Source organism: Saccharopolyspora sp. NPDC047091 (genome assembly GCF_040643635.1).
GTDB lineage: Bacteria > Actinomycetota > Actinomycetes > Mycobacteriales > Pseudonocardiaceae > Saccharopolyspora_C.
Genome location: NZ_JBEYUS010000002.1, coordinates 1 through 55,956 on the forward strand (window position 1 = coordinate 1; position 55,956 = coordinate 55,956).

Sequence of the window (55,956 nt, forward strand, 5' to 3'; positions counted from 1 at the left end):
AGAGTAGGACACCGCCGACAATACTCGTGTAAGAGGGGAACGCCCCGGAACCTGGTTCCGGGGCGTTCCTGCATTTCCAGGGCCTGATCGTTCCTCGGGCGGCACGGTGGTGTGCCGGAACCGGCGGGGCGGTCGGGCCCTTTCGCATGCCCGCACCTCGCATGCCCGGACCTTGCATGCCGGTACCTGTGCGGGGCTGCTCGAGCCGGCACCGCTCAAACCCGGACTTCGCTCAAACCCGCACCACTCGACCCCGCACCACTCACACCGGCACCACACCACTCCAGAACCAGGTTGAGCCGGGTCGGGCCGGGTGGTCATCGATAGTGGAACGCAGCGCTGCGTCGTGCCGGACATCTCGTAGTCTGCGGGCATGGAGCGCGTGCGGATGCTGGTCGTGGAGCCCTCGGCGATCGCCCCGGTGGGGCGGCTCGGTGAGTGGTTGTCGGAGGCCGGCGCGGAACTGGACGTGGTGCGGCCACCGCAGATCCCCGGGCGGGAGGCGCTGGACGAGTACGCGGCGCTGGTCGTGATGGGCGGCGAGATGGGGGCGCTCGAGGATTCCGAGCACCCGTGGCTGGCGGACGTGCGGGCCCTGCTGAGCTCGGCGGTGAGCAGGCAGCTGCCGGTGCTGGGCGTGTGCTTGGGCTCCCAGTTGCTCGCCGCCGCGACCGGCGGTCGGGTGGCGCCCATCCGGAGAGGCCCGGAGGTGGGCACCTCGCTGGTCGCGAAGCGGGACGCCGCGGTCGAGGATCCGCTGCTGGGACCGCTCCCGCTGACCCCGGACGTGATCCAGTTCCACAACGACGAGGTGACCCGGCTGCCTCCCACGGCGCAGCTGCTCGCGGCGTCTCCCGCCTGCGAAAACCAGGCGTTCCGGGTGGGGGTGTGCGCTTACGGGTTGCAGTTCCACATCGAGACCACGCCGGACATCGTGCTGGACTGGGCGCGCTCCATGCCGGAGACCGCGGCGCTCGCCCGTCCTGGGCAGCTGGAACGGGAGCACCTGGAGCAGTTCCACGCGGAACTCGCCGAGACCTGGGAGCCCGTCGCCGGGCGTTTCGTCCGATTGGCCGCGACTCCGGCGGAGCAGCGCCGCGGAACTCGGACGCTGCCGATGGCGTGAGGCCGTTCCGGTCGCCTGTGGTGGGGTGAACGCGTCGGACTACGGTGCGGAGCATGGCCAACGGCAATTCGTCCCGTTCCGGTTCGGCTCCTTCCCCCGCGCGGTACGGCTTCAGCGATGCCGTCCGGGCGGAACAACAGCTGCGAGCGGCGGGATGGTGGTCGGACGCGGGGCCTGCGGACGAACCCGTGGTCGCCGCGCTGTCCCGGGCCCCCGATCCGGACCTGGCGCTGCTGGCGGTGGACCGGCTGCGGGAGGCGGCGGGAACCGGCTGGGCGGAGTTGGCGAAGGAGCTGCTGTCGGACTCCGCGCTGCGGGGCGGCCTGATCGGCGTGCTCGGCTCGTCGAGCGCTTTCGCCGACCACCTGGTGGCGCATCCGCTGGATTGGCGCAGGCTGCGGCCGAAACCGCAGGAGCGCGAGCCGGACGTCGCCGCGTTCACCGAGGAACTGCTGGCCTCGGTCCGGGAACCGGACGGGACGACGCTGACCGGCACCGACGCGGTGAGCGCGTTGCGCGGGGCGTACCGGGGCCTGTTGTTGGAGGTCGCGGCGGCGGACCTGGCGCCGGTGGTGGAGCCGGAACTCCCCGTCGAGTCCTTCGAGGACGTCGCGGCCCGGCTCTCCGACCTGGCGGTGGCCGCGCTGCGCACCGCGCTGGTGGTGGGCGCGGCGGAGCTGTCCGGCCGGGAAGGCGGGGACAGCGCCGAGGACCTCGCGGTGATCGCGATGGGCAAGACCGGCGGCCGGGAGCTGAACTACGTCAGCGACGTGGACGTCGTGTTCGTCGCCGAATCGGAAGACGCGCTGCCGGGAGCGACGAAGCTCGCCAGCATGCTGATGCGCGTCGCGGGGGCGGCGTTCTTCGAGGTGGACGCGGCGCTGCGCCCGGAGGGCAAAGCGGGCGCACTGGTGCGCACCCTCGACGGCTACCGCAGCTACTACCGCAGGTGGGCGCGCACCTGGGAGTTCCAGGCGCTGCTGAAGGCGCGCCCGGTCGCGGGGAACGCGGAGCTGGGCAGGCAGTACGTGGACGCGGTGTGGCCGCAGGTGTGGACGGCCGCGGAACGCGAGGACTTCGTGCCCGACGTGCGCTCCATGCGCCGCCGGGTGGAGCGGCACGTGCCCGCCGAGCTGTCCGATCGGGAGTTGAAGTTGGGCCCCGGCGGGCTGCGCGACGTGGAGTTCGCGGTGCAACTGCTGCAGATGGTGCACGGGCGTAGCGACGAGGAGCTGCGCAGCCCGATCACGGTGGACGCGTTGCGTTCTCTCGGTGAAGGCGGTTACGTGGCGCGCGCCGACGCTGCCGACCTGGTCGAGTCGTACCGGTTCCTGCGCACCCTGGAACACCGGGTGCAGCTGCGGCGGCTCCGCCGCACCCACCTGCTGCCGGAACTGGACGACAAGGACGAGCTGCACGTGCTGGCGCGGTCCACCGGGCTGCGCTCCAGCGGCAGGCGCAGCGCGGGAGAGGTGCTGGTCGCCGAGTACCGCAGGCACAGCAACCGGGTGCGCAGGCTGCACGAGAAGCTGTTCTACCGCCCGCTGCTGGAGGCGGTGGCCAAGGTCCCGACGGACGCGCTGCGCCTCACGACGGGCGCGGCCGTGCAGCGACTGGCCGCGCTGGGCTACACCTCGCCGGAAGGCGCGCTGAAGCACATCGAGACGTTGACCGCGGGCGTGTCGCGGCGGGCGCACATCCAGGGTGCGCTGCTGCCGATGCTGCTGGACCTGCTGGCGAACACCCCGGATCCGGACGGCGGTCTGCTGGCCTACCGGAAGGTGTCCGAGGCGCTGGCGGAAACGCCCTGGTACCTGCGGTTGCTGCGGGACGAGGGGGTGGTGGCGGAGCGGCTGGCGCAGCTGCTCGGCACCTCGAAGCTGGTGCCGGAACTGCTGGTGCGGGCGCCGGAGGTGCTGCGGCTGCTGTCGGACACCCCGGCGTTGGCCGAGCGGGACCCGAAGGAAGTGGCCACCTCGTTGCGCAGTGCCGTCGCCCGGCACGCCGAGCCGAGCCGGGCGGTGTCGGCGGCGCGGTCGTTGCGCCGGCACGAGCTGCTGCGGATCGCGTGCGCCGATCTGCTGGGGCTGCTCCCGCCTGCCGAGGTGTTCCGGTCGCTGTCGAGCGTGTGGGCGGCGGTGCTGGAGGCGGCGCTGGACACCTCGGTGCGGGACGTGGCGGCCCGGCCGGAGTGGCAGGCGGTGTCCGCGCGGCTCGCGGTGATCGGCATGGGTCGGCTCGGCGGCGCGGAGCTCGGCTACGGCTCGGACGCCGATGTGCTGTTCGTGTGCGAGCCGGTGCCGGGGGTGGAGGAGTCCACGGCGGTCCGGTTCGCGACGTCGGTGGTGGAGCAGGTGCGCAAGATGCTGGGTGCGCCGAGCCAGGACCCGCCGCTGGAAGTGGACGTGGACCTGCGTCCGGAGGGCCGCAGCGGGCCGCTGGTGCGGACCGTCGAGTCCTACCTGAACTACTACCGGCGGTGGGGCGAGGCGTGGGAGGCGCAGGCGCTGCTGCGCGCCCGCCCGGTGGCCGGGGACGTCGAACTGGGGGAGCGGTTCTGCGCCGCGATCGCCCCGGTCCGCTACCCGGCGGGCGGGCTGGACGATGCGAAGGTGCGGGAGATCCGCCGCATCAAGGCACGGGTGGATTCGGAGCGGCTGCCGCGCGGCGCGGACCCGGCGACGCACACGAAGCTGGGCCGCGGCGGGCTCGCCGACGTCGAGTGGACCTTGCAGCTGCTGCAGCTGCGCCACGCACACGAGCACGAGGGGCTGCGGGGCACCTCGACGATGCGGGGCCTGGCGGCCGCGGTCGAGGCGGGCGTGCTGGACGAGCAGGACGCCGTGGAGCTCGGGGAGGCGTGGACGTTGGCGATGCGGTCCCGCAACGCGGTGATGCTGGTGCGCGGCAAGCCCGGTGACCAGTTGCCGAAGCAGGTGCGGGAGCTGACGGCGGTGGCCGCGGCGCTCGGCTATTCGGCGGACGTGGACACCGGCGAGGTGCTCGACGACTACCTGCGGGTGACGCGGCGGGCCCGCGCGGTCGTGGAGCGGGTGTTCTACGAGGACTGATCCGCTCGGTACCGCGACCGGACTGTTCGAGGATTACCCCGCGAGGGCGGGCCGCCCCGGGTGGTACCGGTGCCATCGCGGTGGTGCCGCGCGGGACATCGGCGCCGGTCGGTTCCGGTGATTCCGCGTGCGGTCTCCGCTGTTCGGATGCGTGCATCGGTGCTGCCGGAGTGGCGGGTGCGGCCGAGTGGAGCACAACGAATGGAATATGCCACCGGGAGTGCGGGTGGTATCCGGCTCCCGGGAACTCCCGCCGCATTCGAGGATTATTCTCCGGAACCGCATCGGTCGGTGGTATCGGTGCTGTGCGGTCTCCGCGGGAATGCGAACTCGGGGGCGTCTGGGCACACGTGTTTCTGCACGTGCAAATGCACCGGTTGGAATTGTCCGAAGGTTGCCCGCGCAGGGCTGTGAGAATGTGCACGGTGCACCGCGAGATCATCGTCCGCTGCGGATTAGAGGGCGCTCGCCTGCGTCGATGTCCTGCCGCTGCGCAGCGGAAAGCGGAACCGATCCACTCGTGAAACCGCGTCCGAACGTCCAATTCGGACGATTGCGGGAGTGCGCCGAGAGTGCTCGAGTTTCGTGGGAACAGCCCATTCGGAGGTCTGCCTGCCGCTATCGTGACGGTAACCTTCTCGCACCGCGAACGGTGCGCGCACGACCGGCGTCCGGGTGGGTCCGAATAGGAGTGCATGGTGTCCGAGGACTTTGAATTACTCGTCGATCGGCAGGCGCTGTGCGGTGCCGGGCCGATGTGGATGTCGACGCTGAATTGCCTGTACTGGGTGGACGTGCTGCGCAGAGAACTGCACACCTACCACCGCGATTCCGATGCGGACGAGGTGCAGGTGCTGCCAGGCGTGGTCACCTCGCTGGGCGCGACCCGCAACGGACAGCTCATCGCCGCCGCCGATCGAGGGTTCGCCCGGTTGTTCCCGGGACGCGCCGCGCTGGAACCCATCACCGGCGTGCAGGCGGGCGACCGGATGAGCGGTGGCGCCTGCGACCCGGCCGGCCGGTTCGTCGCGGGCACCCTCACCCACAGCCGGGAGGCCAAGCGCAGCGCGCTGTACGTCCTCGACGGCACCCGCGCCCGCGTGCTGGTCGACGGGCTGACCCTCTCCGGTGGCATCGGCTGGAGCCCGGACGGCGCCACCATGTACGTGATCGACACGGTGCCGCGGGTCATCTGGGCGTTCGACTACGACGTGGAGCGCGGCCGGGCGGGCCGCGGCAGGCGCTGGATCGTGTGCGCCGAATCCGAAGGCCATCCCGACGGGCTGGCGATGGACAACGAAGGCGGTGCGTGGGTCGCCATGCGCGGCAGCGGCCGCATCCACCGGTACAGCCCCGGCGGCGACCTGGAAACCGTCCTGTGGGCGCCCACGCGCCGGGTCACCGGCCTCGTGTTCGGCGGGCGCAGGCTGGACGAGATGTACGTGACCTCGGCGTGCTCCGGCTACGACGAGCGCGCGCTGGTCGGCGACCCGTATGCGGGAGCCCTGTTCCGCTTCCGCCCCGGCGCCACCGGCAGCCCGCTGGCGCCGTGGAACGGCACCTGAGCCCCCGCACGGGAAAGCGGGCCGGTCGGGAGCACGTCCCGGCCGGCCCGCTTCGCGCGGAGCGCTCGGATCACACGTCGTAGTACAGCGCGAACTCGTGCGGGTGCGGCCGCAGCCGGACCGGGTCGATCTCGTTCTCGCGCTTGAGCCGGATCCAGGTCTCGATCAGGTCCGAGGTGAACACGCCGCCCTCGAGCAGGTAGTCGTGGTCCTCTTCGAGCCGGTCGATGACCTTCTCCAGGCTGTCCGGCACCTGCGGGACGTTCTTGGCCTCCTCGGGCGGCAGCTCGTAGAGGTCCTTGTCGATCGGCTCCGGCGGCTCGATCTTGTTCTTGATGCCGTCCAGGCCGGCCATCATCATCGCCGCGAACGCCAGGTACGGGTTGCCCGACGGGTCCGGGCAGCGGAACTCGACGCGCTTGGCCTTCGGGTTGCTGCCGGTGATCGGGATCCGCATGCAGGCGGAGCGGTTGCGCTGCGAGTACACCAGGTTCACCGGCGCCTCGTAGCCCGGCACCAGCCGGTGGTACGAGTTGATCGTCGGGTTGGTGAAGGCCAGCAGGCTCGGGGCGTGGTGCAGGATGCCGCCGATGTAGTGCCGCGCCATGTCCGACAGCCCGCCGTAGCCGGACTCGTCGTAGAACAGCGGCGAGCCGTCCTTCCACAGCGACATGTGGCTGTGCATGCCGGAACCGTTGTCGCCGAACAGCGGCTTCGGCATGAAGGTGACGGTGCGGCCGTCCTCCGCAGCGGTGTTCTTCACGATGTACTTGAACAGCTGCAGGTCGTCCGCGGCGTGCAGCATCGTGTTGAACTTGTAGTTGATCTCCGTCTGGCCACCGGTGCCGACCTCGTGGTGGGCGCGCTCGATGGTGAACCCGGCGTCGCTCAGCTCGGTGGAGATCTTGTCGCGCAGGTCCGCGAAGTGGTCGTAGGGCGGGACCGGGAAGTAGCCGCCCTTCATCCGGGTCTTGTAGCCCTTGTTGCCGCCCTCTTCGTCGCGCTCGGTGTTCCACCAGCCCTCGACGGAGTCGACCTCGGCGAAGCTGCGGTTCGGGCCCTCGCCGAAGCGGACCGAGTCGAAGATGTAGAACTCGGCTTCGGCGCCGAAGAAGACGGTGTCGGCGATGCCGGACTCGGCCAGGTACTGCTCGGCCTTGCGCGCGATGTTGCGCGGGTCGCGGCTGTAGGGCTCCAGCGTGAACGGGTCGTGCACGAAGAAGTTCAGGATGAGCGTCTTCTGGACGCGGTACGGGTCGATGCGCGCGGTGTACGGGTCCGGCAGCAGCAGCATGTCCGACTCGTGGATCGACTGGAACCCTCGGACCGAGGAGCCGTCGAAGGCCAGCCCTTCGGTGAAGGAGTCCTGGTCGAACGCCGAGGCGGGCACCGTGAAGTGCTGCATGACACCCGGCAGGTCGCAGAACCGGACATCGACGTACTTCACGTCCTCATCGGAGATGAAGCGCAGGACCTCGTCTGGATTCTTGAACACCCTCGATGGCTCCTTCACGCACTGATTGACTGCTCACCGGCGCGCGTGCTCCGAGCTCACCGGCTCGTGGCCAACGTTATGTCACGGGTGTTGCCCGGCCATCACCTCGATGTTTCGCGGACGTTAACGACCGCCTGAACGGGTGAGAGCGGTTGCGGAAGGCGGTTGATCAGGCCGTTCCGGCGCCGGTCGGCCGTGCTGCGGTGCGCGGGTCGTAGTCTGGGGGCGTGGGTGAATCGACGGGATCGCGGTCCGAGATGAGCAGCCAGGACGACGCCGCAGGCGAGCCGCAGGGCCTCGGCGGCCTCTTCGGCCGCGACCCGCAGCAGCGGTGGCGCGGCGAACGGATGGGCCTGCCGGAGAACGGGCAGGGCTCCGTCGCCACCGGTGGTCGCCGGCTGCTCGGATTCCTCATCGACATCGTGCTCGCCGCGCTCGTGGCGCAGCTGTTCACCGCGCCCGCGCTGCCGGGGAACTGGAGCCTGGTGGCCTGGTTCGCGATCACCGTGATCCCGGTGGCGTTCTTCGGGTTCACGCCCGGGATGCTGCTCACCGGCATCTGGGTGGCGCGGGTGGAACGACCGGGTGCGGTGGGCCTGTGGCGGGCGGTGGTGCGCTGCGCGATGACCGGGCTGCTGGTGCCCGCGATCATCCGCAACGGTGACGGCCGCTCCTGGCTGGACCGTCTCACCGGCACCGTGGTCGTCCGCCGCTGAACCGGAGCCGGGGCTCACCGGACGGTGATCCGGGAGCGCTGGGACGCCGGTTCGTCGCGGGGCTGACGTTCTCCCCGAGCGGTTCCAGCGGGTCCCCTCGCGCCCGCGTCGGCGGGAACGGCCGGATCGACCGCGTGCCCGCCTGAAACGTCGCGCGGGGTCGGTGCACGGCGAGACCGGGGTTCGGGGATCGCCAGCGGGAAGGCGCCTTCGCAGGCCGGAAGTGCGTTGTCATCGGTGCGCCGGACCGGTACGGCGCCCGCGCGGGATCCCGGAGGTCTTCAACGGGCTCGGCCTGCCGTACCGCTACCCGCACTCGCGCCCGCGCTGGATCCCGCGTCGTGACGACGAGCTGCCGTTCCCGGCACGCCCGCCGCACGGAGTTCGGGCCGCACGTGCGCGGCGGACGGGGCGCGAACGAAGACGCGGACCCGCCGGGACGCACCCGGCGGATCCGCGTCGAAGTCGGTACGGCTCAGCGGCGGCGCATGGCCCGCTGGACGTTGCGCATCTTGGCGCCCTGCGGCATCGGGCCCTTCGGCATCGCGTTGCCGCGGCTGGCCAGCGCGGACAGCCGGTTCTCCAGCGAGTCGACCTGACCGGCGTTGATGTTGCGGGGCAGCTTCATCAGGTGCGTCTGCAGCTTGCTCAGCGGCACCTGGCCCTCCTCGCTGCCGATGAGGACCTCGTAGATCGGGGTTTCGCCGACGACCCGGGCGACCCGCTTCTTCTCCTGCGAGATCAGCGACTTCACCCGGTGCGGCGAGCCCTCGCCGACCAGCACGATGCCGGGGCGGCCGATCAGCCGGTGCACCGCGTCGAGCTGCGCGGTCCCGGACACCGCCTGGGTGAGCCGCCAGTTCCCGCGCAGGTTCTCCAGCGCCCACCCGGCCGCGCCGGGCTGCCCGTCGGCCTTGCGGTACACCGTCGCCTGCACCCGGCGGCCGAACAGGATCACCGCGCCGAGCAGGCCCAGCGCGATGCCCACCGGCAGGAACGCCCAGTGCAGGTTCCAGATCATGCCGATGAAGAAGACCGCGACGGCCACGACCAGGATGATGCCGATCATCAGCGGCAGCAGCAGCTTGTCCTCGCGGCGCTGCATCTGGAACGCCTGCCAGATCTGCCCGACGCGCCCGCGGAAGGCCGCGCGCCGTTCCTTCTTCGCCGCCTTCTTGGCTGCCTTGTCCTGGTTGGCCATGCCGTTCAGGATACGGCGGCGGTCCACGGGAGCCCCAGCACGGTGGCCCTGGCCCGCGGAAACGCGGACCGCCCGCCGCGCGAGGTGCGCGACGGGCGGTGAAATACCAGTTCAGCGGGGTCGTCAGCGGGCGAGCAGGCTGCTGGCCTCCTGCGCCGCGGGCTGCGCCTTCGCGAGGTGCGCGAGGTTGTCCGGCAGCGGCATGCCCCGGTGCTGGGTGGCCTTGGCGTACAGCCGGCCCGCGCGGTAGCTGGAGCGGACCAGCGGACCCGCCATCACCCCGGGGAAGCCGATCTCCTCGGCGGCCTGCGTGTGCTCGACGAACTCCTCCGGCTTCACCCAGCGGTCCACCGGGTGGTGGCGCGGGCTGGGCCGCAGGTACTGGGTGATCGTGATGATGTCGCAACCCGCGTCGTGCAGGTCCTGCAGCGCGGGGCGCACCTCCTCGGGGGTCTCGCCCATGCCGAGGATGAGGTTGGACTTGGTGACGAGACCGGCCGCGCGGGCCTCGCTGAGCACCTTCAGCGAGCGGTCGTAGCGGAACGCGGGGCGCATCCGCTTGAACACGCTGGGCACCGTCTCCAGGTTGTGCGCGAGCACCTCCGGGCGGGACCCGAAGACCTCGGCGAGCTGGTCCGGCTCGGCGTTGAAGTCCGGGATGAGCAGCTCGACACCGGTGCCCGGGTTCAGGTCGTGGATCTGGCGGACCGTCTCGGCGTACAGCCAGGCCCCGCCGTCGGGCAGGTCGTCCCGCGCGACACCGGTGACCGTGGAGTAGCGCAGGCCCATCGCCTGCACCGACTCGGCGACCTTGCGCGGCTCGGTGGTGTCGAGCTCGGCGGGCTTGCCGGTGTCGATCTGGCAGAAGTCGCAGCGGCGGGTGCACTGGTCACCGCCGATGAGGAAGGTGGCCTCCCGGTCCTCCCAGCATTCGAAGATGTTGGGGCAGCCCGCCTCCTCGCAGACGGTGTGCAGGCCTTCCCGGCGAACCAGACCCTTGAGCTCCTGGTACTCGGGGCCCATCCGAGCACGGGTCTTGATCCACGATGGCTTCTTCTCGATGGGCGTCTGGCTGTTGCGCACTTCAAGACGCAACAACTTCCGCCCCTCTGGCGCCGCAGTCACGCGTTCAGGCTACGCCCCCGGCCGGTTCATCCCGAAACCGCGACGGGCGCGACGTGGTGATCCCTACACCACACCCGGTTCAGGCGGGGTCCGCGGTGACGCCGGTGAGCTCCTCGGTGAGTTCCCACAGCCGCCGCGCGGTGTCGGCGTCGCGGGCGGCGGTGCTGGTCTTGGCGCGGGTCGGGTAGCCGCGGATCTCGGCGAACCCGTTCGGCCCGTAGTAGCTGCCGCTGGTCGCACCGGGTGCGGTGGCGGCGTAGAGCTGCGGCAGCGCGCCCTGCTCGGTGGACTGCGTGATGAGGTCGTTGATCTTCCGGGCGATCCCGGTGATCCGGCCGGACAGGCTGCGGGCGCGCAGCGAGTTGAGCGCCAGCTCGGTGCTGCTCATCCCGGGGTGGGCGAGGACGCTGCGCAGCGCCATCCCGGACCGCCGGGCGCGGCGGTCGAGCTCGAAGCCGAACAGCAGGTTCGCCAGCTTCGACTGCGCGTAGGCGCGGCTGGGCGAGTAGCGGCGGCGGTGGAAGTTCAGGTCGTCGAGCTCCAGCGAGCCACCGCGGTGGCCGATGCTGGAGAGCGTGACCACCCGCGGATCGGGCCGGTCGCGCAGCGCGGGCATCAGCAGCCAGGTCAGCGCCGCGTGCCCCAGGTGGTTGGTGCCGATCTGCAGCTCGAAGCCGTCCTGCGTCGCCCCCAGCGGCGGGCCCATGATGCCCGCGTTGTTCATCAGCACGTCGAGCTCGTCGCCGGTGCGCTCCCGCACCTGGTCGGCGGCCTTGCGCACCGAGGACAGGTCGGCGAGGTCGAGTTCGACGAGCTCCGGTTCGACCGCGGCACCCGCGCTCGCCCGCTGCTGCGCTTCGCGGCCGCGCTCGGGGTCGCGGCAGGCCATCAGCACCCGCGCGCCGCGGGCCGCCAGCACCTGCGAGCAGTGCAGGCCCAGCCCGGAGTTCGCGCCGGTGATGAGCACCGTGCGGCCGTGCTGGTCGGGAACGTCGGAAGTCGTCCACTGCGCCATGTCCCCACCCTTACCCGCGGTGCCGGGTGGGGAAAAGACCGAATGCGACACGATCCGATCACCGGGCTGGGAAGATCTCCGCTCATGTCGATGAGCGGGTGGTCCGCCGGGGTTCGCTGGTTCCCGTGGCGGCGGGCGGTGCGGGCGGGAGCGGTGCTGGAGTCGTGGCCGCGGATGGTGGACGGGCCTGCGTCGTTGCTGGCGCGGCTGGGCTGGCTGCTGGTGGGGGTGCCGCTGCTGGTGTGCTGGGCGGTGGAGCTGCTGGTGGGCGTGCTGCTGCTGCCGTTCGCGCTGCTCGCGAGGGCTGCGGGGTGGCTGCCGTGGTGGGTGGAGCTGCGGGCGCGGGGCTGCCTCGGCGGGCTGGTGCGGACCGGCGGTCACGCCGAAGCCGCGCGGGTGCGGGCCGCGTTGCGGGCTGATCCGCTGGACGCGGCGCCCGCCGGGTACCCGGTCCGCGAGGTGGTGATCTCCGTGCGCCGGTGGGAGCTGGCGGTGCGGGACGCCGGTGGGTGCGGGCGGCGGCGTTGGTTCCTGTGGCGCAGGCGGACGTCCGTGGCGGATGCGCTGGAGTGGTTCCCGGACCGGGCGCTGGACGACGTGCTCTGGCTGGTGCTGGCGCTGCCGTTCCTGCTGGTGGGCTTCGTCTGGCTGGTGGTGTCCGGGGCGGAGCTGCTCGCCGAGCTGGTGGTGCTGCCGTTCGTGCTGGTGCTGCGGTCGGTCCGGGTGCTGGGCTGGCCGATCGAGCTGGTCCACGGGGACGAGGTGAGCCCGCACCGCGTGGTGCGGGGGTTCGGCGCGTCGGCGCGGGCGCGGCGGGAGCTCACCGAGCAGGAGCGGGTGGTGGTCCCGCACCCGCAGCGCGCCGCCCGGTCCGTGGTGGGAGCCGGGCGCTGACGGGACGCCTGCTCAGAAGCTGGGGATGACCTTGCGCAGCTGGGCGAGCGGTCCGCGGCGGCGCCCGGTGCGGGTGTCGGGTGCGGTGCGCAGCAGGCGCAGGAAGGCCTGGCCGACGCGGTCGATCTCCTCGGCGGGCTCGTCCGGTTCGGCGAGTCCGGCGGAGACGGCGAGCATCCGCTGCTCCTGCTCGCGCAGCCCGGACAGCGCGGGTTCGGCGGCGTGCCCGTCGAGGACGCGGCGCAGCACCGGGTTGTCGGCAGCGGTGCGCCGCCAGGCCTCGCCGACGGCTTCGACCCGGTCGCCGCGCGGGTCGGCGTCGGCGTCCTCGACGCCCACGTCGATGCGCCCGGTGAGGCCGCGGTTCCACTTGTGGTGCAGCGCGCGCAGCAGCTCGTCGCGGTCGGCGAACACCGCGGCGGCCGCGGGCACCGAGTCGAGGTCGAGGCGTGCCGCGGGGTGCTGCGCGGCGTGGTCGAGGACGGCCCGGATGGCGTGTTGCCGCTGGTAGAAGTCGTTCCAGGTCATGGTCCCTCCAAGCTGGACGGTGGCGTACTCCGGGTGTGCGGCATACCGGGAGTATGTGCGTTCGAAGGTACCAGCAGGGCCATACCGCGGGTATGTCATATGATTGTGAGTATGGCTACAGCCCGTTCCCGGCGCGTGGAGAACACCGAGAGCACCCGGCAGGCGCTGGTGAAGTCGGCGGTGGTCCTGTTCACCAAGCGGGGCTACGCGGGCACCTCGCTCGACGAGATCGCCAAGCGCGCCCGCGTCACCAAAGGCGCCCTCTACCACCACTTCAACGGCAAGCAGGCGCTGTTCGAGGCCGCCTTCGAGGACGTCGAGAGCCAGGTGGTGCGGCGGCTGTCGGCGGTGCTGTTCACCACCGGCCACATCTGGGAGACGGTGCAGGCCGGGCTCGGCGAATTCCTCCAGGTCTGCCTGGAGCCCTCCTACCAGCGGATCGTCGTGCACGAGGCGCCCGCGGTGATGGGCTGGGAGCGCTGGCGGGAGGCCGAGGAGCGCTACACGTTCGGCGTGATCCGGGAAGCGGTGCAGGCGCTCGTCGAAGCGGGCGAGTTCACCCCGCTGCCGGTCGAGGCGCTCGCCCACGTCGTCTACGGCGCGCTGTCCGCCGGGGCCAGCACCATCGCCGGCTCCGCGCAGCCGAAGCGGACGAGCGCCGAGGTCGGCCAGGTCGTCGACGCCGTGATGCAGGGGCTGCGCGTGGCGGCGTGCGCCGGGAGCTGCGGCGGGGATTAGCCTCGAACCCGTGATCGAGCCATTCAAACTCCGCATCTTCACCGAGCCCCAGCAAGGGGCCAGCTACGACGACCTGCTGCGGGTGGCCACGGCCACCGAGGCGGCCGGCTACGACGCGTTCTTCCGCTCGGACCACTACCTCAAGATGGGGTCGGTGTCCGGTGAGCCCGGGCCGACCGATGCCTGGGTGACGCTGGGCGGCCTGGCGCGGGAGACCTCGCGGGTGCGGCTGGGCACGCTGATGACGGCGGGCACGTTCCGCCACCCGGGGCCGCTGGCGATCGCGGCCGCGCAGGTCGACCAGATGTCCGGTGGGCGCTTGGAGTTCGGCCTCGGCAGCGGCTGGTACGAGGAGGAGCACACCGCCTACGGCATCCCGTTCCCGGCGCTCAAGGAGCGCTTCGACCGCTACGCCGAGCAGCTGGAGATCATCACCGGGCTGTGGGACACCCCGGCGGGGGAGACCTTCAGCTTCGACGGGCGGTACTACCAGCTCACCGACTCGCCCGGGCTGCCGAAGCCCGCGCAGCGGCCGCGGCCGCCGGTGCTCATCGGTGGTGCGGGCAAGAAGCGCACCCCGGAGCTGGCGGCCCGCTTCGCCGACGAGTTCAACCTGCCCTTCACCGACCTGGACACCGCGGCCGCGCAGTACGAGCGGGTCGCGGCGGCGTGCGCGGCGATCGGCCGGGACGCCGCGGAGATCGTGCGGTCGGTGGCGCTGGTGCTGTGCGTCGGCAAGGACGACGCGGAGATCGCGCGCCGTGCGGCCGCGATCGGCCGGGACGTCGAGGAGCTGCGCGCCAACGGGCTCGCGGGCACGCCCGCGGAGGCCGTGGACAAGATCGGCACCTGGCGGGAGCGGACCGGGATCTCCCGGCTGTACCTGCAGGTCCTGGACCTCTCCGACCTCGACCACATCGACCTGGTCGCCGCCGAGGTCGCGCCGCAGCTGGTGTGAGCCCGGCACGGCCCGCCGGTGGCGCGGAGCCGCCGGCGGGTCAGCCGCGGAGCTGACCGGCTATGTCGGAGGCCGCGGTGAGCAGGACCAGCGCGGGCACGGTGGCCTGCGGGCGCAGCCGGTAGGAGCCGCGCTTGTCCTGCTCGACCAGGCCGCAGCCGGTCAGCCCCTTCAAGTGGTGGTACAGCTGCCCTGGCGAGCCGAGTCCCGCCGCCTGCTGCAGCTCCGCGCCGGTGGCCGGGCCGGATTCGGCGAGCCTGCGCACCAGCGCCGCCCGCAGCGGATGTCCGAGCGCGGCGAGCACCTCGGTGCGCGGCGCGTCCGGCAGTTCCAGCACCTGGGCCGGGTCGGCGCGGATCTGCCACGCCAGCTCGAACGGTTCGCTGAGGCTCCCGGCGTACTCGATCACGTCCCCGCTGGGTTCCCGGGTGGCGGCGGGCCGTCCTTCCAGCGCGGCGACTCGGCGCTCCAGGTCGTCCAGCCGCGCTTGCACGTCGTCGGAACTCACCGTGCGAGCTTGCCCTACCCGTGCAGCGCGGTGCGCAACCGGTCCTGCCACGCCGGGTCGAGGGCGGCCTTGAGCAGGGGCAGCCCGGGATCGCCGTTGCCCAGCTGTTCGGCGGAGATCCCGCCGTGGGCGAGCAGCGATCCGGCCGCGATCCGCCCGTCGGCGAAGCGCAGCGAGATCCCCGCGGTGAGCACGCCGGGCAGGCTGCCGCCCTTGTAGCCGAGGCCGAGTACTCCCTCGGGCAGGCCGTCCCGCCGTTCCAGGACGTCGCGCGCGATCTCCGCGGCGCGCGGCGACGGGTAGCTGCCGTCGGCGAGCGAGCGGTGCAGCGCGGCCAGCTGCCGCGGGCTGCTCGCGGCGGTGCCCGCGGACCAGGTCAGCTGGGTGTCCCAGTCCGGCAGCGGCTGCGTGAGCAGCCTGGTGCGCACCTGGTCGCGGAAGTCCTGCTCGTCGCGGTGGCGGCGTTCCAGCGCGAAGCCGATCTCGCGGCGCCGCGCGACCGGGGTGCCGGGTGCGGGTGCTTCGGCGGGCAGCAGCAGGAACAGGTATTCGGCGCACAGCGAGCGCACGTCGGCGTCGGGCCAGCCCCCGGCGAGCGCGGCGTCCCGCACGGCCTCGGTGCCGAGCCGGTCGCGGATCAGGTCGGGGACGGCGCTGTCGCTGTGCGCGATCATCGCGCCTGCCAGCTGCTCCAGCGCCACCGTGCGGTCCGGGTCGGCGGCCCACGCGCCGGTGGCGTCGGTGGGGATGCCCAGTTCCTGCAAGGCCGCCACGTGCGCGCCGCCGTCGGTGGGCACGTAGTAGCGCTCCCAGTCGCCGACGCGGATCCGCTCGGCGGGGTCGAGGCGCCCGTCGGCGACGGCGGTGGCGTAGGCGGCGAGGTGCGCGGCCTTCACCGCGGAGGCCAGCGGCTGCGGGGTCTCCGCGCGGTGCTCCAACCGCAGGCCGGTGGTGTCGGTGAGCACGAGGGCGAGCCGGTCGCGGTGCTCGGCGATCCAGGCCAGCCAGCCGTCGGGAGTGCTCAGATCGGCTTCGGCGCGGTCGCCGAGCGCGGTGGCGGGGCTGCACGAGAGCAGCGGGAGCGCGGTGGCGGCGGTGAGGCCGGTCAGCAGGGTGCGGCGGGACAGCGGCATGCGTCCACTCCTCTAGTAGTCCGTAATTCCGGAATACTAGAGGAGTGGAGGGGGTGGGTCAGCGCAGGGTCGGATCCAGCGCCAGCGTCACGCCTTCGGCGGTGGGCGCGACCCGCGCGATGTTCGACTCCACCACCGGCAGCGCCCCGTCGACCGCGTCCAGCACGTCCTGGCGCACCCAGGGCAGCGCCTCCTCGACCGTGACGTCCCGGCCCAGCTCCGCCGACAGCGAGGTGACGCCCGCGTCCCGGATGCCGCACGGCACGATCCGGTCGAACTGGCCCATGTCCGGATCGCAGTTCAGCTCCAGGCCGTGCATCGTCACGCCGCGCTGCACCCGGATGCCGATCGCGGCGATCTTGCGCTCCGGGCGCGCGCCGTCGGCGGCCAGCCACACGCCGCTGCGGCCCTCGACCCGGCCCGTCTCCAGGCCGAAGCGGGTGCAGGTGCGGATCAAGGCCTGCTCCAGGCGGCGCACGTAGTCCACGACGTCGATCGGGTCGGCCAGCCCCAGGATCGGGTAGCCCACGATCTGCCCCGGCCCGTGCCAAGTGATCTTGCCGCCGCGGTCCACGTCGATCACCGGCGTGCCGTCCTGCGGGCGGTCCTCCGGCTGGGTGCGCTTCCCGGCGGTGTACACCGACGGGTGCTCCAGCAGCAGCAGGGTGTCCGGACCGGTCTCCTCGGCGCGGCCCGTGGCCAGCTCCCGCTGGAGGTCCCAGGCGTCCAGGTAGTCGATTCTTCCCAGTTCACGCACGTCGACCGGATCGGCCGAGGCGCGACATGACATCTCCGCGCGACTCACCGGGCCAGGCTACGCCCGGCGTTTCCGCCCCGGCACCGACCGCCCCGCGCACGTGGCGGCGGCCACCCGGCGCGGCGGCGCGGCTGCCCCGGGACGGGCTCGGGCCTCAGAGCACGGCGTCGAGGGCGGCGTCCAAGGTGGGGTGGGCGAACGGGTAGCCGTGCTCGTCGAGGCGTTCCGGGACCGCGCGCTGCCCGGCCAGCATCGCCTCGTCCGCGGCCTGGCCCAGCGCCGCGCGGAGCGCGAACTCCGGCACCGTCCACGGCGCGGGCCTGCCCAGCGCCCGGCCCAGCTCCCGGGTGAACTCGGCGTTCGTCACCGGCGCCGGACCGGTCAGGTTCACCGGACCCGACACCGCCGAGTTCTCCACCAGGAACCGCAGCGCGCCCACCGCGTCGTCCAGCGAGATCCACGGCATGTACTGCCGCCCGCCGCCGAGCTTCGCCCCCAGCAGCACCGAGAACAGCGGCTTCAACGCGCCCACCAGCCCGCCCGAGGGCGCCACCACCAGGCCCGTGCGGGACATCGCCACGCGGGCGCCCGCACCCACCGCCGCGCTCGTCGCCGCCTCCCACTGCCGGCACAGGTCGGCGAGGAAACCGGTGCCCGCAGGCGCCGACTCGGTCACCAGCCGGTCCCCGGTGTCGCCGTAGTAGCCGACCGCCGAGCCGTTGACCAGCGCGGGAACGCCGTGCCGGGCCACCGCCTCGGCCAGCAGCGCCGTGGGCCGCACCCGCGAGGACACCAGCAGTTCCTTGCGCTCGGTGCTCCAGCGGCGGTCCGCGATCCCCGCCCCGCACAGGTTCACCACCGCGTCCGCCCCGGCCAGGGCGTCCTCGTCCAGCACGCCCTCCGCCGGATCCCAGGTGCGTTCGTCGGGGGCGGCGGCGCGGCGGCGGACCAGCCGCACCACCTCGTGCTCGCCCTGCCGCAACGCCGCGACGAGACTCGTGCCGATCAACCCGGACGAACCGGCGATTACCACGCGCATGTCCCCGATGGTCCCGCACCGATCTTCCGCGCGCGATGGTTTCGCCCGCTCGAACGGCCCCGGAACGCGGCGAGGGCCGCCCACCCGCAGGTGGACGGCCCTCGCCGTGGCATCGGAGCCGGATCAGATCCCGAGGTCGGCCTCGAAGGCGCCTTCCTCCAGCCGCTGCTTCAGCGTGGTGAGGAACCGGGCCGCGTCCGCGCCGTCGACCAGCCGGTGGTCGTAGGACAGCGCCAGGTACACCATCGACCGGATCGCGATCGTGTCGCCGCCGTTGTCGTCGGAGACCACCACGGGCCGCTTCACGACGCTGCCCGTGCCCAGCATGCCCACCTGCGGCGGGTTCAGGATCGGGGTGTCGAACAGCGCGCCGCGGCTGCCGGTGTTGGTGATGGTGAACGTGCCCCCGGAGAGCTCGTCCGGCTTGAGCTTGTTGTTCCGGGTGCGCTCGGCCACGTCGGAGATCTTGCGGGCCAGGCCGCCGAGGTTCAGGTCCCCGGCGTCGTGGATCACCGGCGAGACCAGCCCGCGCGGGGTGTCCACGGCGATCGAGAGGTGCTCGGCCGCGTGGTAGGTGATCTCCTTGCTCTCCTCGTTGACCGAGGCGTTCACCTTCGGGTGCAGCTTCAGCGCCTCGGCGGCGGCCTTCGCGAAGAACGGCAGGAAGGACAGCTTCACGCCCTCCGCCGCTTCGAAGGAGGCCTTCGCCTGCTGGCGCAGCTTGGCGATGCGGGTGACGTCGACCTCGATCACCGTGGTGAGCTGCGCGGCGGTCTGCAGCGACTCGACCATGCGGCGGGCCAGCAGCTGGCGCAGCCTGGACATCTGCTGCGTGGTGCCGCGCAGCGCCTCCGCCTCGTCCGAGGACGCGGGCTGCGCCGGGGCCGCGGGCTTCGCGGCGGCCGGAGCGGCGGCGGGCTTCGCCTTGGCGGCGTCGACCGCGGCCTGCACGTCCTGCTTGCGGATGCGGCCGCCGACACCGCTGCCCTTGATGGTGGACAGGTCGATGCCGTGCTGGTTGGCGAGCTTGCGCACCAGCGGCGTCACGTACGGCGTGCTGCCGGACGGGCCGGACTGCTGGGCCGCGGGGGCCTGCTGCGCGGCGGGCTCGGCGGGAGCCGCGGGAGCCGCAGGCTGCGCCGGGGCGGCCGGGGCCTGCGCCGCGGGTTCCGGCTTCGGCTCCGGAGCGGGTGCGGCGGGGGCGGGGGCCGGTTCCGGCGCGGCGGGCGCGGCCGGGGCGGCGCCCTGCTCGCCGATCACGGCCAGCTTCCCGCCGACCTCGACGGTGTCGTCCTCGCCGGCGGCGATCTCGAGCAGCGTGCCCGCGACCGGCGACGGGATCTCGGTGTCGACCTTGTCGGTGGAGACCTCCAGCAGCGGTTCGTCGACCTCGACCGAGTCGCCGACCTGCTTGAGCCACCGGGTGATGGTGCCCTCGCTGACGCTCTCGCCGAGCGCGGGCATCGGCACCTCGGTGCCCTGCGCCGAACCGCCGGAGGCGGCGGGCGCTGCGGGCTGCTCGGCCGGGGCCTGCTGCTCCTGGGCGGGGGCGGCTTCCTGCGCCGGGGCGGGCGCCTCGGCGGGGGCCTGCTGCGGCGCGGGGGCGGAGCCCGAGTCGTCGGCGCTGTCACCGATGACGGCGAGCTCACCGCCGATCTCCACCGTGTCGTCCTCCTCGGCGACGATGCGCTGCAGCACACCGGCGGCGGGGGACGGGATCTCGGTGTCGACCTTGTCGGTGGAGACCTCCAGCAGGGGCTCGTCGACCTCGACGGTGTCGCCGACCTGCTTGAGCCACCTGGTGATCGTGCCCTCGCTGACGCTTTCGCCTAGCGCGGGCATCTGGACGGAGAAGGACATCGCTCGCGGACTCCTCGTGCGGTGTGGCGGGGTGCTGTGCTGGTGCGGGAAGCGGACCGGGTCAGCCGTGGACGTGCAGCGGCTTGCCGGCCAGGGCGAGGTGCGCCTCGCCGAGGGCCTCGGTCTGCGTGGGGTGGGCGTGCACCAGCGGTGCCACGTCCTCGGGCAGCGCCTCCCAGTTGTAGATCAACTGGGCTTCGCCGATGAGCTCGCCGACCCGGTCACCGACCAGGTGCAGGCCGAGCACCGGCCCGTCGGTGGCGCGGACCAGCTTCACCGCGCCCGCCGTCTTGAGGATCTGGCTCTTGCCGTTGCCGGCGAGGTCGTAGGTGAAGGTCTGCACCGAGCCGTACTGCTCCTTGGCAGCGCTCTCGGTCAGGCCCACCGAGGCGACCTCGGGGTGGCTGTAGGTGACGCGCGGGATGCCCGCCTCGTCGATCGCCTGCGGGTTCTGGCCCGCGATCTCCTCGGCGACGAAGATGCCCTGCTGGAAACCGCGGTGCGCGAGCTGCAGGCCGGGCACGATGTCGCCGACCGCGTACACGCCCGGCAGGCTGGTGCGCAGCCGGTCGTCGGTGACGACGAAGCCGCGCTCCAGCTGGACGCCCGCGTCCTCGTAGCCGTGGCCCGCGGTGTTCGGACCGCGGCCGACGGCCACCAGCAGCACGTCCGCGTCGAGCTGGTCGCCGTTCTCCAGGCTCACCGAGACGCCGGAGTCGGTCTGGGAGGCACCGGTGAACTTGACGCCGGTCTTGAACTTGATGCCGCGCTTGCGGAACGCGCGCTCCAGCTGCTTGGAGGCGAACTCGTCCTCGTTCGGCACCAGGTGCGGCAGGGCCTCGACGATGGTCACCTCGGCGCCGAAGGAGCGCCACACGCTGGCGAACTCGACGCCGATGACGCCGCCGCCGAGCACGACGACCTTCTCCGGCACGAAGTCCAGGTTCAGCGCCTGCTCGCTGGCGATGACGCGGCCGCCGAGCTCCAGGCCGGGCAGCGACTTGGAGTAGGAACCGGTCGCCAGCACGACGTTCTTGCCGGTGTAGCGGGTGCCGTCGACCTCGACGGTGTTCTTGTCGACGAGCGTGCCCGCGCCGTCGACCAGGGTCACCTTGTGCGCCTTGGCCAAGCCCTGCAAGCCCTTGTAGAGCTTGCCGACGACACCGTCCTTGTAGGAGTTCACCCCCGCGATGTCGATGCCCTCCAGCGAGGTCTTCACCCCGAACTGGTCGCCATCGCGCGCGGAGTCGGCGACCTCCGCGGCGTGCAGGAGAGCCTTCGTGGGAATGCACCCGCGGTGCAGGCAGGTTCCCCCGAGCTTGTCCTTTTCGATGAGGACGACGGACAGGCCCAGCTCAGCCGCGCGGAAAGCGCAGGCGTAGCCGCCCGAACCGCCGCCGAGAATGACCAGATCGGCGGACGTGTCGGTCACTTCGCACTCCTCGACAGCCATCGTTGAATCGCTGAGGTGCCGCCCGGCCCGGCTGTCGCGCGAGGCGCGGAACACCTGGCAGCCATCTTGTCACCACCCGTTGGGACGACGCGACGTGGGCTCGCTCTGATCGCGCGAACGTGCCCGATCCCACTGAATCGTTTTTTCCGATTCTCAGCTTCGTCACAGGCGCTCGATGGCATCATCGCGAACGGGGGCACCGGTTTTCCGGAGGTGTCTCCGAGCGCGGCCGCGCGCAGGTGAATCGAATCCGTGGCCGCGCTTCCAGCGGACGCGGGGAGGGCGGATTCCGTGGGTCTGTTCGATCGTTTCCGGCGGCGGCGCACCACCGGCCGTCCCGCCGACTCGCGCGACACCGAGCACCTGCGGGCCTGGGCGCAGCAGCGGCACGGTGTCGAGGCGTTCGTCGAACCCCGCACCACCGTCACCGAGACCACGGTGCTGCTGGTCGCGCACGACGGGGAGTGGACCCGGCGCCGCGTCGCGGGCCCGGAGGCGGCGTTCCGCTTCGCCCGCAAGCAGGGGATGCCCTGCTACGAGGTGGCGAAACTCGGCTATCCGCAGCGGATGCGCGACTACCAGGCCCGGCAGCGGGTCTTACGCGACCGGCAGCACCGCCGCGACCTGGGCTGAGCCCGTCAGTTCGCGACGCGGGTGGACGGCGTCAGCCGCACCGGGAAGTTCAGCGACTTCGAGATGTAGCAGAGCTCGTGCGCGCGCTCGTGCAGCGCTTCCGCGACGTCCACGCTGGCCAGGTCCTCGACCGTGACCTCCGGGTGGAGCACCACTTCCCGGAACCCGCCCGAACCGTCGGCGTTCTCCGCCAGCTCGCCCTGCGCGCGGTCGTGGTAGCCGACCACCACGACGCCGCACTCCGCGGCCAGGTGCAGGAACCACAGCATGTGGCACTGCGACAGGGCCGCGATGAGCAGCTCCTCCGGGTTGTACCGGTCCGCGTCGCCGAGGAACGCCGGGTCCGCGGAGGCCTCGATGGTGTTCTTGCCCGCGGAACGCACCTCGTGGGTGCGCTCGTAGCTGCGGTAGCTGCTGGTGCCCGCGCCGGTGTTCCCGGTCCACACCACTTCGACCGCGAAACCGTGCCGCGCAGGCCCGGGGGTGGTCGGCTGCTGCTCGCTCGTTTCGCTCACCACCCCATCCTGGCATCGCGGGGCAGGGCCGTGGTGATCCCTTTGAGACCGGGCTCACACCGTTCCCGCACGTGGCGCGGACGACGAACGGCCCGCCGAGCGCACTCGGCGGGCCGTCCAGGGGGCCTTCGTCAGCCGTTCTCGGCGATGTCGGCGAGCACCGCCGCGATCGTGCGCACCGGGACGCCGGTGCCGCCCTTCGCGGTGTAGCCGTGCGGCGAGTTCGTGTTGTACGCCGGGCCGGCCACGTCGATGTGCGCCCAGGGCAGGCCGTCGCGGACGAACTCCTTCAGGAACAGGCCCGCGGTGAGCATGCCGCCCCAGCGGTGCCCGGCCACGTTCGCCAGGTCGGCGAGCTTGGAGTCCAGGTCGCCGCGCATGTCCTCCGGCAGCGGCATCGGCCAGGCGCCCTCACCGGTGGCCTGCGAGAGCTTCGCGACGCGGTCGCGGAAGTCCTCGTCGCCCATCACGGCGGGGGTGCGCTTGCCCAGGGCCACCACCTGCGCGCCGGTCAGCGTGGAGGTCTCGATCAGGTAGTCCGGCTCGTCCTCGCCCGCGCGCACGATCGCGTCGGCCAGGATCAACCGGCCCTCGGCGTCGGTGTTGAGGACCTCGACGGTCTTGCCGCCGTACATGCTCAGCACGTCGCCGGGCCGGTACGCGGTGCCGGAGGGCATGTTCTCCACCATCGGCACCGTGGCGGTCACGTCCAGCGGGTAGTTCAGCTTCGAGACCAGCACCATCGTGGCGATCACCGCGGCGGCACCGGACATGTCCGAGGTCATCTCGTCCATCGAGGCGGCGGGCTTCAGCGAGATGCCGCCGGTGTCGAAGGTGACGCCCTTGCCGACGAGCGCGACCTTCTTCGACGCCTTCGGGCCCTTGTGCCGCAGCCGCACCAGGCGCGGCGGGCGGCTCGAACCGCAGCCGACGCCGAGGATGCCGCCGTAGCCGCCCTTGCGCAGCGCCGCCTCGTCGAGCACCTCGACCTCGAGCCCGGCGGAGCGGGCCAGCTCGCTCGCGCGGTCCGCGAACGAACCCGGGTACAGGTCGTTCGGCGGGGTGTTGATCAGGTCGCGGGCGATGGTGACGGACTCGCCGATGGCGGTGCCGCCCTTGAGCGCGTGCTTGGCGGCGTCGTCCTTCGCGTCCGGCACGATCAGGTCGACCTGGTTCACCGGGTCGTCGCCCGGCTCGGACTTGTACTTGCGGAACGAGTAGGCGCCCAGCACGGTGCCCTGCACCGCGGCGCCCAGGTCCAGCGCGCCCAGGGTGGTCGCGGCGTGCGCGACCCCGCTCAGCGCGCGGGCCGCGGCGCCCGCGGCGCGGCGCACCTGCTCACCGGTGGGGGAATCGCCGGTGACCTTGCCGAGCCCGACGGCCAGCAGGACGTCCGCGCGCAGCCCGGAACCCGCGGGCAGCTTCACGACCTCCTCGGCCTTGCCGGTGGCGCCGAGCGTCGCGAGCACCTTCGCCAGGTCGCCGTCGAAGGCCGCGGCCACCTCGTCGCCGCCGGGCGCGATCTCCGGGCCGTCCGCGCCGGCGAGGGTGCCGATGACCAGGACGTCCGCGGTGAGTTTGGCGGCTTTGGTATCGGTGAGGGCGAGTTTCGGCGTGCTCACGTGTGTTTCCTCCGGGCGGTGTCGCCATCGATGGGGTGTCGGACGCGGGAACCGTCCCCGGCCGGCCTGACCTGCTCGGCGGCCGTCCCGCGACCGCCACTGTAGATCGGGTGGGCCGCGGTGGGTCCGACAGGCGGTTGCGGGGACCGACCGCGCCGCACGCCCGAGCTTAGCGCTGCGCCGATCAGTGCCAGCGGTTTTCCCGCGGCGGAGCGCGTCGGCGGGGGAAAGCGCACCGGGACGGGCCGGTGCCGGTGCGTAGGCTGGGGCGTCGCGGACCCGGGTGCGACCGGCCGCGCGGTGCCCGCCCGGGCCGCCGCCGCGGACGCCTCCCGGTCGGCGTCGACCGGCAGGCGGCTGCCGGTGGGGACCGCGTTCTGCAAAGGTGGGCGAGTGGGGCAACAGGTCGCGGAGCAGCAGGCGGACGCCGGTGCTGGGGCCGCCGCGGACGGACCTAGGCGAGCGATCGGTTCGGCGTTGCCGCTGGTGCTCGGCGGGATGCTCGGTGCCGGGCTGTTCGTCGGCATCGCCCCCGCCACCCTCGCCGCCGGACGGCTGCTGCCGCTGGCCGTGCCGCTGGTGCTGCTGGCGGTGGCGTGCTGCGCGCTGGCCTCCGCGCACCAGTCCGCCAGCTACCGCGGGCCCGGCGCCGGGTACGCGTGCATCCGGGCGCGGCTGGGCGTGCTGCCCGCCCGGTTCGGCGCGGCCACCGCGCTCGCCGGGCAGGTCGCGGCGCTGGCCGCCGTCGCCGAGGTGATCACCCAGCACGCCATGCCCGCCGCGCCGCCCGCCATCGCCGCCGCGATCGTGCTGTTCGTCGTGCTGGCCGCCACCGCGGGACTGCGCATCCGCGGTGCCGCCGCGTGGGTGTGGGTTCTGCTCACGCTGGCCGTGGTCGGGCTGGTCGTCGCGGTGTGCTTCGCGATCGAACCGCCCGCGGGGCTGCCTGCCGGTGCGCCGCGCGGCGACGGGGCCATCGGCATCACCGGCGCGGCCGGGGTGCTGTTCTTCGGCTTCCTCGGCTTCGAACGGCTCACCGCCCCCGCGCAGGAACGGGACCGGTACCGCGGCAAGGTCGTGAAGTGGGGCGTGATCGTCGCGCTGGCGGTGACCGGCGCGGTGGTGCTGCTGCTGTCGGCGGCGCTGCTGCACCAGCTCGGCCCGGCCCGCCTCGCGCTGTCCGGGCAGCCGGTGCTCGACGCGATGGACGCGGCCGCGGGCGGCTCGCTGCGGCCGCTGGTCGGGACCGCGGTGGGCCTGGCGCTGTTCCCGGTGCTGCTGGGCATCCTCGAATCGCTGCGCTCCACCGCGCTCGCCGTGCAGCGCGACCAGGACCTGCCCGCCGCGCTCGGCCGGACGAGCCGCGCGGGCACCCCGTACCTGCTGGACCTGTGCGCGGGCGTCGCCGCCGCCGTGGTCGCGCTGCTGGTGCAGCCCGCCGCGGCGATGGCCTTCGCTTCCTGCTGCCTGCTGGTGCACCACGCGCTGGCCAACGCCGCCGCGCGGGTGCTGCTCGCCGACGACCAGGTGTGGCGGATGCGGTCCGCGTGCCTGGGGATGGGATTGGCCGTGATCCTGGCCATGAGCATGCCCGTCCATGCGATGCTCGGAACGCTCGTGGTGGTCATCGCGGGCCCGCTGCTGGCGGGTCTGGTCTCTCGGCGCTGGAGTTGAGGTCGGCATGCTCGAACGCGGTCCCGAACGTGGTGCTCGGCCGGACCCCGCCCCGCAGTGGTGGGAGCCCGGATCGGACATCCTCTACCGCTTCTGGCGCCTCGACGGCTCGCTCGGCACCGTGCACCCGGCGCGAGTGGTCAGCGACGAACCGGACCGGCTGCTGTGCTGGGTGCTGCCGGGGACGCCGATCCGCATCACCACCTCGCCGGACGGCCGGAAACCGCGGGAACTGCCGATGCACGAGCGGTTCTCCGGAACCCGGGTGCCCGCGCTGTCGGTGTGGCACACCACGGCCACGCTGCGGCTGGTGTTCGCCGAGCACTGGTCCTCGGTGTGGTGGTTCTTCGAAGCCGACGGCAGCTTCCGCAACTGGTACGTGAACCTGGAGGTGCCGCTCGGGCGGGACGCCACCGGCGTCAACCGGGTGGACGGGGTGCTCGACCTGGAGGTGTTCCCCGGCGGGAAGTGGGCGTGGAAGGACGAGGACGAACTCGACTCCGCGCTGGCCGCCGGGCGCATCGACCAGCTGCGCCTGGACCGGCTGCGCGCGGAGGGGGAGCGGATGGCGGACCTCGCCGAACGCGAGCGCTTCCCGTTCGACGGCAGCCACTGCGAGGCGCGGCCCGACCCGCGCTGGGCGCTGCCCGAGCTGCCCGCGGACCTGGTGCGCTGAACCCGGTCGGAAGCAGCGCGCTTGCGGGCTCAGGCGCGTGCCGGAACCGGGATCAGGGGCGCACCGGGATTCAGCGCCGGGCCGGGGTTCAAGCGCCGGGCCGGGATTCAAGCGCCGGGCCGGGATTCAGCCCCGGAAGCGCTCCGGATCCGGGTCCGAACCGGGATCGAACCCGATCAGGGCGCCAGCGCGAGGAAGAAGAACAGGCCGAACACGGCCGTGAGCACCGCCAGCCCGCCGACCTGCCCACCGCGCAGGTCCTTCGGGAACAGCGTCTTGTGCTTGCCGTACCACCAGAAACCCCACCAGGCCACGCCCGCGCCGCCGACGATCGCGCCGAACCACCCCAGCCAGGCGTAACCCCACAGCACGAGCAGCCCACCGCCCAGCGGCAGCAGCAGGCCGAGCGCGGCCGCGAGCGTGTCCTGCTGGACCGTCGTCGGTCCCGGCACCGGCAGGTTCTCCTGGTCACCCATGGCCTCATCATAGAGGTCCGAACGGATCACCGGTACGCCTCCGGGCAGACCGTCCGGAACGGGTTCGAGCAGCCTCCGACACTAGGAGGACCGACCGATGGCACACCGGTTTCCACTGTTCCGAGGCGCGCGATACGGTACGGGCATGACAGAACTCTCGTTCTCCCGGATTCCCAGTTCGCATCCCGCCACCGAGGCGCAGCGCGCGGACGTATTGGCGAATCCCGGGTTCGGGAAGTTCTTCACCGACCACATGGCGACGGTGCGGTACTCCACCGAACGCGGCTGGTACGACGCCAAGATCGAGGCCTACCACTCGCTGGAGCTCGACCCGGCGACGACGGTGCTGCACTACGCGCAGGCGATCTTCGAGGGCTTGAAGGCCTACCGGCAGCCCGACGGCGCGATCTCCGCGTTCCGCCCGGAGCAGAACGCCCGCCGGTTCCAGCGCTCGGCGCAGCGCATCGCGATGCCGGAGCTGCCGGAGCAGGTGTTCCTCGACTCGCTGCGGGAGCTCGTCGACGTCGACCGGGCGTGGGTGCCGGAAGCGGGGGAGAGCTCGCTGTACCTGCGGCCGTTCATGATCTCCACCGAGGTCAGCCTCGGGGTGAACCGCCCGGCCAGCGAGTACCTGTACGCGGCGATCGCCTCGCCGGCCGGTTCGTACTTCGCGGGCGGCGTCAAGCCCGTCACGGTGTGGCTCGGCCACGAGTACGTGCGGGCCGCGCCCGGCGGCACCGGGGCGGCGAAGTTCGCGGGCAACTACGCGGCCTCCTTCGCCGCGCAGGCGCAGGCCGTGGAGAACGGCTGCGACCAGGTGGTGTGGCTGGACGCGGTGGAGCGGCGGGCGGTCGAGGAGATGGGCGGGATGAACCTGTTCTTCGTCTTCGGCACCGGCGCGGACGCCCGGCTGGTCACCCCGGAGCTGTCCGGCAGCCTGCTGCCCGGCGTCACCCGCTCCTCGGTGCTGGAGCTCGGCGCCGACCTGGGCATGGCGGTCGAGGAGCGGCGGATCACCACCGACGAGTGGGAGAAGCGCGCCCGGTCCGGTGAGCTCACCGAGGTGTTCGCCTGCGGCACGGCCGCGGTGATCACCCCGGTCGGGCACGTGAAGCACCAAGACGGCGAGTTCACCATCGCCGACGGCCAGGCCGGGACGGTGACGATGCAGCTGCGCGACCGGCTCACCGCCATCCAGCAGGGCACCGCCCCCGACCCGCACGGCTGGATGGTCCCGCTCGCCTGAGCCCCGTCCACCCGGCGCCCTCCTCGTTCCGCGAGGAGGGCGCCGTTGCTTTCGGCCCGGGCGGGATGTCGGTGCCCCGGCGTAGCTTCCGAGTGACCTGGAACACGCACAGGGGGCGGTCATGTCGGATCGAGTACTGCTGCTGATCGGCACGCGCAAGGGCCTCTGGCTGGCGCGCCGCGAACGCGGGGCCTGGGAGGTGACCGGGCCGCACCTGCCGATGGCGGAGATCTACGCCGTGGCCGCCGACACCCGGGGCGCGCCGCGGCTGCTCGTCGGCGCCTCCAGCACGCACTTCGGCCCCAGCGTCGTCACCAGCGACGACCTCGGCGCCACCTGGCAGGAACCGGACGCGGCACCGATCGCGTTCCCCGCGGACACCGGGGCGGCCCTGGAACGGGTGTGGCAGCTCGCGCCGGGGCCCGCCGACCACCCGGAGGTCGTCCACGCCGGGGCCGAACCGTCCGCGCTGTTCCGCTCCGAGGACCGCGGGCGGACGTTCCAGCTGGTCCGCGGGTTGTGGGACCACCCGCACCGGGAGCGCTGGGAACCCGGGTTCGGCGGGCAGGCGGTGCACACCGTGCTCGCGCACCCGCACGACCCGTCCCGCGTGGTCGTGGCGATGTCGGCGGGCGGCGTCTACCGCACCGAGGACGGCGGGACGAGCTGGCAGGCGAGCAACCGGGGCATCAAGGCCTACTTCCTGCCGGACGAGTACCCGGAGTTCGGCCAGTGCGTGCACAAGATCGCCCAGCACCCGGCGAAGCCGGAGCGGTTCTTCCTGCAGAACCACCACGGCGTGTACCGCAGCGACGACGGGGCGGCGAGCTGGCGCTCCATCGCCGACGGCCTGCCCAGCGACTTCGGCTTCCCGATCGTGACCCACCCGCACCGGCCGGACGTGGTGTTCGGGTTCCCGCTGACCGCGGACGCGACGCGCTACCCGCCGGACGGGCGCTGCCGGGTGTACCGCAGCGAGGACGCGGGCGAGACGTGGACCGGGCTGTCCGAGGGGTTGCCCGAGCGGTTCTGGTCGGCGGTGATGCGCGACGCGCTGTGCACCGACGACGCCGACCCGGCCGGGGTGTACTTCGGCTCCCGCAGCGGCGAGGTGTACGCGGGCAGCGGGGACGGGGAGCGCTGGGAACGGGTGGCCGAGCACCTGCCCGACGTGCTGTCGCTGCGCGCGATGAGCTGGTGAGGTGGTGGCGGTGCGGGTGACGGTGGTGCTGCCGCGGCTGCTGCGCGAACACGCCGGTGGGCGGCAGCGGCTGGAGGTCGAGCCGGCGGAGGCCACGCTGGCGGGCGTGCTGGACGTGCTCGGCGCCCGGCACCCGGCGGTCGAACGCCGGTTGCGGGACGAGGCCGGTGGCCTGCGTCGGCACGTCAACTTCTACCTGGACGGGGAGGAGTGCCGGTGGCTGGACGGCGCCGGTTCGGCGGTCCGCGACGGCACCGAGATCCGCGTCATCCCGTCGGTCGCCGGGGGCTGACGGGTGCTCAGCCGAGCACGGAGACCGCCAGGACCAGCGTGGTGGTGAGTTCGGCGGCGGCGCCGAGCACGTCCCCGGTGATGCCGCCGAAGCGGCGCCGCACGTGCGCGGTGAACCCGAGCAGCACCGCGCCCGCCAGCAGCACGGCGACCGCGCCCGACCAGGGAGCCGCGAGCGCGCCCCCGGCCGCCAGCACCAGCCACCAGCAGGCCACCAGCCACCACGGCTGGGTGCCCGCGACCAGCGAACCCATGCCCTCCGGACGTGCGGCGGGCAGCCCGCGGCGGCAGCAGAGCACGAACGCGCCCCGGCCCGCCGCGCACGCCAGCACCACCACCGCCCAGCGCCCGCCAGCGGCGAGGTCGGCGAGCGCCACCGCCTGCACGCCGACCGCGACGATCAGCGCGACCACCGCGAACGGGCCGGCACCGCCGTCGCGCATCACCGCCAGCGCCCGCTCCGGCGGGCCGTAGCAGCCGAGGCCGTCGACCGTGTCGGCCAGCCCGTCCACGTGCATGCCGCGGGTGACCAGCACCAGCGCCGCCACGGTGAGCAGCCCGGCCAGCAGGGCGGGCGCGCCGAGCGCGGTCAGCGCCCACAGCAGCACCGCGCCGAACCCGCCGACCAGCGCGCCCACCAGCGGGGCGAGCGCGATGGCCTGGCGGCAGGCGCGGTCGTCGACCTCGCGGGCCGGCAACGGCAGCACCGTCAGCCAGGACACCGCCAGCAGCAGCCCGTTCACCGGGCCGCGGCCTCTCCGGAGCAGGTCACAGCTCCTGGTCCTCCGGGTCGGGTCCGATGGCCTCCGCGGGGGTGGGGCCGCCGACGCCCGCCTCTCCGAAGGTCGCCATCTCCGCCAGCACCCGCACCGCGGCGGACAGCACCGGGAGCGCGGTGACGGCCCCGGACCCTTCGCCGAGGCGCATCTCCAGGTCGAGGATCGGGCTCAGGTCGAGGTGTTCGAGCACCAGCGTCCCGCCCGGTTCGGCGGTGCGGTGCCCGGCCAGCCACCACTGGCGGGCACCGGGCGTGAGCTCCTCGGCGACCATCGCGGCCGCGCCGACCACGACACCGTCCAGCAGCACCGGCGTCCGGCGCACCGCGGCCTGCGCGAGGAACCCGGCGAGCGCGGCGATGTCCGCGCCGCCGCTGGTGCGCAGCAGCGCCACCGGGTCGTCCAGCACCGGCCGGGCGCGGCGCAGCGCGTCGCGGATCGCGGCGGTCTTGCGCATCCACGCGTTGTCGTCGATGCCGGTGCCGCGCCCGACCACCGCGACCGGTTCGATGCCGGTGAGCGCGGAAATGAGCACCGCCGCCGGGGTGGTGTTGCCGATGCCCATGTCACCCGCGATGAGCAGGTCCGCGCCGGAGTCGATCTCCTCGTCGGCGACGGCCTTGCCGAGTTCGACCGCGGCCCGCGCCTCGTCGTCGGTGAGCGCGTCCTCCCGGTCGATGGCGCCGGAGCCGCGGCGGATCTTGCGCCCGGACACCGCGGGCGGCGTGTCGGCGTTCACCGCCACGTCGAGCACCCGCACGGTGGCGCCGTTCGCCCTGGCCAGCGCGTTCACCGCGGCGCCGCCGTCGAGGAAGTTGCGCACCATCTGGCCGGTGACCTCGGCGGGGTAGGCGGACACGCCGTGCTCGGCGACGCCGTGGTCCCCGGCGAAGATCACCACCCGGGCGCGTTCGAACGGGCGCGGCGGGCAGCTGGCCTGGCGGCCCGCGACCCACACCCCGAGCTCCTCCAGCCTGCCGAGCGAACCGGCCGGTTTGGTCAGCTGCTCCTGCCGGGCCACCGCCTGCCGCCGCGCCTGCTCGTCCGGCGGCGGCACGGCGCCGAACCGGACCGGGGTGTTCTCGGGTGCGGTGGACAAGGGGTTACCTCCGGGGTCGGTGCGGGCGGGTGGTCAGCGCAACCGGAGCGGGACACCCGCGACGAGCAGCAGCACGGCGTCGCAGCGTTCGGCGAGCCGCGCGTTGAGCTCGCCGAGCCGGTCGCGGAAAAGTCTTCCAGAACTCGTGGCGGGCACGATGCCGAGCCCGACCTCGGCCGAGACCAGCACCAGCCGGGACGCGCAGCCCGCGACGGCCTCGGCGAGCGCGGTGCAGTGCGCCGCGACGGCGTCGAGCGCGGCCGGATCCCGGTCCCAGGCGCCCGCGTCGTCGAGGACCCCGGTCAGCCAGGTCGCGAGATCGTCCACCAGCAGCGCGGGCCCATCCGCGGGAGCGGTGCGCAGCAGTTCCAGCAGCACCGCGGGATCGCCCGCTTCGGCGGTCGTCCAGGTCGCGGGCCTGCGGGCGACGTGCGCGGCGATCCGCTCGGTCCACTCGGCGTCGTCCGGGTCGTGCCGGGAGGTCGCCACGTAGCGGACGGGCTCGTCGGCGCCGAGCAGGCCTTCCGCGTGCGCGGACTTCCCGGAGCGGGCCCCGCCGAGCACCAGGGTGCGTGCGGACGCGGCCACCGGTGAACCTCCTGCGATCGGGTGAACGACTGCGGGAACCGTACCCGGCCGGGCGGTGCGCCGGACCGGGCACGGGGGACCGCTACGAGCGGGTTTCCCGCGGATCGGCGGTGACCAGGTCACCGAGCACCTCGTCGATCCGGTCCAGCACGTCCGCGCCGAGCTCCACGCCGGAGGCGGCGACGTTGTCGGCGACCTGCTCGGGCCGGGAGGCGCCGACGATCGCCGCCGACACGTTCGGGTTCTGCAGCACCCACGCGATGGCCAGCTGCGCGGTGGACAGGCCCAGGTCCGAGGCGACGGGCTGCAGCCGCTGCACCGCGGAGAGCACGTCGTCCCGCATCCACCGCGAGATCATCTTGGCGCCGCCGCCCTCGTCGGTGGCGCGGGAGCCCGCGGGCGGCTGCCGACCCGGCAGGTACTTGCCGGTGAGCACGCCCTGCGCGATGGGGGAGAACACGATCTGCCCGATGCCCTCGCGCTCGCTGACCGGCACCACCTGGGATTCGATGACGCGCCACAGCATCGAGTACTCCGGCTGGTTCGAGATCAGCGGCACCGACAGCTCGCGGGCCAGCTCGGCACCGCGGGTGAGCTGCTCGGCGGTCCACTCGGAGACGCCGATGTAGAGCGCCTTGCCCTGCCGCACCAGGTCGGCGAAGGCCGTCATCGTCTCCTCCAGCGGCACCGACGGGTCGAACCGGTGGGCCTGGTAGAGGTCGACGTGATCGGTCTGCAACCGGCGCAGCGAGGCGTTGCAGGACTCGATGATGTGCTTGCGCCCCAGGCCGCGGTCGTTGGGGCCCTCGCCGGTGGGGAAGTAGACCTTCGTGAAGATCTCCAGGCCTTCCCGGCGCTGTCCGGCCAGGGCTCGGCCGAGCACCGATTCGGCGCGGGTCTGGGCGTAGACGTCGGCGGTGTCGAAGGTGGTGATGCCCGCGTCGAGGGCGGCCCGCACGCAGGCGTGCGCGGCGTCCTCCTCGACCTGGGAGCCGTGGGTGAGCCAGTTGCCGTACGCGATCTCGCTGATGGACAGACCGCTGTTGCCGAGACGTCGAAACTCCATGCCCGGACCCTATGCCGCGCTCGGCTCCGGCGGCATCCGACGAGGGCGCGCGGACGATCGGGCCCGGGATCCGGCCGGATCAGCCGATCTTGTGGAAGTCCTTCGGGGTGAGCCGCGGCCGCGGCACCCGCAGCCTGCGCAGCTGCATCGCCCGGGTGAACGCGTACCAGCCCAGCGACAGCGGCCGGTCGGTCGCGTCCGGGAACTTCGCGCGCACCCGCTTGTTCACGGCGCGGCCCAGCAGCGTGCCCTCGAACAGCATCGTCAGCAGCAGCACCAGGCACACCAGGGTGGCGTACTGCTGCACGAGCACGTTCTGCACCAGCGTGGTCACGAACACCACCAGCACCAGCGGCATGAACATGCCCATCATGTGCCTGCGGGTGTCGACGATGTCGCGCACGTGCGCGCGCACCGGCCCGCGGTCGCGGGGCATCAGGTAGCGGTCGTCGCCGGCCATCATGCGCTCGCGGCGTTCCCGCGCGGCCTTGCGGCGCTCCTCCTTGTTGCCGCGGGCCCGCTTCATCGCCTCGCGCTGCGTCTTCGGCGGCGGCGCTACCGGGCCGCGGCGGCGGGTCTCGGCCTCGCGCCGCTTCGGAGTGGGCCTGCCCTTGCCGGGAGTGCGGTCGCGGGCGGGTTCCGCCGCGGCCTGGGCGCCCTCGGTGGAAGCGTCGTCGGTCGCGGTCTGCTCAGCGCTGCTGCGGCGAAGGAACCTCACCCCTCCAGGGTATTCGACGCCACTCGGCCGGGCGCACGTGACCGCGTGTTCGCCGCACCGCGGCGGGGCCGCCGGAACGGGCGCGTCCGGATGCGAGGACGTTCACGTGGTTCCGGGCCGGGTCTGTGCCACCATGGAGGCTGGTAGACCAACACGACTCGCCTCCCGAGTCGCCCCTCCCCGGCGGGGAATACCTCGGGTCGGCGCCGACGTTGGACGTCACGCCGGAAGCGGACGAGCGAGACCTCTAGGGAGAGTCATGACCGCCCAGACGACGACTGAGAGCGAGGCGCCCTCGCACGGTGTCACCCTGACCGACTCCGCGGCGCAGAAGGCCAAGGCGCTGCTGGAGCAGGAGGGCCGCGACGACATGCACCTGCGCATCGCCGTCCAGCCCGGTGGCTGCGCCGGCCTGCGCTACCAGCTGTTCTTCGACGAGCGCTCGCTGGACGGCGACGCCCGGCGCGGCTTCGAGGGCCTCGACGTGGTCGTCGACCGGATGAGCGCCCCGTACGTGGAAGGCGCGGTGATCGACTTCGTGGACACCATCGAGAAGCAGGGCTTCACGATCGACAACCCGAACGCGGGCGGCTCCTGCGCCTGCGGCGACTCGTTCCACTGACCTGACACTCGAACGGCCCGGTTCCCGCGGGGAGCCGGGCCGTTCGCGCGCCGTCAGGGGGCCACGACGATCCGCACCTCCTCGTCGCCGAGGGCGATCCGGTCGCCCGGGGCGAGCTGGCGGCCGCGCCGGGTCTCGACCTCGTCGTTGACCTGCACCTCGCCCTCTTCCAACAGGGCCTTCGCGTCGGCGCCGTGCTCGGCGAGGCCGGCCAGCTTCATCAGCTGGCCCAGCCGGATGGTGCCTTCCCTGATCTCCACATCACGCATGGCCCGCATTCTCCGCCGGAGGGCTGGGCGGTCCGCGGCCACCGGTCGCGAGTAGCGCGGCTCACGTCGGGGCGGAGGGGTGCCCGCCGAGCTCGGCGAGGTTCGCCGCGACCTGCGGCGGGACGCGCTCCTCGGCTCCGGTCCGGGTGAACGAGCAGGTCAGCGCTGGTGCCAATGGCGCATTGACTGGACGCGGGAAAGAACATGTGATCGACGGACACCTGCTCAATCGAGAAAGTTGTCCGATGCCTCTACCCGCATACGCCCTAGCGGTGGCCCTCGTCGGCTCGTCCGTCGTCCCCGCCGCCGGGGCCACGGCAGCGCCCGCCGCACCCGAACCGGCCGCAGCACCCGTGGCCGGACCGATCGTGCAGATGTTCCAGTGGCCCTGGGATTCCATCGCGCAGGAGTGCCGCAGCACCCTCGGCCCGAAGGGCTTCGGGGCCGTGCAGGTGTCCCCGCCGCAGGAGCACGTGCAGCTCGACGGCGAGGACCACCCCTGGTACCAGGACTACCAGCCGGTGAGCTACCAGCTGGAGAGCAGGCGCGGGAACCGCGACCAGTTCGCCGGCATGGTCTCCGCCTGCAACGACGCCGGGGTGCAGATCTACGCCGACGCGGTGGTGAACCACATGGCCGCCAGCGACGCGGTCGGCAGCGCGGGCACCACGCACGAGAAGTACGTGTACCCGGGCCTGTACAGCGACGCGGACTTCCACGACTGCCGCCGCGACATCGCGAACTACGACGACAAGGACGAGGTCCGCAACTGCGAGCTCGTCGGGCTCGCCGACCTCGCGACCGAATCCGACTACGTGCGCTCCGCCGAGCAGGGCTACCTGAACGACCTGATCAGCCTCGGCGTCTCCGGTTTCCGGGTGGACGGCGTCAAGCACATGCCGCCGGAGGACGTCGGCGCGATCTTCGGCGGGCTGGACGAAGTCCCCGGCACCGGCGCGAAGCCGTACGTGTTCCAGGAGGTCATCGCCGACCAGGCCACCTCCGCCGGGGAGTACGCGGACAACGGGGACGTCACCGAGTTCGCCTACCACCACGAGGTCAGCGAGGCCTTCAAGAACGGGTCGCTCGCCGGCCTCCAGGACCTGCCGGACCGCATGACGCTGCCGAGCGACCAGGCCGTGGTGTTCATCGACAACCACGACACCCAGCGCAGCGAGCCGACGCTCACCTACAAGGACGGCACGGCCTACGACCTGGCGAACGCGTTCATGCTCGCCTACCCGTACGGCACCCCGCAGCTGATCTCCGGGTTCGCCTTCGACGATCCGGACGCCGGGCCGCCCAGCGACGGCGAGGGCCGCACGAACCCGGCGAGCTGCTCCGACCAGGCGTGGGTGTGCGAGCACGCGCGGCCGATCATCGCCGGGATGGCCGGGTTCCACCGCGAGGTGCAGGGCGCGGAGCTGACGAACTGGTGGGACGACGGGTCCGGCCGGGTCGCGTTCGGCCGCGGCGACGCCGGGTTCGTGGTGCTCAACCGGGAGGACGCGGCGATCGACCAGCAGTCGTTCCAGACCTCGCTGCCCGCCGGGACCTACTGCGACGTGCTGTCCGGTTCGCTGCAGGACGGGTCCTGCACCGGCGGGACCGTGGACGTCAACGAGGACGGCTGGCTGACCACCTCGGTGTCCGCGAACTCCGGTGTCGCGCTGCACGCCGGGGCGAAGCAGAGCTGACCTGCCGCGACGAGAACGGCCGCTCCTTCCCGGTGGGAGGGAGCGGCCGTTCGCCGGTGTCGTGCGGTCAGAGCTTGACCGGGTAGTACGGCTCCGGGACCTCGGGGGACAGCCGTCCCTCGACGAAGATGCCGTGCCAGATCATGAACACCAGCAGCGCCCACAACCGTCGGCTGTGGTCCAGCACGCCGGACCGGTGCTCCTCCAGCAGCTGCAGGATCGCGGTCTTGTTCAGCAGCCGCTCGGTCTGCGACTGCTGGATGATGTTGCGCGCCCAGTCGTGCATCTCGTCGCGCAGCCAGTGCCGGATCGGCACCGGGAAGCCCAGCTTGCGGCGGTTGAGCACGTGCGCGGGCACGACCTGCTTCATCGCCTGGCGCAGCGCGTACTTCGTGGTCTCCGGGGTGATCTTCTGGTCCAGCGGGATGCCGCTGGCGACGCGGAACACCTCGTTGTCCAGGAACGGCACCCGCAGCTCCAGCGAGTTCGCCATCGTCACCTTGTCCGCCTTGACCAGGATGTCCCCGCGCAGCCAGGTGAACAGGTCCACGTGCTGCATCCGGGTCACCGGGTCCCAGCTCGCCGAGGAGCGGTACGGCGCGGCGGTGACGTCGCGGTGCGAGACGCCCGGGTCGAAGGCCGCCATCACGGCCTTGAGCTGATCGTCCCGGAAGATCCGCGCGTTGCCGTAGTAGCGGTCCTCCAGCGACAGCGCCCCGCGGCGCAGCAGGTCCTTGCCGCGCACCCCGTCCGGGATCGCGGTGGAGACCTTGCCCATCGCCTTGCGCAGGGTGCCCGGCACCCGCTCGAACGGCGCCAGCGACAACGGCTCGCGGTAGATCGTGTAGCCGCCGAACAGCTCGTCGGCGCCCTCCCCGGACAGCACCACCTTCACGTGCTGGCGGGCTTCGCGGGCGATGAACCACAGCGGCACCAGCGCCGGGTCCGCCACCGGGTCGTCCAGGTACCAGATGATCAGCGGCAGCGTCTCCATCATCTCCTCGGGGGAGACGGTGCGGATCACGTGCTTCACGCCGATCGCCGCGGCCGACTCGGCGGCCACGTCCACCTCGGAGTAGCCCTGCCGCTCGAACCCGGTGGTGAAGGTGACCAGGTTCGGGTTGTGCTCCTTGGCCAGGCAGGCGATCGCCGTCGAGTCGATGCCGCCGGACAGGAACGAGCCCACGGTGACGTCGGCGCGCATGTGCTTGGCGACCGAGTCGCGCATGACGTCGACGATCTGGTCGTGCAGCCGCCGCGCGTCCGAGTCGTTGCGCACCGGCTTCGAGGTGAAGTTCGGCACGAAGTACCGCTCGGTCACCAGCCGCCCGCCGGGGGAGACGGTGAACGAGGTGCCCGACTCGATGCGCGAGATCTGGCGGTGCATCGTCTCCGGCTCCGGCACGTACTGGAGCGTGAGGTAGTGCTGCAGCGCCTTGTGGTCGAGGTCCTCGCCGATGCGCAGCGTCGTCGCCAGGCTCAGCAGCGACTTCTTCTCGCTGGCGAACGCGACCCCGCCGGGGCCGGACGCGTAGTACAGCGGCTTGATCCCGAACGGGTCGCGCCCGCCGAACACCACGCGCCGCTCGCTGTCCCAGATCAGGAACGCGAACATGCCGCGCAGCCTGCCGACCATCGCCGTGCCGAGGTAGTGGTAGGCGGCGACGATCACCTCGGTGTCGCCGTCGGTGTGGAACCGGGCGCCGTAGTGCTCGGCGAGCTCGGCGCGCAGCTCCAGGTAGTTGTAGATCTCGCCGTTGAAGTTGATCGTGTAGCGGCCGGGGTTCTCCGGCGGGCCCCAGGTCAACGGCTGGTGCGAGTGCTCCAGGTCGATGATCGACAGCCGGTTGAAGCCGAAGACGACCTCACCGCCGTGCCAGGTGTCGCTCTCGTCCGGTCCCCGGTGCCGTTGGCAGGGCAGGGCTTTGGCCACGGCGTCGACGGCGAAACCGGCGTTCTCTTCAGTGGGACAGACAAGTCCAAGCAGGCCGCACACGCGTCCATGCACCTCTCGCGTCGGCGATGGGTCGGGCTCCGCCCCGCGTCCCGGTCGGGGATCTCGGCGGCGGGAGACCCAGTATGCCGGGTGCGCCGCCGCGCTGTGCAGGCGCGGTGAGCGGGCCCGGACGAGGCGGTTCGTTCCCCGCGCGCGTGCGTCGCGGCGGGCGCGCGACGCGGGAACCGGCCCGGGTGGCCAAGTCCACCGGTTCGGGTGGTCCGGTCCACCCGATCCGATCACCGCGGCGGGCGGGGACGATCTCGGTGACGTGCAGCGCACCTCGCCACCCCGGAGCAGTATCGCGGCTACTGCTGGGCTAGGCTCCCCGCAGCATTCCGGCCGCGGGACATGGTGGGTGCGCGTTGTGCCCAGACCCGCGGCGACGGTGGGAACACGCAGCGAGGAGGCGTCGCGCAGTGGGCTTTCGAATGGGGAGCTTGCGGCAGGAACGTCTGGAGGAGGGGACCCGAGTGCCACGGCTGGTCAAAGTCGCCGGGCTGGCAGGCCTGGTCGCGGTCGCGGCCACGGGCTGTTCGACCGACGAGGTCCTGAGGTTCGGCTGGCCGGAGGGCGTCACCCCGCAGGCCGAGTCCATGCGTCAGCTGTGGACCTGGTCGGTGATCGCTGCACTGGCGGTCGGCGTCCTGGTGTGGGGCCTGATGTTCTGGACGGTCGCCTTCCACCGCAAGAAGGGCGAGGAGCTGCCCCGGCAGTTCCAGTACAACGTGCCGCTGGAGGTCATCTACACCGCGGTGCCGTTCGTGATGGTCGTGGTGCTGTTCTACTTCACCGCCACCACCCAGAACTACGTGATGGCCAAGTCCGAGACGCCGGACGAGAAGGTCAACGTCGTCTCGTTCCAGTGGAACTGGGAGTTCAACTACCCGGACCACCGGACGCCGGACGGTCAGCCGGTCCGCACCGTCGGCAGCAGCAGCGAGATCCCGCTGCTGGTGCTGCCGACCGGGTCGACGATCCAGTACAACCTGAGCTCCACCGACGTCATCCACTCGTTCTTCGTCCCCGAGTTCCACTTCAAGCGGGACACCTTCCCGCACCCGGAGAAGAACGACCAGGAAGCCGTCTTCGAGAACACCATCGAACGCGAGGGCTCCTTCGTCGGGCGGTGCGCCGAGCTCTGCGGCACCTACCACTCGATGATGAACTTCGAAGTCCGCGCCCTGTCGCCGGACAAGTTCGACCAGTACATCAACCTGCGTACGCAGACCAACCCGGCCACCGGCCAGTACTACACCGCCGCCGAGGCGTTGGGGCAGATGAACTGCGGTGAGCTGTGCGCGCCGCGGGCGGTGACCTCGGTCCCGTTCGACACCGACCGCACCTCCGGCGAGCCGTCGACCATCGGCGGCCGGCAAGCCGGCAACTGATCCCGGCAGGGCGTAGGGCGCGAGAGTGAGGAATCCATGAAGGTCGAAGCGAAGATCTTCAACATGATCACCGGCTTCTTCTTCCTGTCGGCGATCGTCTACGGGGTGTGGTCACACGAACCCGTGGGCACGGTGGCCCTGATCCTGGTGGGCGGGTTGTCGCTGCTGATCGGCAGCTACTTCCAGTTCGTGGCTCGGCGCATCGAGCCGCGTCCGGAGGACAACCCGGACGCCGAGATCAGCGACGGCGCGGGCGAGCTGGGCTTCTTCAGCCCCGGCAGCTACTGGCCCGCCGGGCTGGCGGCGTCCGCCGCGTTCGCCGGTATCGCGCTGGCGTTCTTCCACGTGGTGCTGATCGTGATCTCCATCGGCGTGCTGCTGATCATGGTCGCGGGCCTGGTGTTCGAGTACCACACCGGACCGAACCACGACTGATCTTCAACACCTAGGTGAGCCCCCGGATCTCTGGTCCGGGGGCTCACCTGTTTCTGCCCCCAGATGGTCGTTCTCCGCTGGTAGCGAACTGATCTTCTTCGCTAGTTTTCGCTCGGCAGTGGAAACTCTTGGAGATCGGCCGGGACATGTCGTCACGCATCGCCGCTTCAGCGCGCGGCTCGGCGATCCTCGCCGCCGTGCTCGTGACGGGCTCGCTCACCCCGACCGCCGTCGCCGGGCCACCCGCCGCGGATTCCGCGCCGGCTCCGCTGCGCACCAACGGGGCGGCCGTACCGGCGCTGGACTGGACGCCCTGCGCGGGCGGGCCCGGTTACGAGTGCTCGACGGCCGAGGTGCCGCTGTCCTACCGGGACCCCGCAGGACCGCAGATCCGGCTCGCCGTGGGCAAACTGCCCGCCGCCGATCAGGAGCACAAGCTCGGCACGATCTTCTACAACCCGGGCGGGCCCGGCGACAGCGGCAAGTTCGCGCCGGAACTCACCCCGGAGCTGCACCGGCGGTTCGACATCGTCGGCTTCGACCCGCGCGGTGTCGCCGAGAGCGACGGCTTCAGCTGTTCCAGCGAGCCCGGTGACGGCTTCGACCCGACGGATTCCTTTCCCGTGCACGCGGCGCAGGAACGGATGCAGATCGAGGACACCGCGCACGCGGTCGAGCAGTGCGCCCGGAACGCGGGCCCGCTGCTGCGGCACACCTCGACGGCGAACGTGGCCCGGGACCTCGACCTGCTGCGCGAAGCGGTCGGGGAGGACCGGCTCGACTACTACGGACTCTCCTACGGCAGCCATCTCGGCACCGTGTACGCGAACCTGTTCCCGGAGCGGGTGGGCGCCGTGGCGATCGACGGCGTGGTCGATCCGATCGAGTGGACCACGGGGTACCTGCCGGGCGGGGCGGCCGAGCCGATGACCTACCGGACGGGTGCCGCGGGCGGTGCAGAGCAGGCGCTGCACGCGTTCCTCGACGCGTGCGCCACCGATGAGCGGTGTGCCTTCCGGGAGCCGGGCACCGATCTGCTCGGCAAGTACGACGCGCTGCTGGACAGGCTGTCGGTCCGGCCCGTCACGATCACCCGGCCGGACGGGTCTTCGATGGAGGTCACCTACCAGGCGGCCGTGATCAGGACGGCGAGCGCGCTCAAGGGCGCCTGGGCGTCGACGGTGCTCGGTGAGTTCCTGCAGCAGCTGCACGAGCTCTCCTCGCCCGGTGGATCAGCCCGGCCTGCGCCGGTCGTGCCGGTTCCGCCCGCGTCGCGGGGCTGGGGAACCTCCATGGGCGTGGAGCAGCGGCTCAGCGTGATGTGCAACGACGGTGGCAATCCCCGCGACCCGTGGGCGTGGCCGGACCACGCCCGGCGGGCCGACGAGGACGGGCGCGGTTTCGGCTCGTACTGGACGTACCTGTCGCTGGGCTGCGCGACCTGGCCCGGCGGGCCTGATCCGGACCGCTACACCGGCCCGTGGGACCGGGAGACGGCCGGACCGGTACTGGTCATCGGAAATCGGCGAGGTGATCCGGCCACGCCGTACGACGACGCGGTCACGACGTCCGAACTGCTGGCCGACGCCCGGCTGCTCACGCTCGACACGTTCGGGCACGGCGCTCGGGGGGAGAGCGCCTGCATCGACGAGGCGTTGAACGCGTACTTCAGCGATGGCGCGCTGCCTCCCGAGGGCGCGGTCTGCGAGCCGGACCGGGGCCCGTTCGACCCGGTGCCCTGACCGGCCCGCTCGACCGGCCGGTCGGCCGCGGCACGGAGGTGGGTGGCGCTCGCTCCGGTGAGCTTAGGATTCGAGCAACGACGTCCCGCAGCCAGGAGGCTCTTCGTGATCACCGCGATCGTGCTCATCCAGACCGTCGCCGACCGGCTCACCGAAGCCGCGCAGGAGGTCGCCGACATCGAGGGCGTCGCCGAGGTCTACTCGTGCGCCGGGGACGTGGACCTGATCGCGATCCTGCGGGTCACGAACCACGAGGACATCGCCGACATCGTCCCCGGGAAGATCAACAAGGTGGCCGGGGTGCTGGACACCGACACGCACATCGCGTTCCGCTCCTACTCGCGCCAGGACACCGAGGCCACCTTCTCCATCGGCCTGGAGTGAGCGCCACCGGGTGACCCGGCGCGCCGGACCGCGAGCCGGCCGGGGCTACCGGCCGAAGCCGGCCCAGCGGGTGAGGAGCTCGGCGGCGGCACCGGAATCGATGGCCTGCTCGGCGCGGGAGATCCCGGCGCGCAGCTGCGCGTCCAGGTCGGTGCCGATGCCGTCGTGGGCGGCGAGGGCGCCCGCGGTGTTGAGCACCACCGCGTCCCGCACCGGCCCGCGGTCACCGGCGAGCAGCCGCCGCACCACCTCGGCGTTCACCTCGGCGTCGCCGCCGCGCAGCGCCTCCGGCGTGGTGCGCGGGATAGCGAGGTCCTCCGGGACGATCCGCTCCTGCCGGACCTGCCCGTCGCCGACGACCCAGCAGGTCGTGGTCGAGGTCGTGGTGATCTCGTCCATCCCGTCGTCGCCGGACACCAGCAGCACCGAGCTGCCGCGCGCGGCGAACACCTCCGCCATCACCGGCGCCATCCGCTGGTCCGCGCAGCCGATGAGCCCGCTGGCCGGCCGCGCCGGGTTGGTCAGCGGCCCCAGCACGTTGAACGCGGTGGGGATGCCGATCTCCCGGCGCGGTCCGGCGGCGAACTTCATCGCCGGGTGGAACACGGGCGCGAAGCAGAACCCGATGCCGACCTCGTCGAGGCAGTCCCGCACCCGCGCGGGCGGCAGGTCGATGGTGACGCCGAGCGTCTCCAGCACGTCGGCCGTGCCGCACTTCGACGAGGCCGCCCGGTTGCCGTGCTTGACGACCGCCGCGCCGCAGGCGGCGAGCACGATCGCCGTCATCGTGGAGATGTTCACGCTGCCGGAGCGGTCCCCGCCGGTGCCGACCACGTCGACGGTCCGCCGGTCCACCTGCAGCGGCAGCGAGTGCGCGAGCATCGTGTCGGCCATGCCGCGGACCTCGGCCGCGGTCTCGCCCTTGGCGCGCAGCGCCACGACGAACGCGGCGACGCGGGCCGGGGTGGCCGCGCCGGTCATCACCAGGTCCATCGCCCACGCGGTGTCCTCCGTGGACAGGTCGTTGCCCGCCACGAGGTGTCCGAGGAGTTCCGGCCAGCTACCCGACATGGTGCCCACGATTGTTCTCCGGGAGGTTCAGGCCCGCACCGCGGGTAGCGCGGTGCGGAGCAGTTCGGCGACCGTTTCGGCGGACGACAGCGGGTCCAGCGGGTGCACCAGCACCGCGTCCGCCTGCGACCAGGTCGCGAGCCATCGGTCGTCCCGCCTGCGCACGGTGAGCACGATCGGCGGGCAGTGCGCGATCTCGTTCTTCAGCTGCCGGGACACGCCCATGCCGCCGGTGGGCTGCGCCTCGCCGTCGAGGACGACCAGGTCGGCGCGGCCCGCGTCGACCTCGCTGAGCACGTCGGCGACCGACGCCGCCTCCACGTAGGTCACCCGGGGCAGGTCCGGCGACGGGCGCCTGCCGATCGCGTTGATGATCGATTCGCGCACCTCGGCGCGGTGGCTGAAGACCAGGACGGTGGTGGTCGACGTGCTCATCAGCTGCTCCTCGCTGGCCAGGCGGTCCGCGCACTGCGTCGTGGTGACCCGGCCCGATGACGAGAGGGTGTCCTCGATGACGGTGATCTCCGGATGCTAGCCGCTCAACGGGGGTGAGCAGTACCCGCCACGACGCCGCCGGGCCGGGCGGTCAGGGCTTCTGCAACGCCACCCACCCGACGGCCCGGCCGCCGAGCCGCTGGGCCAGGCCCGCCATCCGCGAGCTCTCCTGTGAGCAATGCAACGCGTCGAGTTTCTGCACACGCTCCGCGAACAGCGGCTCCGCGCCGGCCGCGGGCTCCGCGCCGAAGCCCGCGAGTTCCGGTTCGGCCGCCGCACGCAACCGCCAGCCATCCTGTTCCAGCAGCTCAGCGGCCCGCTCGGTCGATCCGGGTGGGAGCAGCAGGTGGTGGCGCAGCACCGCGGCCCCCGCTTCGACCCAGTCGGGGGAGCGGGCGAGCACCGCGGATGCGGCCTCCGTCTCGTCGAACGCGCTGACCACCACGGTCAGGTCCGAATCGTCCCAATCCGGCGCGGCAGGGCCCGTTGACCGGGCACGTAAGCCCAGACGGGACAAAACGCTGCGGAAATCCAACACGATGAGTTACCTCCAGGTCGCGATCCGATCACCGAGGAGCCACGCCCGGGACCCGAGAGCGCAGCGGGAAAACGCACGGGACATAATGCGTCGCGTGACAACGGCAGCGCCCTCAATCAGTCAACGCGTGCACTCGCTGAACCGGCCGAACATGGTCAGCGTCGGCACCATCGTTTGGTTGGCCAGCGAGCTGATGTTCTTCGCTGGACTCTTCGCCATGTTCTTCACGGTGAAGGCGCAGAACGAGGGTGCGTGGCCACCGCCGCCCAGCGAGCTGAACATCGCCTACGCCCTCCCGTTCACGGTGATCCTGGTGGCGTCCTCGTTCACCTGCCAGTGGGGAGTGTTCGCGGCCGAGCGCGGCGACGTGTTCGGCCTGCGCCGCTGGTACGTGGTGACGCTGATCATGGGTGCGATCTTCGTGCTGGGGCAGGCCGGCGAGTACTACACGCTGGTCACCGCGCACCACACGACGATCGCCTCGTCGGCGTTCGGCACGGTGTTCTTCATGACGACCGGCTTCCACGGCCTGCACGTCATCGGCGGGCTCATCGCCTTCGTGTTCCTGCTCATCCGAACCAAGCTGAGCAAGTTCACCCCGGCACAGGCCATCGCGGCGATCGTCGTGTCCTACTACTGGCACTTCGTCGACATCGTCTGGATCGGACTGTTCGCCGTGATCTACCTCGTTCCGTGATCCACCGGCCCCACCGGGCCGCCACGTAACACCCCGAACCTGACAGCAAGGGTTGCCGCACTCATGACCACCATCAAGAAACGGAACCGCGCGGGATCCAAGTTCCGGCGCAGGCTCTCCGGTGTCCTCGCGCTCGGGATCGCCTTGGTCGGCGCGGGCGGGCTGTACACCGTCCTGACCCCCGAGCCGCAGACCGCGCACGCCGCGGCGGACCCGGCGCTGGTCAGGCAGGGCGAGCAGCTCTACAACAACGCGTGCATCAGCTGCCACGGCGCGAACCTGGGCGGCGTGAAGGACCGCGGCCCGAGCCTGGTCGGCGTCGGCGAGGCCGCCGTCCACTTCCAGGTCTCCTCCGGCCGCATGCCGATGGTCCGCCAGGAAGCCCAGGCGATCCGCAAGCCGCCGAAGTTCTCCCCCGAGGAGATCGACGCGATGGCGGCCTACGTGCAGACCTACGGCGGGGGCCCGGAGTCCCCGGACACCACCGGTGCCGCCGCCACCGGTGACTCCTCGCGCGGTGGTGAGCTGTTCCGGCTCAACTGCGCCTCCTGCCACAACTTCACCGGACGCGGCATCGCGATGTCGTCCGGCAAGTTCGCGCCCAGCCTCGACGCTCCCACCGAGCAGCAGATCTACGAGGCGATGCTCACCGGGCCGCAGAACATGCCGAAGTTCTCCGACCGGCAGCTCACGCCGGAGGAGAAGAAGGACATCATCGCGTACGTCAAGTCCGTGACGAACAACAACAACAACCCGGGTGGCAGCTCCCTCGGCGGCTTCGGCCCCGCCTCGGAGAGCGTCATCGCCTGGGTCGTCGGACTCGGCGCGCTGATCGGCGTCACCCTGTGGATCGGAGCCAGGGCATGAGTGCAAGTGACACCCCGCGGGACGAGGGGCACGAAACCCCCAGGCGGGACTACACCGAGGCCGAACTGGCCGAGATGAGCCGCGACGAGAAGATGCGGCTCGGGCTGGCGCTGGACGGCGTCGAGCTCCTCCACTACGAGGACCCGTTCCCGGTGGAGAACACCCGCGCCGAGAAGCGGGCCGAGCGCGCGGTCGCGGCCTGGTTCGCGCTCGCCGGGCTCTCCGCGATCGCGTTCATCGCCGTGTTCGTGTTCTGGCCCTGGGGCTACGTGACCCCGCAGCAGGGCGGCCGCGAGTACTTCCTCTACAACCTGTACACGCCGCTGGTCGGCCTGTTCCTCGGCCTGTCGATCTTCGCGATCGGCGTCGGCGTGGTGCTCTACGCGAAGCGGCTCATCCCGCACGAGGTCGCGGTCCAGCAGCGCCACGACGGGCACGGCTCCGAAGAGGTCGACCGCCAGACGACCACCGCGATCCTCGCCGACACCGGCGTGCGCAGCGGGTTCGCCCGGCGCTCCATGATCCAGCGCACGCTCGCCTTCAGCGGTGCCGTGCTCGGGCTGGGCACCGGCGTCATCGCCATCGGCGGCTTCATCCGCAACCCGTGGGCCACCGAGGGACCCGACTCCCTCAAGCACACGGCGTGGATGAAGGAGGGCAACGAGAAGGTCTACCTGCGCCGCGACACCGGTGACCCGCACGACGTGTCGCTGCTGCGCCCGGAGGACATCGACGCCGGCGGCTTCGAGACCGTCTTCCCGTTCCGCGATTCCGACCGCGAGGACGAGCACAAGCTCGTCTCGGTGCTGCGCCGCAGCGACGCCCCGGTGATGCTCATCCGGCTCCGGCCGGGCAGCGCTCCGATCAAGCGCAAGGGCCAGGAGGACTTCAACTACGGCGACTACTACGCTTACTCGAAGGTGTGCACCCACGTGGGCTGCCCCACCTCGCTGTTCGAGCAGCAGACCGGTCGCCTGCTGTGCCCGTGCCACCAGTCGCAGTTCGACGTGGTCCACACTTATGCCAAGCCGGTCTTCGGTCCGGCCACCCGTTCCCTGCCGCAGCTACCGATCACGGTGGATGAAGAGGGATATTTCGTGGCCAGGCACGACTTCATCGAGCCGGTCGGCCCAGCGTACTGGGAGCGCAACTCATGAGTTCGATCACGACGCCCACCAAACCGGAGAGCAAGCTCTACCGGAAGGCCGCCTCCGCGGCCGACGAGGCGGACAAGCGCTACAACATGGCGCCGGGCATCCGCCGCCAGATCAACAAGGTCTTCCCGACGCACTGGTCGTTCATGCTCGGTGAGATCGCGCTCTACACCTTCATCATCCTGATCCTCACCGGGATCTACCTCACGATGTTCTTCGACCCCTCCATGGAGGAGGTCACCTACGACGGGGTGTTCCGGAACCTGCAGGACGTCGAGATGTCCAAGGCGTTCGCGAGCACCCTCGACATCTCGTTCGAGGTCCGCGGCGGCCTGTTCATCCGGCAGCTGCACCACTGGGCGGCGCTGCTGTTCGTGGCCGGGATGATGGCCCACATGTTCCGGATCTTCTTCACCGGTGCGTTCCGGCGCCCGCGTGAGGGGAACTGGGTCATCGGCTCGTTGCTGCTGATCCTGGGCATGTTCGAGGGCTTCTTCGGCTACTCGCTGCCGGACGACCTGCTCTCCGGTACCGGTGTCCGCGCCACCATGTCCGGCATCGTGCTGTCCATCCCGGTGCTCGGCACCTGGATGCACTGGGCGCTGTTCGGCGGGGAGTTCCCCGGCACGGAGATCATCCCGCGGCTGTACATCCTGCACGTGCTGGTGCTGCCGGGGATCATGCTCGGCCTGGTCGCGGTGCACCTGGCGCTGGTCTGGTACCAGAAGCACACCCAGTTCCCGGGCGCCAAGCGCAAGGAGACCAACGTCGTCGGCGTCCGCATCATGCCGATCTTCGCGCTGAAGGCCGGTGCGTTCTTCGCACTGACCACCGGCGTCCTGGCGATCATGAGCGGTGTCTTCCAGATCAACGCGATCTGGAACCTCGGGCCGTACATCGGTTCGCAGGTCTCCGCCGCCTCGCAGCCGGACTGGTACCTGATGTGGGCGGACGGCATCCTGCGGATCTGGCCGGCCTGGGAGCTCTACATCGGGCCGTACACGGTGCCGCCGGTGTTCTTCTGCGGTGCGCTGGGCATGGGCATCATGTTCACGCTGCTCATCGGCTACCCGATGATCGAGCGCAAGCTCAGCGGGGACGACGCGCACCACAACCTGCTGCAGCGTCCGCGGGACAACCCGGTACGCACCAGCCTCGGCATGATGGCGCTGGCGTTCTTCGGCGTGCTGATGGTCTCCGGCATGAACGACGTGATCGCGTTCGAGCTGAACATCTCGCTGAACGCGATGACGTGGGGCGGCCGCATCGGCCTGCTGCTGCTGCCGCCGGTGGCCTACTGGGTGACCTACCGGATCTGCCTGGGCCTGCAGCGCTCCGACCACGAGGTGCTGGAGCACGGCGTGGAGACCGGCATCATCAAGCGGCTGCCGCACGGCGAGTTCATCGAGGTGCACCAGCCGCTCGGCCCGGTCGACTCGCACGGCCACCCCGAGGAGCTGCCGTACCAGGGCGCTTCGGTGCCGAAGAAGATGAACAAGCTCGGGGCCGCGGGCTCCCCGGTCGAGGGCAGCTGGCTGAAGCCGGACCCGGCGGAGGAGACCGAGGCGCTGGCGCGGGCGCGCGCCGAGAACGAGCGCCAGGCGCACGAGGAGCGCGAGCTGGTCTCCGGCGGAAAGCCGCAGCAGCCCTCCGAGTGAGCGATCAGCACTGCCGAACGGCCCGGTACCCCTTGCAGGGTGCCGGGCCGTTCTTCGTGGTCGGGAACCGCGCGGGGCCCGGTCAGTCGGCGGCCGGGTACGGCGCCCTGGCCTGCGCGGCCCGGTCCAGCCACGCCCGCCAGGACGCCGCCGAGCCCGCGGGCTCGGACCACGGCTGCGCGCAGCGGACCAGCCGGGTGCCGCCGGTGGTGAGCCAGCGGTGCACCACCCGCACCTCGTCGGCGGGGGCGCCGCGCAGCGGGCCCGGCTCGGGCAGCACCGTCTCGGCCGCGGCCTGCAGCGCGTCGACCACCGGCATCGGCGGCACCCCGCGGCGCGCGTTCCCGGCGGCGGCGAGCCTGCCGTGGCGGACCACCGCCAGCTGCCAGCCGCCGGAACCGTCCGGGCGGGCCGCGACCAGCTCGGGCACCGCCGCCAGTGCCGCCCAGCGCTGCGCCTGGTCCAGCGCGCGCACCAGTTCGGCGAGCCGGTCGCGGGCCGCGGCGGCGTCCTCGAAGCGCTCTTCGGCGGAGAACCGGCCCAGCTCGGCGCGCAGCCGCTCCAGCAGTCCGCCGGGTTCCCAGCGGGGCGCGCCGGAGATCACCTCACGCACCGAGACCACTTCCGGCGCGTACTCCTCGACGCTCTGCAACCCGGCGCACGGTGCCGCGCAGCGGCCCAGCTCGTGCACCGCGCACGGGCGGCCGCGCTGGTCCCGCGCCGGGATCCGCTCGGTGCAGCGGCGCAGCGAGCCCCCGGCTTGCAGGGTCTCGACGGCCGCCGCGGCCGCGGTGCGGGAGCGGAACGGACCCAGCGCGCCGTCCCGGGCGGTGCGCACGATCGACAGCCGCGGGAACGCCTCCTCGGTGAGCACCACCCACCAGGTGCGCTTCGGGAACTTGGAGCGGCGGTTGTAGCGCGGCTGGTGCGCGCCGAGCAGCCGCAGCTCCCGGACCTCGGCCTCCAGCGGGTGCGCGCACTCGACGTGGTCCACCCGGTGCGCGAGTCCCGCCATCTCCTTGACCCGGCTGCGGCGCTCCCCGGCGGTGAAGTACTGCCGGACCCGGCGCTGCAGGTCGGAGGCGGTGCCGACGTAGAGCACCTCCTCGTTCGGGCCGCGGAAGAGGTAGACGCCGGGCGCGTGCGGCAGCGGATCGGCGAGACCGCGGTTGCGGCGCTGCTGCGGGGTCACGTCCGGCAGGTGCTCCAGCAGCTCCGGGACGGTCCGCACGCCCAGCGGCCCGAGGCGCTCCAGCAGCGCGTGCAGCACGTCGACGGTGGCGCGGGCGTCGTCGAGGGCGCGGTGCACCGGGGTGGTGCGGGCGTGCAGCACGCGGGCGAGGGTGCCCAGCTTGTGGTTCGGCGTCTCGTCCTTGCCGAGCACGCGGCGGGCGAGTTTCGCGGTGCACAGCACCGTCGGCTTCGGCCAGGCCACGCCGAGCCGCTCGCACTCCGCCCGGAGGAAGCCCACGTCGAACGGGGCGTTGTGCGCGACCAGCACCGCATCCCGGCTGAACTCGAGGAACGCGGGCAGCACCGAGTCGAACCGGGGCGCGCCGTGCACCATCGCCTGGGTGATGCCGGTGATCGAGACCACCATCGGCGGGATCTCGCGGCCGGGGTCGACGAGGGTGCCGAACTCGCCGAGTACCTCGCCGCCGCGCACCTTCACCGCGCCGATCTCGGTGACGGTGTCCTGCCGGGAGCTGCCGCCGGTGGTCTCCAGGTCGACGACGACGAAGGTGGCCGAGTGCAGCGGGAGTTCGTCGTCGATCTCGTCGAAGGTCAGCTGCCCGGTCATCGCATGCACGCTACGACGGGACCCCGACAACCTCCGGATCGGGTGAGCGGGGAGCGGCCGACTAGCCTGGGGTCGTGGTTCCGCCGACGTCGGGTGCTGACTCCCCGCGCACCGAAGAGTCTGCTGTGGACGGTCCGCGGCAGGTGCCGGACGGTGCCCGGGAGACCGGTCCCGAACAGCCTTCCCCGGCGCGGCGCTCCGAAGCGGACCGGCCCCGGGAACCTGGCCGTCCCGGGGATGTCGGTCGGCCTGCGGGAGCGGAGCGGTCCGGGGGAGCTGAACGGCCTGCGGGAGCCGAACGGTCTGCGGGAGCCGAGGGTTCCGGGGAAGCGGACCGGCCTGCGGGCGCCGAACGGACCAGGGACGCCGCACTCCCCGCGGAAGCCGGGCGGTCCGGGGGAACCGAGCAGACCGGAGAAGCCGACCGGCCCCGGGAACCGGAGCAGCACCGGGAGTTCGGCGCGGACCCCGACGAGCTGCCCGCCCCGGTGCGTGCCCGGCTCGCCGAGCTGGCGGCGGACGCCCTCGACGACCTGCGCCCCTCGGACGTGCCCGCCCAGCTGCGCCCGGTGGTCCGGTTCGCCCCGGCGAAGCGCGCGAAGCTCGGCCAGGGGCCGCTGCTGGTGGCGCTGCGCGACTCGCCGGTGTTCCGCACCGCGGTCGCCGATTGGTGCCGGGAGAACCGCCCTGAGGGGCTGGACGGGGTGCACCCGGACCCGGTGGTGGTGGCCGCGGCCGGGCTGCTGCTGGCGCTGCCGAACACGGGCCACTTCCTGGAGCTGGTCGCGTTCCGCGTGGAGCAGGGCCGGTTGCGCGGCGAGCGCGACTCGGCGCAGGCCAGGGCCCAGCGGCTCGCCGCGGACGCGGATCGGTTGCAGGCCGAGCTGGCCGAGGCCCGCCGCGCTCAGGAGCGCGCCGGGACGGAGTCCGGTTCGGAGGCCGACCGGTTGCGCAAGCGGCTGCGGGAGCAGGGCGTGCGGCTGAAGGAGGCCAAGGACGACGCACAGGCGGCCCGCGCGGAGCTCGCGGCCGCGCACGAGCGGGTCGAATCGGAGCTGGCGGACCTGCGTGCGCAGCGGGACCGGGAGCGGGACCGCGCGCAGGAGGAGCGGGAGCGGGCGCAGCGCGCGGCGGCCGAGACCGAGGTGGCCCGCCAGTCGGCGCGGGAGGCCCGCCAGGGCGACGAGGTCCGGATCTCGCTGCTGCTGGAGACGATGGAGGGCGCGCTCGGCGGGCTGCGCCGGGAGCTGCGCGCGGGCGGCCACGGCCCGCGCCCGGCGGACGTGGTGCAGCGGGTGCGGCCGGATTCGGGGGAGACCGGCCGGGTCGCGGATGCGGCGGCGCTGGACCGGTTGCTGGCGCTGCCCGCGGTGCACGTGATCGTCGACGGCTACAACGTGACGAAGACCGGGTACCCGGACCTGCCGCTGGCGGACCAGCGCAACCGGCTGGCGCACCAGCTGGCGGCGCTGGCGGCGCGCACCGGTGCCGAGGTGACGGTGGTGTTCGACGGGGCGGACGTGCTGTCGGTGCCGACGGCGGGCCCGCGCGGGGTGCGGGTGATGTTCAGCCCGGCCGGAGTGATCGCGGACGACGTGATCCGGGAGCTGGTGGTGGCCGAGCCGCAGGGCAGGCAGCTGGTGGTGGCGACCTCGGACCGCGCGGTGGTGACGTCCGTGCGGCGCACGGGCGCGTACGCGGTGGCGTCGGCGGTGCTGCTGGAGCGGTTGAACCGGGTCTGAGCGCCGGGGCGTGGTGGATCTCATAGCGGGCCCGTGCGGTGCGGTGGGCCGATCCGGGCCGGTGAGTCCCATCGGGGAGCCGCAGGTCAGAAGATCGGGTAATCCGATCACGCTCCGCGTATGAAGATAATCCCATTGTGCTATTGCGTCGTGTTCAGAAGAATTACCCCCCCTCTGCTAGACGTCACGCTTCACCTTTCGTAGCCTTACCGCGTCTTCGTGGCGATCAGCGACCCACTCCGGGTCCTCCGCGAAGCGCCGCCGAATCGGCTAGTCGGGGAGCCGAACCGGGACCTGCCCCCGTGGGGTGAGCGGGCGCCGCAACGCGCCCGGAGTCCGGGATCGCTCCGGACCACCCCTGCGTTCTCGGTAGGCGGTCGACAACGAAGGAGCTATGCGCGACGTGGCGTCGCACCGATTGAAGCGCACGATGCGCGGAGCGCTGGCGGCCTCGGCGGTCGCCGCCGCCGTCAGCATGACCTCCGCGCCGGCGATCGCAGACCCCCAACTCCCCGACAACGCCTCGGACGCGGCCAAGCAGGTGCGCGAGCTCTCGCACCAGGCCGAAGTCGTCACCGAGGACTACAAGAAGGCCGAGGACGACCACGCGGCCAAGCAGGCCGAGCTCGACCGGTCCTCCGCCGAGGCGGACCAGGCCGAGCAGGTCGCCACGCAGGCCCGGGCCGAGGAAGAGCGCTTCCGCGGCCAGGTCGACAAGCTGACCACCGCCTCCTACCAGGGCGCCCGGCTGAACAAGCTCTCCGCGCTGCTGGTGAGCGAATCCCCGAACGACTTCCTCGACCGCGCTTCGGCGCTGGACGTGCTGGCCAAGGACAACAACGACGCGATCAAGCGGTTGTCCGCCGCCGTGCACCAGGCCGAGGACGCCACCAAGCGCGCCCAAGCCTCCCGCGAGCAGGCGGCACGGGCCGAGGCCGACGCGGCCCGCATCCAGGACGAGATCGGCCGCAAGAAGGCCGACATGGACGCGCAGATCGCCAAGGTCAAGGAGCGCTACGCCGAGCTCACCGAGGACGAGCAGTCCTCGCTGACCGGTGGCGGCGAGACCGACTACGAATTCGCGGGCGGCAGCGGCTCGGCCGCCGCAGCGGTCACCGCCGCGCTGAGCAAGCAGGGCTCGTCGTACGTCTACGGCGCCAAGGGCCCGAGCACCTTCGACTGCTCCGGCCTGATGCAGTGGGCCTACAAGCAGGCGGGCGTGAGCATCGGCGGCTCCACCAAGTCGCAGGTGACCGAGGGCAAGAGCATCTCGGCCAGCCAGCTCCAGCCCGGCGACCTGATCTTCTACTACAGCCCGGTCAGCCACGTCGCGATGTACGTCGGCAACGGCAAGGCCGTGCACGCCCCCACCGAGGGCGACGTGGTGAAGGTCGCGAAGTACGACAGCATCGCCCCGGTGAACTCGATCCGGCGCGTCGCAGGCTGATTCCCGCAGCACCGCGCGGAACGCACGCGAGGGCCGTCGTCCCCGAGGAGGGGGCGGCGGCCCTTCTCGCGTGTGGGTGACGGGCGGCCGTTCGCGACGGGCCGGGCGCCGCGGGGCCACTTACGATCCGGCTCGTGCCTGGGGCGTCGAGGGGGTGGCCTGCGGCGGTCGCCGCCGCGGCCGCACTGGCCGTGGGCGCGTTCGTCCCGTTCCCGGCGCAGGCCCCGCCCGCACCCGTTCCCGCGTTCCAGAACGCCGCTCCGGCGACCGCGCAGCGCGAGTGGCAGGCGGTGCTGGAGAGCCGCGCCCGCGCCGTCCTGGACCACGACGAGGCCGCGTTCACGGCTTCGCTGGACCCGGCGGCCCCCGACGACTTCCAGCGCAGGCAGCGCGAGCTCTTCCGCAGCCTCGCCGAGGTGCCGCTCGCCGAATGGGGCTACGAGGTGCGGGACGCCCCGGCCGCGGGCGGGACGCCGGAGGTGGTGCTGCGCTACGCGCTGGTCGGCGTCGACGAGGTGCCCACCGAACGCCCGACCGGGTTCACCTTCACCCGCCGGGACGGGCGCTGGCTGCTCAGCGGCGACGAGCGGGCGCGCGGGCGGTCCTGGCGCGGGCCGTGGGACTTCGGCGACTGCCGGGTCCGGGTGCTGCCGCACGGCGTGATCATCGGCCACGACGGGTCCGAGGAGCTCGCGGACCGGGTGGCGGGGGAGCTGGATTCGGCGGAGGCCGCGGTGACCGCGGTGTGGGGGCCGGACTGGCGGCGCCAGGTGGGCGTGCTGCTGCCGCGCTCCCAGGAGGAGCTGCGCGAGCTGGTGGGCGCCGAGTTCGCGGTGGACGGCATCGCCGCCGTCGCCGTCGCGGACAAGGTGGACACCGCCTCCCGGCGGGTGGAGGGCCCGCGGGTGGTGCTCAACACCGAGACCGCGGACCGGCTCTCGGACACCTCGCTGCGGGTGGTGCTGCGGCACGAGATGGCGCACGTGGCCGCGCGGGCCGACACCGCGGACGGCGCGCCGATGTGGCTGCTGGAGGGCTTCGCGGACTACGTCGGCTACCGGGCCAGCGGGTTGTCGCCGGAGCGGATCGCGCCCGACCTGGCCCGGCGGGTGCGCACCGGGGAGCCGCCTGCGGGGCCGCCGCCGGACACCGAGTTCCACGCCTCCGGCCGCGATCTGGACCTGGCCTACCAGCAGTCCTGGTCGCTGGTGGCGCACCTGGCGAAGCTGGTGGGGGAGCCGAAGGTGGTGCAGCTGTACAAGCGCATCGCGGGCTCCGGATCACCGTCCGAAGTGGACCCGGCGCTGCACGAGATCGCCGGGTTGTCCACCTCGGACCTGCTCAGGTCCTGGAGATCGGAGCTCCGCAGGATGTTCTGATCGCTCGTTCCCCCCTCGCGCGGCGAGGGGATTCCGGGGGAGATCAGCCGTAGATCGCCTCGATGTCGGCCGCGTGGTTCTCCGCGACCTTGTTGCGCTTGAGCTTCATGCTCGGCGTCATCTCGCCGGTGGCCTCGGTGAAGTCCTTCGGCAGGATGCGGAACTTCTTGATCGCCTCGGCGCGGGAGACGGCCTTGTTGGCCTCGTCGATGGCGGCCTGCACGTCGGCGTGCACCTCGGGGTCGTCGACCAGCTCGGTCAGCGGGGTGTCCGCGGAGCGGCCGTGGTTGCCCAGCCACGCGGGCAGGAACTCCGGGTCGAGGGTGACCAGCGCGCCGATGAACGGCTTCTTGTCGCCGACGACCATGCACTGGCTGATCAGCGGGTGCGCGCGCAGGTGGTCTTCGAGCACGGCGGGTGCGACGTTCTTGCCGCCCGCGGTCACGATGATCTCCTTCTTGCGCCCGGTGATCCGCAGGAAGCCCTCCTCGTCGAGGGAGCCGAGGTCGCCGGTGTGGAACCAGCCGTCCTCGAGGGATTCCTTGGTGGCGGTCTCGTTGTTCCAGTAGCGGCGGAACACGACGTCGCCCTTGAGCAGCACCTCGCCGTCCTCGGCGATGCGCACGCTGGTGCCGGGGATCGGCTTCCCGACGGTGCCGATCTTGTAGGCCTCTTCGACGTTGACCGCGGCGGCCGCGGTGGTCTCGGTGAGCCCGTAGCCCTCCAGCACCGGCACGCCCACCCCGCGGTAGAAGTGCGCCAGCCGGTCGCCCAGCGGTGCCCCGCCGGAGACGGCGCCGAGGCAGCG

At 72.3% G+C, this 55,956-nt stretch carries 52 protein-coding genes (1 of these 52 only partly in view); 26 read left to right on the plus strand and 26 right to left on the minus strand.

The genetic code is table 11. The features are described from left to right. Positions 1–373 precede the first annotated feature (373 nt). The 3 genes from ABZ805_RS01410 to ABZ805_RS01420 all read left to right on the plus strand — a co-directional run bounded on the left by ABZ805_RS01410 (position 374) and on the right by ABZ805_RS01420 (position 5,762). Complete coding sequence (locus ABZ805_RS01410) at positions 374–1,126, plus strand: type 1 glutamine amidotransferase (protein ID WP_358432733.1); 753 nt, start codon at positions 374–376, stop codon at positions 1,124–1,126. A gap of 53 nt (positions 1,127–1,179) precedes the next feature. Further along, entirely contained in the window at positions 1,180–4,197 is a 3,018-nt protein-coding gene (locus tag ABZ805_RS01415; protein WP_358432735.1) for a bifunctional [glutamine synthetase] adenylyltransferase/[glutamine synthetase]-adenylyl-L-tyrosine phosphorylase, read from the plus strand. Between the two features lie 698 nt (positions 4,198–4,895). After that, positions 4,896–5,762, plus strand: a complete 867-nt coding sequence (locus ABZ805_RS01420; protein ID WP_358432737.1) for an SMP-30/gluconolactonase/LRE family protein — start codon at positions 4,896–4,898, stop codon at positions 5,760–5,762. A gap of 70 nt (positions 5,763–5,832) precedes the next feature. On the opposite strand, the gene glnA is transcribed toward ABZ805_RS01420, so the two are convergent. Next, positions 5,833–7,257 (minus strand): type I glutamate--ammonia ligase, encoded by a 1,425-nt coding sequence (glnA, locus tag ABZ805_RS01425; RefSeq protein WP_358432739.1) that lies wholly within the window; start codon positions 7,255–7,257, stop codon positions 5,833–5,835. A gap of 227 nt (positions 7,258–7,484) precedes the next feature. On the opposite strand from glnA, the gene ABZ805_RS01430 reads away from it, so the two are divergent. Next, positions 7,485–7,973, plus strand: coding sequence for an RDD family protein (locus ABZ805_RS01430; protein ID WP_358432741.1), 489 nt, complete (start codon positions 7,485–7,487; stop codon positions 7,971–7,973). Positions 7,974–8,448: 475 nt separating this feature from the next. Here ABZ805_RS01430 and ABZ805_RS01435 read toward each other — a convergent pair whose 3' ends face one another. The 3 genes from ABZ805_RS01435 to ABZ805_RS01445 form a co-directional block, all read right to left on the minus strand. After that, positions 8,449–9,174, minus strand: a complete 726-nt coding sequence (locus tag ABZ805_RS01435) for a DUF4191 domain-containing protein (protein WP_358432743.1) — start codon at positions 9,172–9,174, stop codon at positions 8,449–8,451. 123 nt (positions 9,175–9,297) lie between these two features. Then, positions 9,298–10,299 carry a lipoyl synthase gene (gene lipA, locus ABZ805_RS01440; RefSeq protein WP_358432745.1) on the minus strand — a complete coding sequence of 334 codons (1,002 nt, stop codon included), beginning with the start codon at positions 10,297–10,299 and terminating at the stop codon, positions 9,298–9,300. Positions 10,300–10,378: 79 nt separating this feature from the next. Next, the gene (locus ABZ805_RS01445) at positions 10,379–11,314 is read right to left on the minus strand and encodes an oxidoreductase (protein ID WP_358432747.1); all 936 of its coding nucleotides are present in this window, start codon (positions 11,312–11,314) and stop codon (positions 10,379–10,381) included. Between the two features lie 90 nt (positions 11,315–11,404). Here ABZ805_RS01445 and ABZ805_RS01450 point away from each other — a divergent pair, with 90 nt between their 5' ends. Then, complete coding sequence (locus ABZ805_RS01450; protein ID WP_358432749.1) at positions 11,405–12,208, plus strand: hypothetical protein; 804 nt, start codon at positions 11,405–11,407, stop codon at positions 12,206–12,208. A 12-nt stretch (positions 12,209–12,220) separates the two neighbouring features. On the opposite strand, the gene ABZ805_RS01455 is transcribed toward ABZ805_RS01450, so the two are convergent. Continuing rightward, entirely contained in the window at positions 12,221–12,736 is a 516-nt protein-coding gene (locus ABZ805_RS01455; protein ID WP_358432751.1) for a hypothetical protein, read from the minus strand. Positions 12,737–12,847: 111 nt separating this feature from the next. On the opposite strand from ABZ805_RS01455, the gene ABZ805_RS01460 reads away from it, so the two are divergent. Together ABZ805_RS01460 and ABZ805_RS01465 are read left to right on the plus strand one after the other, a co-directional pair. Continuing rightward, positions 12,848–13,474: a TetR/AcrR family transcriptional regulator gene (locus ABZ805_RS01460; protein WP_358432753.1), complete on the plus strand. Its 627-nt coding sequence runs from the start codon at positions 12,848–12,850 to the stop codon at positions 13,472–13,474. 10 nt (positions 13,475–13,484) lie between these two features. After that, a complete protein-coding gene (locus tag ABZ805_RS01465; protein WP_358432755.1) occupies positions 13,485–14,432 on the plus strand; it encodes an LLM class F420-dependent oxidoreductase in 948 nt (315 codons plus the stop codon). 40 nt (positions 14,433–14,472) lie between these two features. Here the strand turns inward: ABZ805_RS01465 and ABZ805_RS01470 are convergent, their stop codons facing one another. The 6 genes from ABZ805_RS01470 to lpdA form a co-directional block, all read right to left on the minus strand. Then, positions 14,473–14,940: a helix-turn-helix domain-containing protein gene (locus ABZ805_RS01470; RefSeq protein ID WP_358432757.1), complete on the minus strand. Its 468-nt coding sequence runs from the start codon at positions 14,938–14,940 to the stop codon at positions 14,473–14,475. Positions 14,941–14,954: 14 nt separating this feature from the next. Then, positions 14,955–16,073 carry a serine hydrolase gene (locus ABZ805_RS01475; RefSeq protein ID WP_358432759.1) on the minus strand — a complete coding sequence of 373 codons (1,119 nt, stop codon included), beginning with the start codon at positions 16,071–16,073 and terminating at the stop codon, positions 14,955–14,957. A 58-nt stretch (positions 16,074–16,131) separates the two neighbouring features. Next, positions 16,132–16,878: a lipoyl(octanoyl) transferase LipB gene (gene lipB / locus ABZ805_RS01480; protein WP_358432761.1), complete on the minus strand. Its 747-nt coding sequence runs from the start codon at positions 16,876–16,878 to the stop codon at positions 16,132–16,134. A gap of 106 nt (positions 16,879–16,984) precedes the next feature. Further along, positions 16,985–17,869 (minus strand): TIGR01777 family oxidoreductase, encoded by an 885-nt coding sequence (locus tag ABZ805_RS01485; RefSeq protein WP_358432763.1) that lies wholly within the window; start codon positions 17,867–17,869, stop codon positions 16,985–16,987. 123 nt (positions 17,870–17,992) lie between these two features. Continuing rightward, positions 17,993–19,729: a 2-oxoglutarate dehydrogenase, E2 component, dihydrolipoamide succinyltransferase gene (sucB, locus tag ABZ805_RS01490; RefSeq protein WP_358432765.1), complete on the minus strand. Its 1,737-nt coding sequence runs from the start codon at positions 19,727–19,729 to the stop codon at positions 17,993–17,995. 61 nt (positions 19,730–19,790) lie between these two features. Further along, positions 19,791–21,161, minus strand: coding sequence for a dihydrolipoyl dehydrogenase (lpdA, locus tag ABZ805_RS01495; protein ID WP_358432767.1), 1,371 nt, complete (start codon positions 21,159–21,161; stop codon positions 19,791–19,793). Positions 21,162–21,473: 312 nt separating this feature from the next. Here lpdA and ABZ805_RS01500 point away from each other — a divergent pair, with 312 nt between their 5' ends. Continuing rightward, complete coding sequence (locus ABZ805_RS01500; RefSeq protein ID WP_358432769.1) at positions 21,474–21,815, plus strand: oxidoreductase; 342 nt, start codon at positions 21,474–21,476, stop codon at positions 21,813–21,815. Between the two features lie 5 nt (positions 21,816–21,820). Here ABZ805_RS01500 and ABZ805_RS01505 read toward each other — a convergent pair whose 3' ends face one another. Together ABZ805_RS01505 and ABZ805_RS01510 are read right to left on the minus strand one after the other, a co-directional pair. After that, positions 21,821–22,330, minus strand: a complete 510-nt coding sequence (locus ABZ805_RS01505; protein ID WP_358432771.1) for an OsmC family protein — start codon at positions 22,328–22,330, stop codon at positions 21,821–21,823. A 131-nt stretch (positions 22,331–22,461) separates the two neighbouring features. Then, positions 22,462–23,952 (minus strand): leucyl aminopeptidase, encoded by a 1,491-nt coding sequence (locus ABZ805_RS01510; RefSeq protein ID WP_358432773.1) that lies wholly within the window; start codon positions 23,950–23,952, stop codon positions 22,462–22,464. Positions 23,953–24,345: 393 nt separating this feature from the next. Between ABZ805_RS01510 and ABZ805_RS01515 the strand changes: the two genes are divergently transcribed. After that, complete coding sequence (locus tag ABZ805_RS01515; protein WP_358432775.1) at positions 24,346–25,626, plus strand: amino acid permease; 1,281 nt, start codon at positions 24,346–24,348, stop codon at positions 25,624–25,626. 7 nt (positions 25,627–25,633) lie between these two features. Further along, complete coding sequence (locus ABZ805_RS01520; protein WP_358432777.1) at positions 25,634–26,302, plus strand: DUF402 domain-containing protein; 669 nt, start codon at positions 25,634–25,636, stop codon at positions 26,300–26,302. A 176-nt stretch (positions 26,303–26,478) separates the two neighbouring features. Here the strand turns inward: ABZ805_RS01520 and ABZ805_RS01525 are convergent, their stop codons facing one another. After that, complete coding sequence (locus tag ABZ805_RS01525) at positions 26,479–26,778, minus strand: hypothetical protein (RefSeq protein ID WP_358432779.1); 300 nt, start codon at positions 26,776–26,778, stop codon at positions 26,479–26,481. A gap of 145 nt (positions 26,779–26,923) precedes the next feature. Here ABZ805_RS01525 and ABZ805_RS01530 point away from each other — a divergent pair, with 145 nt between their 5' ends. From ABZ805_RS01530 to ABZ805_RS01540, 3 genes are all read left to right on the plus strand, one after another. After that, complete coding sequence (locus tag ABZ805_RS01530) at positions 26,924–28,024, plus strand: branched-chain amino acid aminotransferase (RefSeq protein WP_358432781.1); 1,101 nt, start codon at positions 26,924–26,926, stop codon at positions 28,022–28,024. A gap of 121 nt (positions 28,025–28,145) precedes the next feature. Then, the gene (locus ABZ805_RS01535; protein ID WP_358432783.1) at positions 28,146–29,225 is read left to right on the plus strand and encodes an exo-alpha-sialidase; all 1,080 of its coding nucleotides are present in this window, start codon (positions 28,146–28,148) and stop codon (positions 29,223–29,225) included. Between the two features lie 10 nt (positions 29,226–29,235). After that, positions 29,236–29,517: a MoaD/ThiS family protein gene (locus ABZ805_RS01540; RefSeq protein WP_358432785.1), complete on the plus strand. Its 282-nt coding sequence runs from the start codon at positions 29,236–29,238 to the stop codon at positions 29,515–29,517. A 7-nt stretch (positions 29,518–29,524) separates the two neighbouring features. Here ABZ805_RS01540 and cobS read toward each other — a convergent pair whose 3' ends face one another. From cobS to ABZ805_RS01565, 5 genes are all read right to left on the minus strand, one after another. Then, on the minus strand, positions 29,525–30,259 hold the full coding sequence (gene cobS / locus ABZ805_RS01545) for an adenosylcobinamide-GDP ribazoletransferase (RefSeq protein WP_358432787.1): 735 nt from the start codon (positions 30,257–30,259) through the stop codon (positions 29,525–29,527). A gap of 25 nt (positions 30,260–30,284) precedes the next feature. Then, entirely contained in the window at positions 30,285–31,391 is a 1,107-nt protein-coding gene (gene cobT, locus ABZ805_RS01550) for a nicotinate-nucleotide--dimethylbenzimidazole phosphoribosyltransferase (protein WP_358432789.1), read from the minus strand. A 33-nt stretch (positions 31,392–31,424) separates the two neighbouring features. Beyond that, complete coding sequence (locus ABZ805_RS01555) at positions 31,425–31,979, minus strand: bifunctional adenosylcobinamide kinase/adenosylcobinamide-phosphate guanylyltransferase (protein WP_358432791.1); 555 nt, start codon at positions 31,977–31,979, stop codon at positions 31,425–31,427. Positions 31,980–32,061: 82 nt separating this feature from the next. Further along, entirely contained in the window at positions 32,062–33,045 is a 984-nt protein-coding gene (locus ABZ805_RS01560) for an aldo/keto reductase family protein (protein ID WP_358432793.1), read from the minus strand. A gap of 79 nt (positions 33,046–33,124) precedes the next feature. Continuing rightward, the gene (locus tag ABZ805_RS01565; RefSeq protein WP_358432795.1) at positions 33,125–33,763 is read right to left on the minus strand and encodes a DUF3043 domain-containing protein; all 639 of its coding nucleotides are present in this window, start codon (positions 33,761–33,763) and stop codon (positions 33,125–33,127) included. A 259-nt stretch (positions 33,764–34,022) separates the two neighbouring features. Between ABZ805_RS01565 and ABZ805_RS01570 the strand changes: the two genes are divergently transcribed. Beyond that, positions 34,023–34,385 carry an iron-sulfur cluster assembly accessory protein gene (locus ABZ805_RS01570; RefSeq protein WP_224955307.1) on the plus strand — a complete coding sequence of 121 codons (363 nt, stop codon included), beginning with the start codon at positions 34,023–34,025 and terminating at the stop codon, positions 34,383–34,385. Between the two features lie 53 nt (positions 34,386–34,438). On the opposite strand, the gene ABZ805_RS01575 is transcribed toward ABZ805_RS01570, so the two are convergent. Then, positions 34,439–34,654: an RNA-binding S4 domain-containing protein gene (locus tag ABZ805_RS01575; protein WP_358432797.1), complete on the minus strand. Its 216-nt coding sequence runs from the start codon at positions 34,652–34,654 to the stop codon at positions 34,439–34,441. Positions 34,655–34,899: 245 nt separating this feature from the next. Between ABZ805_RS01575 and ABZ805_RS01580 the strand changes: the two genes are divergently transcribed. Further along, a complete protein-coding gene (locus ABZ805_RS01580; protein ID WP_358432799.1) occupies positions 34,900–36,351 on the plus strand; it encodes an alpha-amylase family protein in 1,452 nt (483 codons plus the stop codon). A 67-nt stretch (positions 36,352–36,418) separates the two neighbouring features. On the opposite strand, the gene asnB is transcribed toward ABZ805_RS01580, so the two are convergent. Beyond that, on the minus strand, positions 36,419–38,347 hold the full coding sequence (gene asnB, locus ABZ805_RS01585) for an asparagine synthase (glutamine-hydrolyzing) (protein ID WP_358432801.1): 1,929 nt from the start codon (positions 38,345–38,347) through the stop codon (positions 36,419–36,421). A 431-nt stretch (positions 38,348–38,778) separates the two neighbouring features. Here asnB and coxB point away from each other — a divergent pair, with 431 nt between their 5' ends. From coxB to ABZ805_RS01605, 4 genes are all read left to right on the plus strand, one after another. Continuing rightward, positions 38,779–39,738 (plus strand): cytochrome c oxidase subunit II, encoded by a 960-nt coding sequence (coxB, locus tag ABZ805_RS01590; RefSeq protein WP_358433058.1) that lies wholly within the window; start codon positions 38,779–38,781, stop codon positions 39,736–39,738. A gap of 36 nt (positions 39,739–39,774) precedes the next feature. Continuing rightward, positions 39,775–40,173 carry a cytochrome c oxidase subunit 4 gene (locus ABZ805_RS01595; protein WP_358432803.1) on the plus strand — a complete coding sequence of 133 codons (399 nt, stop codon included), beginning with the start codon at positions 39,775–39,777 and terminating at the stop codon, positions 40,171–40,173. 146 nt (positions 40,174–40,319) lie between these two features. Next, the gene (locus ABZ805_RS01600) at positions 40,320–41,915 is read left to right on the plus strand and encodes an alpha/beta hydrolase (protein ID WP_358432805.1); all 1,596 of its coding nucleotides are present in this window, start codon (positions 40,320–40,322) and stop codon (positions 41,913–41,915) included. A 105-nt stretch (positions 41,916–42,020) separates the two neighbouring features. Then, a complete protein-coding gene (locus ABZ805_RS01605; protein ID WP_358432807.1) occupies positions 42,021–42,299 on the plus strand; it encodes an Lrp/AsnC ligand binding domain-containing protein in 279 nt (92 codons plus the stop codon). 45 nt (positions 42,300–42,344) lie between these two features. On the opposite strand, the gene trpD is transcribed toward ABZ805_RS01605, so the two are convergent. From trpD to ABZ805_RS01620, 3 genes are all read right to left on the minus strand, one after another. Further along, entirely contained in the window at positions 42,345–43,370 is a 1,026-nt protein-coding gene (gene trpD, locus ABZ805_RS01610) for an anthranilate phosphoribosyltransferase (protein ID WP_358432809.1), read from the minus strand. A 27-nt stretch (positions 43,371–43,397) separates the two neighbouring features. Beyond that, a complete protein-coding gene (locus tag ABZ805_RS01615) occupies positions 43,398–43,805 on the minus strand; it encodes a hypothetical protein (protein ID WP_224955313.1) in 408 nt (135 codons plus the stop codon). A gap of 151 nt (positions 43,806–43,956) precedes the next feature. Continuing rightward, positions 43,957–44,373, minus strand: a complete 417-nt coding sequence (locus tag ABZ805_RS01620; RefSeq protein WP_358433060.1) for a hypothetical protein — start codon at positions 44,371–44,373, stop codon at positions 43,957–43,959. A gap of 208 nt (positions 44,374–44,581) precedes the next feature. On the opposite strand from ABZ805_RS01620, the gene ABZ805_RS01625 reads away from it, so the two are divergent. The 4 genes from ABZ805_RS01625 (at position 44,582) to ABZ805_RS01640 (ending at position 48,779) form a co-directional block, all read left to right on the plus strand. Next, positions 44,582–45,100, plus strand: coding sequence for a heme-copper oxidase subunit III (locus ABZ805_RS01625; RefSeq protein ID WP_358432812.1), 519 nt, complete (start codon positions 44,582–44,584; stop codon positions 45,098–45,100). A gap of 63 nt (positions 45,101–45,163) precedes the next feature. Continuing rightward, on the plus strand, positions 45,164–45,967 hold the full coding sequence (locus ABZ805_RS01630; RefSeq protein ID WP_224966980.1) for a cytochrome c: 804 nt from the start codon (positions 45,164–45,166) through the stop codon (positions 45,965–45,967). Next, a complete protein-coding gene (locus ABZ805_RS01635; RefSeq protein WP_358432814.1) occupies positions 45,964–47,124 on the plus strand; it encodes a ubiquinol-cytochrome c reductase iron-sulfur subunit in 1,161 nt (386 codons plus the stop codon). Before ABZ805_RS01630 ends, ABZ805_RS01635 begins: the two co-directional genes overlap by 4 nt. Beyond that, positions 47,121–48,779, plus strand: coding sequence for a cytochrome bc complex cytochrome b subunit (locus ABZ805_RS01640; protein ID WP_358432816.1), 1,659 nt, complete (start codon positions 47,121–47,123; stop codon positions 48,777–48,779). Before ABZ805_RS01635 ends, ABZ805_RS01640 begins: the two co-directional genes overlap by 4 nt. Before the next feature lie 82 nt (positions 48,780–48,861). Here ABZ805_RS01640 and ABZ805_RS01645 read toward each other — a convergent pair whose 3' ends face one another. Next, positions 48,862–50,580, minus strand: coding sequence for a DEDD exonuclease domain-containing protein (locus tag ABZ805_RS01645; protein ID WP_358432818.1), 1,719 nt, complete (start codon positions 50,578–50,580; stop codon positions 48,862–48,864). Between the two features lie 488 nt (positions 50,581–51,068). Between ABZ805_RS01645 and ABZ805_RS01650 the strand changes: the two genes are divergently transcribed. From ABZ805_RS01650 to ABZ805_RS01660, 3 genes are all read left to right on the plus strand, one after another. Then, on the plus strand, positions 51,069–52,322 hold the full coding sequence (locus ABZ805_RS01650) for an NYN domain-containing protein (protein ID WP_358432820.1): 1,254 nt from the start codon (positions 51,069–51,071) through the stop codon (positions 52,320–52,322). A 394-nt stretch (positions 52,323–52,716) separates the two neighbouring features. Further along, positions 52,717–53,769 carry an NlpC/P60 family protein gene (locus ABZ805_RS01655; RefSeq protein ID WP_358432822.1) on the plus strand — a complete coding sequence of 351 codons (1,053 nt, stop codon included), beginning with the start codon at positions 52,717–52,719 and terminating at the stop codon, positions 53,767–53,769. Between the two features lie 134 nt (positions 53,770–53,903). Next, positions 53,904–55,148: a basic secretory protein-like protein gene (locus ABZ805_RS01660; RefSeq protein ID WP_358432824.1), complete on the plus strand. Its 1,245-nt coding sequence runs from the start codon at positions 53,904–53,906 to the stop codon at positions 55,146–55,148. 43 nt (positions 55,149–55,191) lie between these two features. Here ABZ805_RS01660 and ABZ805_RS01665 read toward each other — a convergent pair whose 3' ends face one another. Next, positions 55,192–55,956: the end of a long-chain fatty acid--CoA ligase gene (locus ABZ805_RS01665; protein ID WP_358432826.1), read on the minus strand. 1,029 nt of this gene lie beyond the right edge of the window; the window shows 765 of its 1,794 coding nt (coding positions 1,030–1,794); the start codon falls outside the window, past its right edge; the stop codon is at positions 55,192–55,194.

What these genes read in the sequence shown, in the direction of transcription:
- ABZ805_RS01635 (WP_358432814.1), top strand. Translation starts at nt 45,964, where the DNA reads ATGAGTGCAAGTGACACCCCGCGGGACGAGGGGCACGAAACCCCCAGG.
- ABZ805_RS01645 (WP_358432818.1), bottom strand. Translation starts at nt 50,580, where the DNA reads ATGACCGGGCAGCTGACCTTCGACGAGATCGACGACGAACTCCCGCTG.
- ABZ805_RS01475 (WP_358432759.1), bottom strand. Translation starts at nt 16,073, where the DNA reads ATGCCGCTGTCCCGCCGCACCCTGCTGACCGGCCTCACCGCCGCCACC.
- ABZ805_RS01460 (WP_358432753.1), top strand. Translation starts at nt 12,848, where the DNA reads ATGGCTACAGCCCGTTCCCGGCGCGTGGAGAACACCGAGAGCACCCGG.
- ABZ805_RS01455 (WP_358432751.1), bottom strand. Translation starts at nt 12,736, where the DNA reads ATGACCTGGAACGACTTCTACCAGCGGCAACACGCCATCCGGGCCGTC.
- ABZ805_RS01600 (WP_358432805.1), top strand. Translation starts at nt 40,320, where the DNA reads ATGTCGTCACGCATCGCCGCTTCAGCGCGCGGCTCGGCGATCCTCGCC.
- ABZ805_RS01485 (WP_358432763.1), bottom strand. Translation starts at nt 17,869, where the DNA reads ATGCGCGTGGTAATCGCCGGTTCGTCCGGGTTGATCGGCACGAGTCTC.
- ABZ805_RS01410 (WP_358432733.1), top strand. Translation starts at nt 374, where the DNA reads ATGGAGCGCGTGCGGATGCTGGTCGTGGAGCCCTCGGCGATCGCCCCG.
- ABZ805_RS01525 (WP_358432779.1), bottom strand. Translation starts at nt 26,778, where the DNA reads ATGGGTGACCAGGAGAACCTGCCGGTGCCGGGACCGACGACGGTCCAG.
- ABZ805_RS01535 (WP_358432783.1), top strand. Translation starts at nt 28,146, where the DNA reads ATGTCGGATCGAGTACTGCTGCTGATCGGCACGCGCAAGGGCCTCTGG.
- coxB (WP_358433058.1), top strand. Translation starts at nt 38,779, where the DNA reads ATGGGGAGCTTGCGGCAGGAACGTCTGGAGGAGGGGACCCGAGTGCCA.
- trpD (WP_358432809.1), bottom strand. Translation starts at nt 43,370, where the DNA reads ATGTCGGGTAGCTGGCCGGAACTCCTCGGACACCTCGTGGCGGGCAAC.
- ABZ805_RS01445 (WP_358432747.1), bottom strand. Translation starts at nt 11,314, where the DNA reads ATGGCGCAGTGGACGACTTCCGACGTTCCCGACCAGCACGGCCGCACG.
- ABZ805_RS01655 (WP_358432822.1), top strand. Translation starts at nt 52,717, where the DNA reads ATGCGCGACGTGGCGTCGCACCGATTGAAGCGCACGATGCGCGGAGCG.
- ABZ805_RS01520 (WP_358432777.1), top strand. Translation starts at nt 25,634, where the DNA reads ATGCTCGAACGCGGTCCCGAACGTGGTGCTCGGCCGGACCCCGCCCCG.
- ABZ805_RS01560 (WP_358432793.1), bottom strand. Translation starts at nt 33,045, where the DNA reads ATGGAGTTTCGACGTCTCGGCAACAGCGGTCTGTCCATCAGCGAGATC.
- ABZ805_RS01575 (WP_358432797.1), bottom strand. Translation starts at nt 34,654, where the DNA reads ATGCGTGATGTGGAGATCAGGGAAGGCACCATCCGGCTGGGCCAGCTG.
- ABZ805_RS01450 (WP_358432749.1), top strand. Translation starts at nt 11,405, where the DNA reads ATGAGCGGGTGGTCCGCCGGGGTTCGCTGGTTCCCGTGGCGGCGGGCG.
- sucB (WP_358432765.1), bottom strand. Translation starts at nt 19,729, where the DNA reads ATGTCCTTCTCCGTCCAGATGCCCGCGCTAGGCGAAAGCGTCAGCGAG.
- ABZ805_RS01435 (WP_358432743.1), bottom strand. Translation starts at nt 9,174, where the DNA reads ATGGCCAACCAGGACAAGGCAGCCAAGAAGGCGGCGAAGAAGGAACGG.
- ABZ805_RS01570 (WP_224955307.1), top strand. Translation starts at nt 34,023, where the DNA reads ATGACCGCCCAGACGACGACTGAGAGCGAGGCGCCCTCGCACGGTGTC.
- ABZ805_RS01415 (WP_358432735.1), top strand. Translation starts at nt 1,180, where the DNA reads ATGGCCAACGGCAATTCGTCCCGTTCCGGTTCGGCTCCTTCCCCCGCG.
- ABZ805_RS01640 (WP_358432816.1), top strand. Translation starts at nt 47,121, where the DNA reads ATGAGTTCGATCACGACGCCCACCAAACCGGAGAGCAAGCTCTACCGG.
- ABZ805_RS01630 (WP_224966980.1), top strand. Translation starts at nt 45,164, where the DNA reads ATGACCACCATCAAGAAACGGAACCGCGCGGGATCCAAGTTCCGGCGC.
- ABZ805_RS01530 (WP_358432781.1), top strand. Translation starts at nt 26,924, where the DNA reads ATGACAGAACTCTCGTTCTCCCGGATTCCCAGTTCGCATCCCGCCACC.
- ABZ805_RS01615 (WP_224955313.1), bottom strand. Translation starts at nt 43,805, where the DNA reads ATGAGCACGTCGACCACCACCGTCCTGGTCTTCAGCCACCGCGCCGAG.
- ABZ805_RS01580 (WP_358432799.1), top strand. Translation starts at nt 34,900, where the DNA reads ATGCCTCTACCCGCATACGCCCTAGCGGTGGCCCTCGTCGGCTCGTCC.
- ABZ805_RS01595 (WP_358432803.1), top strand. Translation starts at nt 39,775, where the DNA reads ATGAAGGTCGAAGCGAAGATCTTCAACATGATCACCGGCTTCTTCTTC.